Origin of the sequence: Eggerthella sp. BIOML-A4 (assembly GCF_009875575.1) — a bacterium.
GTDB lineage: Bacteria > Actinomycetota > Coriobacteriia > Coriobacteriales > Eggerthellaceae > Eggerthella > Eggerthella lenta.
Genome location: NZ_WWRX01000008.1, coordinates 328,718 through 386,158, shown reverse-complemented (window position 1 = coordinate 386,158; position 57,441 = coordinate 328,718). Strand labels below are relative to the sequence as shown.

Sequence of the window (57,441 nt, the reverse complement as noted above, 5' to 3'; positions counted from 1 at the left end):
GCGTGGGCCGGCGCGCGGCGGCCGGGGTCGCGTGCTCGGCCGGCGCACATGCGGCGGCCGCTGCCGCGTGCGGCATCCGGCGGCGCGTCGCCGGTCGCCTGTGCGCGTGTTCTGCAATCGGGGCGCGTTCCGCTTGACATCGCACGGCGTCGTACTAAAATCCCGTTTAGCACTCGAAGTCCGAGACTGCTAAACGGGCAGACCGGCAGGTACGAAAAGGAGAGCGACGCCAACTATGCGCAAGTTCAAAACCGAGAGCAAGAAGCTGCTCGACCTCATGATCAACTCCATCTACACGAACCGCGAGATCTTCCTGCGCGAGCTCATCTCGAACGCGTCGGACGCGGTGGACAAGCTGTACTTCCGCAGCCTCACCGACAAGGACATCCAGCTGAGCAAGGACGAGCTGGGCATCCGCGTGGCGTTCGACAAGGACGCGCGCACCGTCACCGTGTCGGACAGCGGCCTGGGCATGACGAAGGACGAGCTCGACCGCAACCTGGGCACCATCGCGCACTCCGACAGCATGGAGTTCAAGGCCGACAACGCCGACGCCCAGGGCGACGACGTGGACATCATCGGCCAGTTCGGCGTGGGCTTCTACTCCGCGTTCATGGTGGCGTCCAAGGTGCGCGTCGTGTCGAAGGCGTACGGCAGCGACGAGGCCTGGGCCTGGGAAAGCGACGGCGTGGAGGGCTACACCATCGAGGAGGCCCAGCGCGAGGGCCACGGCACCGACGTCATCCTCACGCTGAAGGACAACACTGACGACGACAACTACGACACGTTCCTCAGCGAGTTCGGCCTGAAGAACCTCATCAAGCGCTACAGCAACTACGTGCGCTATCCCGTGCAGATGGAAGTGTCGAAGACGCGCGAGCTGCCCAAGCCGGAGGACGCCGGCGACGACTACACGCCCGAGTACGAGGATTACACCGAGGTGGAGACCATCAACTCGATGATTCCCATCTGGAAGCGCAGCAAGTCCGAGGTCACCGACGAGGAGTACAACGAGTTCTACAAGACCGACTTCCACGACTTCACCGACCCGGCGCGCACGTTCAGCATCCACGCCGAGGGCGCGCTCAGCTACGACGCGTTGCTGTTCATCCCCGGCCGCGCTCCGTACGACCTGTACAGCAAGGACTTCAAGAAGGGCCTGGCGCTGTACAGCTCCAACGTGCTGATCATGGAGAAGTGCGAGGAGCTGCTGCCCGACCACTTCAACTTCGTGCGCGGCGTGGTGGACAGCCAGGACCTGCAGCTGAACATCAGCCGCGAGACGCTGCAGCACAACAGTCAGCTGCGCGCCATCGCGAAGAAGATCGAGAAGAAGATCACGTCCGAGCTGAAGAAGATGCGCGACAACGATCGCGAGGAGTACGAGAAGTTCTTCGAGAACTTCGGCCGCGGCCTGGAGTTCGGAATCTACAACAGCTACGGCATGCTGAAGGATCAGCTGGCCGACCTGCTACTGTTCTACTCGGCCAAGCAGGAGAAGCTGGTCACGCTGGACGAGTACCTGGAAGCCGCGCCGGCCGACCAGAAGGCCATCTACTACGCCGCCGGCGAGAGCGTCGAGCGCCTGGCCAAGATGCCCATCGTGAAGACGGTGCTGGGGAAGGGCTACGACGTGCTGCTGTGCACGAAGGACGTGGACGAGTTCTGCTTCCAGTCGATGATGACGTACGGTGCGCCCGCGGCCGACGGCGAGGATGCGCCGGAGCCGTTCGAGCTGAAGAACGTGGCGTCGGGCGACCTCGATTTGGCCTCCGAAGAGGAGAAGAAGGAAGCCGAAGAGACGACGAAGGACAACGAGGCCCTGTTCGCCGCTATGAAGGACGCGCTGGGCGACTCGGTGACGAAGGTGGCGGTGTCGTCGCGCCTGACCGATGCGCCCGCCTGCATCACCGCGGCTGGTCCGGTGTCGCTGGAGATGGAGCGCATCATGGCGCAGATGCCCGACGGCGGCGAGGGCATCAAGTCTGAGCGCGTGCTGGAAGTGAACGCGAAGCACGCGGTGTTCGACGTGCTGCGCGCCGCGCAGGAAGCCGGCGACGCCGACAAGGTGAAGCTGTACGCCGAGCTGCTGTACAACCAGGCGCTGCTGGTTGAGGGCCTGCCCATCGAGGATCCGGTAGCGTATGCGAACGCCGTCACGAAGCTGATGGCGTAATTCAGCTCCGGCGGCTTGTCAGCCGCCGGGGCGGCTCGTACTGTTGGCTGCCTTGGAGCCGCGCCTTCGTGCGGCTCGGGAAGCCCGTGCGCCGCGGAGTCTGATGGCGTAAGTTAGCTGAGGGGCGCTCGTGTTTGGCGAGCGCCCCTCGTTTTGCTGTGCGGGGCGCGGATGCTTCGCGTTAATCACCCCCTGCGGCAGGAGGCGGCTGCCTGCGGGGGCGCTTCGGCCTTAGGGCTGGGCGCAAATGGGGAGCCAGGGGGCAAAGTTCGCCATGGCGAACCCGGGTTGTTCTGGCCTATGAGAAGCAGCGACCTGGGCTTATGTTCGAGACTCTTCTGATTCCGCAAGAAAGATCGCTCGAAAACCCGTCCGAAATTGTCATGGCTGCGGATTTGCGCCCAATCTTTCCTGCGTGGCCTGGAAGGAAACGCTTAGCGTCGCGCGCTTACGGCGACGGCTCCCGCGGCTGCGGCGACCGCGGCGGCTCCGACGACTGCAGTTCCCAAGGGGTCGCCCGTGCTGGCGAGCGGCTTGCCGCCGGAGCCCGGGGCGGGCTCGTCGGCTGGCTCGGGCGTAGGCAGCGGCTCGGGCTCGGGATCGGGGCCGTTCTTGATCACGATGCGCCCTTGGCCGTCCGGATCGGCGTATTCGCCGCCGATCGTTCCCTTCAAATCGTACTGGATGTACTCGATGAGCGCCTTGTTGTCCAAATCCAGCAGCACGGCTTCGTCGTTCATGAACATGGTGAGGCCGTCGCCGCCCTCCACCAGCAAAAACGTGTGCGACACCAGCTTGTAGCGCCGGTTCACGTCGAGGGGCTCGCCGTTCACCAGCACGTCGCGGACGCGGTACTCGCCCGTCACGCCGCCGAATTTCCCACCCGGCATCTGCACCGACGACGGAATGTCCGTGCGCACGGTGTATGCGAGCCCCGACACGTGCTGCAGGCCTCCGCTGGGATTCGGAAGGTTCGCAACGCCCGCCTCCAGCGCGTCGAGGATGTTCTGGCCGAGGGTGTCCACGTAGCACAGCTGGTTGTTGTAGGGCTGCACGTTGATGAGGTCGCCGTACGTCACGTCGCCCGGCTCGATGTTCGCGCGGATGCCGCCGCCGTTCACGAGTCCGATATCGGCCATGATGCCGCCATGCCATGCCAGCGCGAGGTACGCATCGGCCACGAAGTCGCCGAGGTTCGTCTCGTGCGCGCGAACGGCCCAGGTGTAGTCGTCGTCCTCGAGGGCGACCAAGCGCACGTCCGAGCGCCCGATGACGCGCCCGGTGATCTTCGCGAGATCCGCTTGCAGCCCTGCGATGCAGGCGGCCGTGTCGGCATCGACGCCGTCCCAAGCCTTGATGATGCTGGCGGTGCCGTTCGTCGTGGATGCGGTGACGGTTTCGGTGCCGTCCGACGCGTAGGCGGCGATGGTTCCGGTCGCGGGGTTGATGACCACCTGGCCGATGCCCACCAGCTGGGTGCCCGTCTGCGTGACCAGCACCGGTTGGCCGTTCTTGTTGAGCGGGGTCTGAACGTACAGCTCGTGCGAATGGCCGTCGATGATCACGTCGATGCCGCTCGTGTTCGCCGCCACGGCCGCGCTGGTCCAGCGCGGGGTCACGCCGCCTTGGCCCAGGTGCGCCAGCGCCACCACGTAGTCGGCACCGTCGGCGCGCGCTTGGTCGACGGCGCGCTGCACGGCGTCGTACAGCTTCGCGCCGGAGTCGTCCTCGCAAAAGCCGTAACGGTAGGTTCCGCCTTCCTGGAAGTGGGCGGGGGAGGACTTCGTCAGCGACTCGGGCGTGCAGATGCCCAGGAACGCGACCTTTTTAGTGTCGGCGCCCGTGCCGTATTCGCGCATGGCGTACGCGTCGAACATGAGGTTGCCCGTGCGCAGGTCGGTGAAGTTGCAGGACAGGTACTTCGCGTTCGCGCGGGCGACTAGCGTGTTGAACTGGGCCATCCCGTAGTCGAACTCGTGGTTGCCGGGGATGGCGAAGTCGTAGCCGCACTCGTTCATGATGTCGACGAGGTACTCGCCGTCGGTCAGCGTGCCCATGGCCTTGCCCTGCACGGCATCGCCCGCGTCCACAAGCGTCACGTTGTCCGCGCCGTAGGTCGAGCGCATGGTTTTTGCGTAGTTGACGAGCTTCGCGTATCCCAGGTTGTCGTCCACGGCGCAGTGCACGTCGTTCGTGTGCACGATGACGATGGCGCCGGGCTGCGTCGCAGTGGCGGCGGTTGCCGCTTCATCGCCGAACGCGCGGCGGGCGGGAAGCGCGAGCGAGGCCAGCGCAACGGCGGACAGCGTGCAGAACGATCGGCGGGTTATCCGATGGGGAGCGGGCAGGTGCGTCATGGGTGCCTCCTCGAAACGAGCGCGAAAACGCGGTTCGTTCAGTATACCGTGCGAGGTGCGCGAGCCGGAATCCCCGATTTCGAGCGTCCGCGAGCGGCGCTCGTCGGCTATACTCGGCGCATGGACCAGCCTCGCACTTACACCACCTCGCGCATCGCGAGCGCCGTCGGCATCCACCCGAACACGGTGCGCCTCTACGAGCGCATCGGGTTCATCACCGCGCCCGAGCGCCTTGCGAACGGCTATCGCGTGTTCACGGACCTGCATCTGCTGCAGGTGCGGCTCGTGCGCGCTGCGCTCAACGTCGAGCTGGTGCAGAACGGTCTGCGCCGGGAGGTGCTCGCCATCGTCGAAACGATGGCGAGCCAGCGCTACGACGAGGCGATCTCGCTGGCTCGGCAGCGTATCGACCACCTGCGGCGCGAGCGTTGTGCCGCCGAGGATGCCCTGCGCCACGTGCGCGATCTGCTCTCGCGCTCTGACGGTTCCGCACGCGCCGAACGGCTTATGCTGACGCGCAAGGAGGCGGCTGACCAGCTGGACACCACCATCGATGCGCTGCGCAATTGGGAGATGAACGGCCTGTTGCAGGTCAAGCGCAAGCAGAACGGCTATCGCGTGTACAGCGCCGCCGACCTCGACCGCCTGGCCATCATCCGCGCGCTGCGTGCCGCGAACTATTCGCTGGCCGCCATCCTGCGGCTGCTCGACGCGCTTGACCGCGATGCGACCGCCGACATCGGACACGTGCTGGACCATCCCGATCCCGACGATGACATCCTGTCGGTATGCGATCGTTTGCTGACGTCGCTCGATGCGGCGGAGCGCAACGCCTTCGAGATGATCGAGCTGCTCGAGCGCATGAAAAAACTCGCCTGAACAAACCCTCCACTTTGCCACCAGAGTTGGCGCGTCTTCTAGTATCTTCGGCGACCGAAAGATAGGAGGACGTATGAACGACGTTGTACACGTACGTGATCTGGTGAAAACGTACGGAGGCGTGCCTGCGGTGGACGGGATCGGCTTCGACGTGGCCATCGGCGAGACGTTCGGGCTGCTGGGTGCGAACGGAGCGGGGAAGACCACGACGCTGGAATGCCTGCTGGGCGTGAGTCGCCCCGACGCGGGGAGCGTCACGATCTTGGGCTTGGATCCGCGAACCCGGCGCAAGGAGCTGTTCCAGCGGGTGGGCGTGCAGTTCCAAGAAGCGCGCTACCAGGACAAGATTACGGTGGACGAGCTGTGCCGCGCAACGCGCGCGCTGTATCGCGAAGCCGACGACCCGGCGAAGCTGCTCGCGCGATTCAGCCTGACCGAGGTGCGCAAGCAAGCCGTCGAGTCGCTGTCGGGCGGCCAGCGCCAGCGCCTGTTCGTGGTGCTGGCGCTCATCCCGCGTCCTGAGGTGGTGTTTCTCGACGAGCTGACCACGGGGCTGGACGTGAAAGCCCGCCGCGACGTGTGGAATCTGTTGGACGAGATGCGCCAGCAGGGTATGACCATCGTGTTGACCAGCCACTTCATGGATGAGGTGGAAGCGCTGTGCGATCGCGTCATCATTCTGCGCAAGGGGCGCATCGTCTTCGAAGGCACCGTTGCCGAAGCTGTGGCGTCCGGTCCGTTCGCCAGCTTCGAGGACGCGTACCTTGCGTACGCGGAACCTGCCGAACACGCTGAGTCCGTGGAAGCTGCCGAGCCTGCCGCAACCGCCCATTTCTCCGAGGGAGGCGCCCATGAAAGCCTTTAGCACCCTGTTCCGAGTCGAGTTCCGCCTGTCGCTGCGCGACATGAACATGCCCATCTTCGCCGTGATCATGCCTGTGGTGGTGATGTTGGTCGTCGGCATGATGTTCGGCGATCAGCCTGCCTACGAGGGCGCGAGCTACACGTTCGTGGCGCAATCGGTGGGCGCGGTGTCTGCCATCGGCATCTGCGCCGGCGGCGCGATGGGCCTGCCGCTCGTGGTGTCGAACTACCGGCACCGCAAGATTCTCAAGCGCTACTTCGTGACGCCCGTCAGCGTGCACACCATTCTGGCGGTGCAGGTGGCCATCTACACCGTGTACGCGCTGATCTCGGCCGTGCTCGTGTTCGGGGTGGCGGCGCTGTTCTTCGGCTACGCGTTCACCGGGTCGTGGCCGGCGTTCGTCGGGTCGTACGTGTTGGTGCTGGCGGCTATGCTGGCGCTCGGCATGATGGTGGGCGGCCTCGCGCCGAACGAGAAAGTCGCGGGCGTGCTGGCAAGCCTCCTGTACTTCCCCATGCTGCTGCTGTCGGGGACGACGCTGCCCTACGAGATGATGCCCACGGCCGTGCAGCGCGGGGCCGACCTGCTGCCGCTCACCCAGGGCGTGAAGCTGCTGAAAGCCACGTCGCTCGGACTGCCCGTCGACCAGGCCGTCGTGCCGGTGGCGATCATGGCGGTGTGGGCCGCGGTATGCACCGTGATCGCCGTGCGTTTCTTCAAGTGGGAGTAGGCATACTGGGATTCGTTGCGTCCGGCAAGGCATAGAATCCCATCGCCATCCCCGATGTTTCCTACCCCACCATGCGGGCGCGGGCGTATTCTTGGGCGTCGGCTATGTAGGCTTCTTGGGAGTGCTCGATGTTGCGGGCCACCGTCTGGGCGTCGAGCGTGCGGATCACCTTGCCGGGCACGCCCACGACCAGCGAGCACGGCGGGATCACGGAGCGCTCCTTCACCAGCGCGCCGGCCGCGACCATCGATCCCGCACCGATCACGGCGCCGTTCATCACGGTGGCGTGCATGCCCACGGTCACATCGTCCTCGATGGTGGCGCCGTGCACGATGGCATTGTGGCCCACCGACACGCGATCGCCCAGCGTGACGGGGCAGTCGTAGTCGCTGTGCAGCATGGCGTTGTCCTGCACGTTGCTGTTCTTGCCAATGCGGATGGGCGCCACTTCGCCGCGGATGACGGCGCTGAATCACACCGAGCTGCCCTCGTCCATCGCCACGTCGCCGCAGATCGCCGCATTCGGCGCGATGAACGCGGCTTTCTCCACGTCGGGGAACATCCCCTTGAATTCAACGAGCATGCCGGTTCCTTTCCTTCGGGTACGCCGTCCAGTATCCCGAAGGAACCCCCGCCCCGCATCGCAAGTTCCATGCGATTTAGGGAGGGCGACGTAGTTTGAACCGGCATCGTCAAAGCAAGCGTAACGCGTCCGCCACGGGCGGGCGACGGCGGGGGCTCGGGCGGCTTGGGACGCGACCGGGTGCGTTATGGTCGCGGGATGATACGACGACCCTGCGCGGAAAGAAGGCTCCCATGTACGACGATCTCAAGGGCAAGACGGTGGTGGTGACGGGCAGCTCGAAGGGGCTGGGCGCCGCCATGGCGCGGCGCTTCGGCGCCGAGGGCATGAACGTGGTGGCGAACTACCGCTCCGACGAAGAGGGCGCGCGCGAAACGGTGCGAGCCATCGAGGAAGCGGGCGGAGCGGCGGCCGCGGTGCAGGCCGACGTGAGCAAGAACGAGTGCGTGGACGCCCTGTTCGACGCTGCGATGTTCTCGTTCGGCGGCGTGGACATCTGGGTGAACAACGCGGGCATCGAGGTGGCTTCGCCGTCCGATCGGAAGTCCATCGAGGAATGGCAGCGCGTCATCGACGTGAACCTGACCGGCGTGTTCGCGGGCTGCCGCCGCGCCATCGATCACTTTCTGGATCGCAAGATGCCCGGCGTCATCATCAACCTGTCGTCGGTGCACGAGATCATTCCGTGGCCGCATTTCGCCGACTATGCGGCCAGCAAGGCAGGAGTCGGCATGCTGACGAAGACGCTGGCGCTCGAGTACGCCGACCGCGGCATCCGCGTGAACGCCATCGCGCCCGGAGCCATGAACACGCCCATCAACGCGGAGAAGTTCGCCGATCCCGAAGCGCGCGCCGCAACCGAACGGCTCATCCCGATGGGGTACGTGGGCGCCCCCGAAGACGTGGCCGCCGCCGCGGCCTGGCTCGCGTCCGACCAGGCCAGCTACGTGACCGGCACCACCCTGTTCGTCGACGGCGGCATGACGCTGTACCCCGGCTTCCAGTTCGGGCAGGGCTAGGGCGACGGCTCAGAAGAGGTCGTCGTGACCGCCGGTTCGCGCGAAGCCGACCACGCCATCGACTATCTCGTACATGATCAACCAGTCACTGGTTCGTCCTTTGACGTGAAGCTCTCGTTTTCCTTGGAGGTTGCCGCTTAAAGCGTGGTCGTTGTATTTCAAAGGTATGGGTTCCTCGTCGGAATGAAGAATGGCGGATATAGCCGCCTTGAAAGACCCCATGTCCCAGTGCTTCTTCATGCATTTTTTGACATCGCGCTCGAATGCCGGGGAGTTGATGGAGCGATACATTTATATCCCTAAGGCAGCGAAGAGCTCATCTGCGTCTTCGTGCGTCCTGTGCGAGGGATCTTTTCTTATCTCCTCCAACTCTCGGAACGCTTCGAGGGTTTCCTCGTTGGGCTCCTTGGCAAGAGGGGCGGGGCTTATGACCAAATAGGGCGTTGAACCCTTGAAAACGGTGACCGACTTGCGCGTTTCGCTTACTTGGCGGCCAATTTTGGTGAAGTTCGCTCGAGCTTCCGATACGCTCACGGTATTTGTGATGGACATAGCGTCTCCTTTCGATCGGCTGAATCAAAAATAGCATAACTATAGCTATAAATCTAGCTATAGTTATGCTACAGATATTTGCCCATCATGGTCCTGATGCGATTTGGGACGAGTTGGTGGAGATGGCGCAAGCTCGCCGCAGCGCGTCCGCATGGCGTTGCGGCGCTTACCCGGCCTTCACGGCGCCTTTGTCACAGCGGTTGCCCCAGGAGTCGATGATCTTCCCGTCGCGGTAGACGCAGATGATCTCGCAGTGGTTCGCGCACTTCTGGCACTCCACCTCGCGGGTGACGAACTCGAACGTGCGCAACGCGTCGAAGTCGAACGCCTCGCCGTCGCCGGGCTCCCCGGCGCGCGGAGCGGCCTCGGCGGCCAGCAGCGCCACGCCGAACGCGCCCATGAGGTGGCCGTCCTCGTCCACGACCACGTCCATGCCCAGCTCGTCGCGGAACGCCTGCACCACGCCGGCGTTCTTGCTCACGCCGCCCTGGAACACCACGGGCGCGGCGATCTGCTTGCCTTTGCCCACGTTGTTCAGGTAGTTCGTGGCCACCGCGCGGCACAGGCCGGCGATGATGTCCTCGCGCGCGTAGCCCACCTGGATCTTATGTACGAGGTCGCTCTCGGCGAACACGGTGCAACGCGCCGCGATGTTCGCGGGCTTCTTCGAGGTCAGCGCGATGTCGCCGAACTCTTCCACCTCCACGCCCAGCCGATGCGCCTGGCTCGACAGGAATGCGCCCGTGCCCGCCGCGCACAGCGTGTTCATGGCGTAGTCCACGGCGATGCCGCTCTCCACGCAGATGATTTTCGAGTCCTGGCCGCCGATCTCCAGGATGGTGCGCACGTCGGGATGCAAAAACGTCGTGCCCACCGCGTGCGCCGTGATCTCGTTCTTCACCACGGTGGCGCCGCACATGGCGCCCACCAGCCGCCGCGCGCTGCCGGTGGTGCCCACGGCGCGCACGCGCACCGCGTCGCGATCCACCTGCGAGCCCAGGTCGGCCACCACGCGGCGCGCGGCATCGGCCGGGTTGCCCTCGGTCCACAGGTACGTGCGCGCGATGATGCGCCGGTCGGCGTCGATGATCACGCCCTTCGTGGAAATCGACCCGATGTCGATGCCGAGGTAGCAGTCCGTTCGCCCTGACGGGACGGGGCGTCCCTCGCTGGCGTTGGCGGTCGTGTGAGTTTCCCTTGCTTCGGTCATCGGGCCGTCTTCTCCTTCTTCATGGCGATCATGTCGTAGAACGCTTCGAGGCGCGTGTCCAAACCGGTGTCGCTGGTCTGCGAGTCGTAGCTGAGGTACAGCACGGGCACGCCGGTGTCGCGGCTGATGCGCTGCAGCACGGGCATGCAGTCGACCTCGGGCGTGCAGCCCGACGACTTGAGGTGCACGATGCCGTCGAACCCTTCCTGCGCGTACTTGCGCGCGGCCGCGATGGTCATGCTGGACGTGGGGCCCATGTCGTACTGCACGTACTCCGAGATGCCGGCGCGCAGGTTCTTCTCGTTGTAGCGCAGGTTGCGGTTCGTCATGTTCAGCGCTCGGTGCAGTTCCACGCCCATGTCCAGGAACTTGCGCTCCAGATCAAGGTTGCTGGCTGGGTCGGCTGCGGTGAAGTACTCGCCCACGATGCCCACGCGCAAGGGGCGGGCGGGGCGATGCTGCGGCAGCGCGCGCAACGCATCGAGGCCCTTCCGCTGCGCTTCGGCGATCTCGCGCTCGTTCGTGGCCGCGCGCATGTCGGCGAAGTACGCCTCCCGCGCGCGCTCGAACGACCCGGGCTCGGCTTCGAACCCGGCGTTCGCCAGGTAGAAATCGTTCACTTCGTCCAGGTGCTCGATCATTTTAAACACGGCCAGCATGTTACGCACGCCATGCGGCACCGACAGGTCTGGGTTCACCTTCTTCTTGCATACCGAGATGTACTCGGTCAGGGGCTTGCCGGTGAGCATGGCGAAGTTCAGCATGTCGAACTCGTAGCCCAGATCGCGCATGATGGATTGCTGCAGCTCGCCGTAATACCCCAGGCGGCAGGGCCCGGCGAACTGCACCAGCACGTCGGCGCCCAGCTCCAGCGCCTCGATGTAGTCGCCCAGGATGTGCTTGAACGGCGCGCACACCATGTCGCTGGAGTGGCGCGAGCCCAGCTCGATGGTGCGCTTCGTGGGCTTCGGCAGTGCGACGAAATCGGCGTCCAGCACGTGTTCGACGAAGAATTTGAACGCGATGTCGTAGTAGCTGTAGCGGAAGAACGCCACGCGCGTGCGGGCGTGGCGTTCGCGCTTGGCGCGCGGCTTCTTCGGCAGCGAGGGCAGCAGCTTGAACGGGCCGCGCCGCGTGCCCACCACCACGCGGGCGCCGCGCACCTCGCGGTCGCCGTCGGTGTGCAGCGGGTTCACCGCGTCGCGTTTCGTCTCAGGCGCCAACGTAGCCCCCTTTCTTCTGGTAGCGCAGGATGTCGATGAAGCTCTCGACGCGCGTCTCCAACCCGGCGGTGCCGCTTTGCGCGTCGATGGTGAGGTTGAGCACCGGCTTGCCCTGGATGCAGCGCACGATGGCGGCGTCGGTCATGGAGTCGGGCCCGCAGGGGAACGCGCTGACCAGCACGATGCCGTCCACGCGGTGGTGCAGCTGCGTGATGGCGCCGATGATCTCGCGGTTCACGATCCACGGCAGCGTGTCGGAGAAGTCGAAGCTGGCCTGCAGCGAGCGCTCACGGTCGGCCTCGTCGGCGAACAGCACCACGGCGTTCATGCTTTCCAGCAGGTCCGTCAGCGCGCCGCCCATGAACGCATCGTGCGCGAGGTAGGGGTGCGCTGCCAGCAGGATGGCAAGCGGTGCGTCCTCGGGGCGCCGCGCCGCCGCCCGCGCGGCTTCCAGCTGGGACAGGGCGCGCGTTTGCCGCAACGTCGCGGCGCGTTCGGCCTGCTCCTGCGCGCGGGCGGCCGCTTTCCAGGCGCGCTTCGCCTCGCGCGGGCCCGTGTAGCGCTGCGTGGCCAGCTCGATGAGCGCGTCTTTCATGCTTTTGTGTTCATCCACCTCGTTCACCAGGCACGACAGTACTTCGATGCGCTGGTCGGCGAAGGTATTGGCCACGAGGTCGGGCAGCGCCTGGAACTTCGTGCAGAACCCGCGCCGTCGTCCCACGTTGGCGATGCTGGGCACGAACACGGCATCGCACGCGTCCGAATCCACCAGCGAGGCCACGTGTCCCAGGTAGATCTTCGAGGCCAGGCAGCACTCGTCGTTCGACAGCGCGTCCCCGTGCGCCACGGTGGAGCGGTCGGTGGGGTCGCTGAGCACGACGTCGCAGCCCAGCGCCTCGAAGAACGTCGTCCACAGCGTGCCGTAGCGGTAGTGCAACAGCGCGCGCGGCATGCCGATGCGGCGCGGGCCGTCGGCGGCGGCGCGGAGGGGGAACCCGGGTGATGCCATGCGTGCTCCTTGGGCGAGGTGGTTTGATCTGCAGAGCCGGAGCCCGATGACGGCGCCGTTCTTGCCTAACGCAGCTTACACCAACAGTCGCGCGGCGCTCGAAGGCACGCCCAAGCGACATGCTTTCTTCGCGGGGAGGGGTGTTGCGTTGGTGGCGGGTTGCTTGGGGGGTCGCGTTGGGGACGGCGGTGGGTCGGCGGCGGGTTGCTTGGGGTCTTGCTGGCGACGGCTCGCCGGCGGGTTGAAGGCGAGCTGGTGGCGGGTCGTTCGAGGGGGCCTCGCCTCCGGTTGACTCGCGCGTGGCAGAGATCGTACGGTATGCACGATTCTCCGCCGCCGCCGTTTCTCGCGACCTGGGCTTTTCCTTTCCGCCTCCGAAAACGACCACCTGAAATCGTGCATAGCGCGCGATCTCTGCCACGGCGTTCCTCCGTTCGCCGTCGGATCGATGCGGATGCGAGTCTGCCGGGCTCCTGCGGCGAGCCGCTCGAGCGGCTCGCGTCTTTATAGGTGCTGCGACGGAGGGTGCGCCCCTCCGCCACTCGGTTTTTCCGCAGGAGGTGGGATTTGCGGAAAGCGCGTAAAACCACCCGTCCCTGCGACGCGCTGTGACGCAGCTTGCGCCGATGGAGCCCCTTTCGCAAAGCCCGTAAGCGACGCGCGCCCTTCGTGCGATCAGAGGCGCTCTTCTCGCGCGTTTTGTGCTCAGGAACTGCTGTTCAAAAGATAGTTGAACGGGGCGCGTCTCGGATGCAACGACCTAGGAGCGCGGTAGAATCTCAAAAAGGATCGGCGCGCGATAGGTTCGAGGTAGACTTTTTGAATATCAAGCAAGTAAGATACTTCGTCGCTGTGTTCCAGAGCGGCAGCTTGTCAGCGGCCGCAAAGGAGCAGTACGTAACCGTCCAAGCGGTCTCGAAGGCTATCGCTGATCTGGAGCGAGAACTGAAGAACGAGCTGTTCGTGCGCGAAAGCCGCGGCGTGCATCCCACCCTGTTCGGAAAGGCCTTCTACGTCAAAGCCGAGCCGGTGCTGAGAAGCTTCGACGAGTTGGAGGCGTTTGCGCACAGACGACGCTCTGCCGAATCTCCGTTGTTGCGGTTGGGGCTGTGCGCGTCTCCGCTCTATGGATACGAGCAAGCATGCGCCAGCATTGCATCGTTCGTCTACAAGAACTCGGGCATCGAAACCTCTATACGGCTTGAGGCGGGGCTTCGCGGCTTCGGGGCGCTGCAGGCGGGACACCTGGATGCGCTTATCGTGGTTGGCGCATGCCGTCACCCCGATATGGATTGCCTGAATCTCGGCAAGGTGATGCTGGGCGTGATTATGTCGTATCGGCACCCCTTGGCGCAGCATCAAACTGTCAGCTTGGACGATATAAAGCCGTACCCCGTCTCCATATCGGAAGACTTCGACCGCTTCAACGATTCCGTTGCGGAGTTCTATCGTGAGCGCGGGATCGATATTCTCGTCAGCGCGACTACTGCCGCGCAGTTCGAGCGCTATCTGACGCGAGAGAACGGGTTGGCGCTCACCGTTGGCGTTCCTGCGCTCGGTCAGTTCAACCCCCTCACCGAGTTGAAACCCATGGCGGCCAAGGATTCCGTTTCCGTGCCTATCTGCCTCGTCAGCCTCAAAGGACGCAAGGCGCCCGCCTATGCGGGCTTCGAGCGCTGGATGACGAACGAGCTTGCCGTCAAAGGCGGCGATCCGGTCAGGAGGTTCGTGTCCACGACGGCTTCTACTCCTGCATGTTCTGAGGCAGGAACAGGTTGTTGAACGCCTCGGTCATGGACGGGTGCGTGAATACGGCGCTCTGCAGCACGGAGGCGGGAATGCGTGCATCCATGACCAGTTTCACGGTGTTCACCAGCTCCTGCGCATCTTCGCAGAACAGATCCATGCCCAGCAGCACTCCTGAGTTCGCGTCTACCACGGCCTTCATCAGACCCACCGGGTCTTGCAGGATGCGCGCTTGCGAGATTTTTTCAGCGGGCAGTTTGTATACCTGTACGGAATAGCCGGCTTTGCGCGCCTCGTCCGCGGTCATGCCGACGCGCGCGAACGGCGGGTGCACGAACGTGCAATAAGGGATGGCGCCGCGGTTCTTCGTCGTGCGCGATCCGTCGCCCAGCAGGTCGGATGCGACGATGCGGAAGTCGTCGTAGGCGATGTAGGTGAATTGCATGCCGCCCGTCACGTCGCCCATGGCCCAGACATTGTCGGCCGTGGTGCGCAGGTGCTCGTCCACCTTGATTCCGCCGCGGTCGTTCAGCTCGATGCCGGCGGCTTCCAGGTTGAGGCCGGTCGTGTTCGGGGTGCGGCCGACCGCGACCAGCACGGCATGGCCGGGATAGCGCTTCTCCTCGCCGTTCACCTGGGCGAACACCAGCACCTGGTCGTGCTCGTCGTCGATGTGCGTCACGTGCGCGTCGTACACGATGGTGACGCCGCGGTCTTCGAGGCTCCTCCGCACGGCTTCGGCCGTCTCGGGATCCTCGTGGGCGAGGATGGCGTCGCTGTTTTGTAGGATGGTCACCTGTGCGCCGAAGTCGGTGTAGAACGAGGCGAACTCGAGGCCGACGTAGCCGCCGCCGATGATGACGAGCTGGCGCGGCAGGGTGGGCAGCTCGATGAGCGAGCTGCTGACGAACACGCGCGGGCTGTCTATGCCGGGGATGGAAGGCAGCTTCGGCAGCGAGCCGGTGTCGATGAAGATGCGCTTCGCCTCGATGCTGCGCGTGCCCGACGCGGTGGCCACCGTCAGGTGCGTGGCGTTCGCGAACGATGCGCGGCCGTCGATGACGTCGACGTTCTCGCGATCGGCCAGCGCGCGGTAGTTGCGTTCGCGCGAGGCGGAGCGCAGTTCTTTCATGTCGTCGACGGCCGCGGTGTAGCGCTCCTCGCGTTCAACGATAGAGCCGCCTACGGCCGCGGTCAGTCGTGCCGATTCCACGAGTGCCTTCGTGGGGATGCATGCGTTGTTCACGCAGGCGCCGCCGTACATGGTGTCGGACTGCTCCACGACTACGATGTTCTGGCCATCGTCGGCAAGCGCACCGCCCAGGGCGAGGCCCGCCGTTCCGAACCCGATGATCGCTGCGTCGAACTGTTCCATGGTGCGTCCTTTCGTCGAGACCCTAAAGGGGGCCGCTCTATTCGGGGCATGTTGCACGCTGCCGAAGATGTTTATCGTAGGGCACCCGACCGCCCGGCTGGCGATGGCCGGCGATCCGCGCGAAAGCGGTCATGAAAGCGTGGACAACTTGTTTCCCTGCCCGCGCTGAAAGCCCTATACTGGAGGTAGGACGTTTTCAGGCGGCGCACCGCGCTCGCCGCGACCGAGAGGAGGCCCACCATGGCCGTTAACAAGTTGCTCGTGGCGTTCGACGAATCCGAGGGTGCCGACCGCGCGCTCGCCATGGCCGCCAGCCTGGCTGCAGTGAATCCCGAGGCGCATGTGGACGTCGTGTACGTGGTGCCTATCCCGCTGCTCGACGAAACGCAGATGGCGAACTTCAAGGACATTCTCGACATGATGATCTCCGACGGCGAGGATCTGCTGGCCGAGGCCGAGCAGAAGATGGGCGAGGACGTTGCCGCGCGCACCGACTCGCTGCTGCTAACCGGCACGAATCCGGCCACCGAGATTGTCAAGCTGATCGGCCAGCGCGACTACGACCTGCTGATTGTGGGCAACCGTGGCCTGAGCGGGCTCAAGGAGTACATGGGCAGCGTCAGCCACAAGCTGTTGCACGCATCGCCCATCCCCGTGCTGATCGCGAAATAACCTTCCGAACGCGAAACGGCCCCGGGCAATGAGGCCGTTTCGATGAGACAAAGGGACGGGGCTATTGTCTCATTCGCGTGATTCGCGGGCGTTTCGTGCGGGTGCGGCGGAGCTTGGACAGGGATCCGCCGCATCCGCACGGCTTTGACGCGTGCGCCGACGGCTTGCGGCGCACGTTCCCCTCCCGTTCTACGCATGTTCGCGGACGCTCGGTCTGACGAGCGTTTCGGTTTGTCGCCTTGGAGATCCGTGCGCGTTCCGCAGTTGGCTTAGCGGAGCGGTTGCCCATACCTGTCCACGTGTCGTTTCCGGCGGGACACGCACGGACCTCCAAGGCGACAGATTCTACTGCGCGTCGCCTGCGAAGCTGCCTGGCTCGGTTCCGGCCACCTTTTCGCCGTTCCAGTCGACGATGCCGCCCAGGTCGAACACGTGCTTGTAACCCAGGTTGAGAAGCATGTTCGAAGCGTGTTCGCTGCGCACGCCGGTCCGGCAGTAGACGATGATGGAGGCGTTTTCGTCCACGCCTTGAAGGCCGGCGGGTTTGACGGAGCCGATGGTTTCGACGGGTATGTTGATGGCTCCGGGGATGTGCCCGTCAGCATATTCGCGTGCGGTGCGGACGTCTACAAGGGTTGCGGAGTTTTCGCTCATCATGGCAACCGCCTCGTCCTCGGAAATTGTGGCGTACCCGCCGTTGCGTTCGTTTGTCATGGATTCCTCGCTTTTGCTTTGGTTTTGAATTGCGGGCGCGTCGGATGATGCGGCGGGCGTTTCCGCGCATGCCGCCAGGGTGAGCGCTCCGGCTGCGGCCAGCGTGACGACGGCCAGCGCCGCGTGTTTTCTCATACGGCTATTCATGAGCTGCAACGTCCTCCTAAGGGGAGCGCTAGGGTCGACGGTAAGTAACTGTAACGCTATTGCATACAGATTACAAAGTCAAGCATAGTATTAGAATTTTACGAACATGCGATATCGTCTTCACAAGGCACCGCGCTGTCTGCTTGACGGCCCTTCGTGCCCCCCGGCTGGTCTCGCAATGGCAAAAAGATACCGAATTCGGAAGCGAGCGGGCGTCCCTGTTCGGCATCGGCGCATGATGCTGGAGACGGGATCGTTTTGACCGGGCGTTATCGGGAGAGGCCCTTTCCTGCTTTCTGAGGAGAGGCGCAGCGACTTCCGAATTCGACGCCTTTTCGCCATTGGCCGTGCTGTCGGTTGCACGGAGGCGGCCGCGGGCTGCGAGACGACGACGGCTGCTGCTGGCGCGAGGCATAGCCCGCGGCTCGGCGAAGCGCTGGCTATGCGCGCAAGGATCAACAAGCGTACGAATGTTTCACGTGAAACATTCGGGGTCGAACAGGAGAAGGAGCCCGAACGACGGTTTTGAGAGCCGGCGGCCACGATGCGGCTGCGACCCGTTCGTATGCAAAGCGCCCTCCGGCGAGAGCCGGAGGGCGTGAGGGGAGGGAAGGCGGTGTGATGACGCTCGGGCGTCGGGCGTGCCGGCTCCCGAGCGTTCGGCGCGTTACGCGCCGTAGTACTCCAGAGCCGACTGGGCGGCGATGCGGCCGGTGACGGTGCCCATGCACATGGACGAGCCGCTCACGGCGTAGCGCATGTAGAACAGCTCGGCGTTGCCCAGCGTGCCGCCGGCATACAGGCCGGGGACGGGCTTGCGGTCGGCGTCCAGCACTTCGGCCTTCGTGCTGATGGCCAGCTGGCCGAACGAGTCGTTCGTGTTCGGTGTGATCTGGATGGCGTAGAACGGCGCCTTCTCGATGGCCTGCAGGTCTTCGGGCTTCTTGTGGAAGTCGGCGTCCTCACCGGCCTCGCACAGCTCGTTATAGCGCTCGATGGTCTTCATCAGCGGGTAGGAGGGCAGCCCGGCCGCCTCGGCCAGCTCCTCGATGGTGTCGGCCGTGTCGACGACGCCCTTCTCCACGCCCTTCTTGATAAGCTCCATGCGCTTGTCGGGCTGCTGCGAGTCGCAGATGATGGTGAATTCCTTGCGGCCGCTTTCCACGAACGGCGTGAAGTAATCGAACTGGCTGGTCATAGACTCGTTCGCGCAACGATAGCCCAGGTCGGTGACGAACACGCCCGTGTTCACCATGCGCAGCGCGCTCAGCTCGTCGTTGAGGGGCAGCGGTTCGCGGCCCACCAGGTGGATCTGCGACAGGCCGCCCTTCAGCAGCGTCATGGCGCCGGCCTGCTTCGCCAGCTCGATGCCGTCGCCCGTGTTGCTGGGGCTGCTGAACGTGTGCCAACCCACGGCACCCGGCGCGTACAGCTCCTTCGCCCAATCCTGGCCGTCGAAGCCGCCCGAAGCCAGCATGACGGCCTTCGCGTTGATGGTGTACTCGGTCTTGCCCTGGCGCGCCTTCACGCCCGCGGCCTTGCCGCCGTCCATGAGCACTTCGATGGCGCGCGTTTCCATCATGATTTCCACGCCGTTCTTCTCGGCTTCGGCGATGAGGTTGTCCACGATGCCCTTGCCGCTGGTGGTCGACAGCATGGAGCGGTCGGACACGTTGTCGCCGGGCTTCTTGTCGAAGTCGCAGCCCAGCTCCACCAGCCAATCCATGGCCGCGCCGCCGCCCTCGGCCACGAGGCGGCAGATGTCCATGTTCGCGTCGCCGTCGGACTGATCGAAGAAGAACTGCGCCACCTCCTCGGGTGTGCCATAGTCCGTGTAGCCCAGCTCGTCCTGCTTCTTCGCGCCGCAGCAATAGAAGTTGCCGGAGCAGATGGACGAATCGCCGCCGGTCACGTTGTGCTTTTCAAGCACGACCACCTTGGCGCCGGCGCGCGAGGCCTCCACGGCCGCGCTCATGCCGGCCACGCCGCTGCCCACGATGACGAAGTCGACGTCCTTGGTTTCCTGCTTCTCGGCCGGGGTCTCGGCGGCGGCTTGGATGGTGTCGGGCTTCTGGGCGCCGGTTGCGCTCGACGTGTTGTTGGCGCTTGCGGCATCGGAGCCGCTTTCGGCGCTTGCGGGCGCCGCGGTGCTTTGCGGCGCGCAGCCGGCGAGGCCGCTTCCGGCTACGACGGCTGCCGTCGCGCCCAGTCCCATAAGGAACGAGCGGCGCGAAACGCCTGCGGATGCGATGTTCTTTCCCTCTGTGCTCATGATGATCCTCCCTGTTCGACGATGCTTCTTGTCGGCGGCCGACCCTCCTCCGGTCGATCCGCTGTCGCCATCCTGCCAGGGAACGGGGTCGCCCCGCCAGCGCCAAAGTGGGTGGATTGCGAAAACCCTCCATAGTGGAGGGGTGGAGGGTGGAGGCACGAAGGCGGGTCGGGAGGCGGAACGCTGCTGCACACCTTGTCTTCCTGAGCGCAGCGCCGTAAGGCGCGGGGTCGAAGGATCCCGTGCGGTGCCAACTGGAAGCGCCGCAGCTGCCGCCGCACGGGATCCTTCGACCCCGCGCTTAGCGGGTCTCCCTGCGCTCGCTTCGCGCGCTCGGGAGTTCGACAGTCTGCTGGCCTGTCGAATGCTGCGCTCGCTCAGGACGACAGCGGGCGTCCCTCCGCGTGGAGCTCGACGCGGTCGAGGAGGTCTTGCTTGTCGACGGCGCTGCTCTTCTGGTACACGTTGTGGATGTAGCCCTTGATGGTGTTCGGCGACAGCCCCAGCTCGTCGGCGATGTACGTGCGCGTGCGGCCTTGGCACAACAGGATCAGCACGTCGGTTTCACGGGCGGTGAGGGCATGGGCGGCGGCGAACGAGCGCAGCAGATCGACTTGCATCGTGCGCACGTCGCTCGTCTCGGGTACAGGCGACGACGACGGCGCTTCCTTCTGCGCGCGTCGGGTTTCCAGCCGCTTCGCCACGATGGGGTTGAGCGCCAGCACGAACAGCGACACAAGTGAGATGAGCGCGAGTCCCGTCACCAGCACATCCTGCGCGATCACCGCCGCGCCGAACGCGACGCCTCCGAGGATCAGCAGCGCCGACGCCCCCAGCGCAACGCTCAGGTACACCCACATTGATACGTGGTCGCGTTCGCCCAGCAGGCACACGGCGATGCGAACGTTCATGCCCGACAGGTAGAACGCCACGAACACGAGCACCGCCGCAATCACGTGCACGATGGGCGAAGTGATGAACGGCAGCGCGATCAGCGCCACGGCCACGATGGGGAACAGGATGTCGTACAAATCGCCCACCGACAACGCGTGCTTCTTGCGCACCACGTACGCCAGCATGATGCCGGCTGCCAGCAAGATGTCCAGCACGGCCTGCGCGGCGATGGGCACGGGCTCCTCGACCACGGTTGCCACCTGGCTCACCGCGCCGAACACGAACGAGAACACCGCCAGGTACGACACCGCTTTCACGAAGTCGCCCGCGCCGCCCTGCGCGAGGCTGACGCGCCGCGCCGTTGCATCCATCGGTGCCGTGCGCGCAAGCGGCAACGCCGAAACCACGATGATGGCCAGCGCGAACAGCAGCTCGAAGGTGCCCGATGCGACGAAGATGACGGCCGCCACCGCCCCGCCGCACAGAAACGACAGCGGCACGGTGCGCGCAAGCGACACCTGGCCGCGCTCGTGTAGGCTGGTGATGCGCGCCATCCATGCAAGCTCGGCGGTGGCCAATCCGTAGCCGATCAGGCTCGAGGCGGCGATGGCGTACGGCCAGCCGCCCTCGATGAGCCCCACCAGCCGCGCGAACATGAGGGCGTTGCCCAGGAAGGCTGCGGCGAAGGCGCTGACGATGCGCGCGCGGCGCGTGGGCTTGCGGCGCAGAGCGTAGGCCAGCGCGGTGCCGGCCATCGTCAGCGCGTACGCGAGGAAGAACAGTGCGCCGAACGCATCGCCCGCCCCGTGCGACAGGCTCATCTCCTGAAGGAACGTGCTGGAGATCATGAGGGGGAACGTCAGCCCGCACACGATGCCGTATCCCACGGCGCTGCCCGCGAGCGTGCGTTTCGCGCCCGCGGATTCCGGCTTGGTTTCGTGCTGCATATCCCCTCCCTCCTCGTTCCCCGTATTCTACTCGACGCGCGCGCCGAGTAGCGGACAGGTTTCGCGCGCATGCAAAACGCATAGCGCATCGGAAGGGAGAGCGGACGGTGGCGTACGAATGTTTCACGTGAAACATTCGCGTTCCGACGCGGGAGGGCCTCGGCGAGGACGGCATCGCGACCTGCCAGGCCATCATTCCGCGCCAGCATTCCTCCTCTGCTCGCGGGCCTCGTTCGGGCGTTGGCGGGCTTCCCCACGAGTGCGCGACGCTCTGCTGACCGTTCGGTTTCCGTGTGCTGCGGCCGCATGCTCGTCCGCGCGACCGCGACCATACTGGAAAGGATCACGCAGCGATAAGGAGCAGGCATGGAAGGCATAGACCGGACGGCGCTCGCGCCCGCGGACGCGGCGCGCGTGCACGAAAGCGACGAACCCGAAACCACCCCGCTGACCTCGACCGTCGACGATGCCGAGCGCGCGGCGGCCTTTGATGCGCCTTCGACCGCAGCACGCTCCGGCCATGTCTCGGCCTCGGCCACGTCCGACGCGGCCCGCGACGCGGCGGCGCGCACCCGCGCGCACGAGCTTGCCGCAGCGTCGGCGCGGCAGGGCGGCGTGCCCGCGAGCGAGCCCAAACCCGAGCATTCGCGCGGCGTGGCCGCCGTGTTCGCTGGCTTGCTGCTGGCCATGTTCGTCAGCACGCTGTCCGAGACGGTGACGGCCACCGCGCTTCCCACCATCGTGGGCGATCTGGGCGGCGTCGACCATATGCAGTGGGTGACCACGGCGTACATCCTGGCGTCCACCGTCATGATGCCAATCTACGGCAAGCTGGGCGACCTGTTCGGCCGCAAATACCTGTTCATCATCGCGCTGTCCATCTTCATCGTGGGGTCGGCCACGTGCGGGCTCGCGCCCAGCATGGACGGCCTCATCGCGGGCCGCGCCGTGGAGGGGCTCGGCGGAGGCGGCCTTATCATCCTGGCGCAAGCTACCATCGCCGACATCATCCCGCCGCGTCAGCGAGGGAAGTACATGGGCCTCATGGGCTCGGTGTTCGCGGTGTCCACGGTGGTGGGGCCGCTGTTGGGCGGCTGGTTCGTGCAGGTGACGGGGTGGCGCTGGCTGTTCGCGTTCAACATCCCGCTGGCGCTGCTGGCCATCGCGGCCGTGGCGTTCTTCCTGACGAAGCCCGTGCGGCGCGACGACCGCCCGCCTATCGACATCGGCGGCATGATGGCCATGGCCGTGTCGGTGTCGTCGCTGGTGCTGGCCACGGCGTGGGGCGGCACGCTGTTTCCGTGGATCTCGCCGCAGATATTCGCGCTGTTCGCGCTGTTCTTCGTGGCGGCGGTTGCGTTCGTACTGGTGGAACGCAAGGCGAAGGAGCCCATCATCCCCATGCTGCTGTTCAAGAACCGCAACTTCGTGGTGTGCACGGTCACCGGAATGTTCATCATGCTGGGCATGATGGGAACCATATCGTACCTGCCCACGTACTTCCAGATCGTCGAGGGGCTGGCGCCCGAGCAGGCGGGTCTCATGACGGTGCCGATGATGGCGGGCGTGCTGATCACGGCGGTGGGCACGGGCTTCCTCGCCACGAAAACGGGCCGCTACAAGTGGATGCCCATCGCGTCGTGCGCCGTGACGGCCGTGGGGTTCGTGCTGCTGTCGCAGCTGACCGTGGGCACGCCGCTGGTGGTGACGGGCGTGTTCCTGTTCGTGCTGGGCTTCGGCATCGGTCTGGGCCAGCAGATCCTCGTGCTCATCGTGCAGAACGAGTTCCCGCACGCCATCGTGGGCACGGCGACGGCGGCGAACAACTTCTTCCGGCAGATCGGCTCCACGCTGGGCGCGTCGCTGGTGGGCGCGCTGTTCACGTCGCGCCTGACTGCCGACTTGGCCGCCAAGCTGCCGCACGTGGACAACATCAACATGAACCGCATCACGCCCGATTTCGTGCAGCACCTCGACAGCGGCACGCGCGCCATCATCACCTCGGCGTACAGCGACGCGCTCGTGCCTATCTTCCTGTACGTGGTGCCGTTGCTAGTGGTGGGCTTCGTGCTGATGCTCACGCTCAAGGAGCACCCGTTGGCCACGAAGGTGAACCACACCGGCCACCCTGGCGACACGGTGTAGAGCGAGACATCAACCTACCGGCGCAGCTGCCAGAAGGCCACGGCGCTGGCGGCGGCCACGTTGAGCGAGTCCACCCCGCAGGCCATAGGGATGCGCACGGTGTAGTCGCAGCGGGCGATGGTGTCGTGCGCGAGGCCGTCGCCCTCGGTGCCGAACACCAGCGCCAGGCGCTCCTCGGCGTTGAGGGCGGGATCGTCCAGCGGCACCGAGTCGTCCGTCAGCGCGAAGGCCGCGGTCTTGAAGCCCAGCTCATGCAGCAGCGGCACGCCGGTGGGAGCCCAGCCGCCCGTGCCCGTCGCGCCCGCGCCGGCCTCTTCGCCGATGCGCGTCCACGGCACTTGGAACACCGTGCCCATCGACACGCGCACGGCGCGCCGGTACAGCGGATCGTAGCAGGCGGGCGTCACCAGCACGGCGTCGATGCCGAGGGCTGCGGCCGAGCGGAAGATGGCGCCGACGTTCGTGTGGTTCGTGATGTCTTCCAGCACCGCGATGCGCCGCGCTCCGCGTACGATATCGGCCACGCTGGGCAGCTGCGGGCGGCGGAACGCTCCCAGCGCGCCGCGCGTCAGCTCGAACCCGGTGAGCTTCGTCAACTCGTCGTGCGGTGCGACGAACACGGGGACGCCGTCGCCCCAGCGCGCGGAGATCTCGTCGATGATCGGCTGCATCGCGGGCAGCCATTTCGCTTCCATGAGCAGCGACAGAGGCTCCATGCCAGCCGCCAGCGCGCGCTCGATGACCTTCCCCGACTCGGCGATGAACAGCGCTTTCTCCGGCTCCAGCTTGCTGCGCAGCTGCGCCTCGGTCAGCCGCGCGAACGCATCCAGCCGCGGATCGTCCAGCGTTTCCACGTTCTCGATCATCGGGCTGCCTCCTCGAAGCATGCCTCGCGCACTCCGCCCGCCACGTCTTCCACGTTCGCTAGACCGCGTTCGCAGAATTCGTCGCAGGTCATGATGTGGGCGCCGATGAAGGCCATGTCTTCGATGTTCGCCGCTTGCACCTCCGGCGTGCGCGACGACGTGCAGTCTTCCAGCAGCACCACATTGTAGTCGAGCGACAGCGCGTCGTAGCAGGTGGTGCGGATGCAGTTCGGCGTGGTGGTGCCGATGAGCACGACGGTGCCCACGCCCAGGCGGCGAAGCACCAGGTCCAGCTGCGTGGCGAAGAACGCGGAGAAACGCGGCTTCACGATCACGCGGTCGCCCGGCTGCGGCGCCAGCGGTTCGTACTCGTCCAGCGTGCGCGGGCTGGCGCAGGCGCGCGACACGGGCTTGCCGCCTTCCACCCAGCCGCGATGCCGCGCGGCTTCCACATCCGAGCCGTCGGCGGCGTACTCGCGGATGGCGTGGAACACGGGCATTCCCAGCTCGCGCGCTCGGTTGAGCGCTCGCGTGCAGGCGGGCACGGTGGCTGCGGCTCCCGCCACGCATAGCGCCGACGAGGAGTCGAGGAACCCGTGTTGCATGTCGATGATGATGAGGGCTGCTTTGCGCGGGTCGATCATAGGGCGCTCCTTCGCACGATCTCGAACTGGTTCCTATTGTAGTCGATGAGGCCGTCCCTTTTCATCCGCGACAGCTCGGCGCACATGGCGCTACGATCCACGGAGAGGTAGTCGGCCAGCTCCTGGCGGTCGAACGGGATGACGAAGCGGCTGGCGTGCGCGGCTTCCGCCTGGTCGGAGAGGTACGACAGCAGCTTGGCTCGCGTCGTGCGCTTCGTGGTGTGCTCGATTTTGCGCGTCAGCGCGTGGGTGCGCTTCGCCACGATGCCCAGCAGGTTGCGGATGAGCCGAGCGTGGAACGCGCACGACGACGGGCACATGGTGGTCACGCGCCCGATGTCCAGGAACAGCACGGTCGCGTCTTCGGCTGCCACCACGTTGATGTCGAAGGCCAGGTCGGGCTCGCAGGCATACACTTCGGCGAACGATTGGCCCGGTCCGAACGATGCGAGGATGCTGCGGTTGCCCCAGTAGTCCTCCTTCTCCAGCCGTACCGAGCCTTCCAGCATGATACCCATCGCCGTGGTGCGGTCGCCCACGCGGAAGAGGTAGGAGCCTTTGGGGAACGTGCGATTCCGCGCGCCCAGGCACTGCAGCATGGGCGCGAGGTCGGCGGCGTCGATGTTCGCGAACAGGGGCGATCGGCCGATGAGGGGCAGGTGGTGTTCCATAGGGCTCCTTTGTTGTAAATACAACGGAAATGCTTGAACCAGTATCGTAGGGTAAGCGTCATCAGGCAAGCAAGCGATGACCGAGCGCTGCGCACTGCACCGTGAACGGCATGCGGCGCGAAGGGGGGGCAGTCCCCTTTCGCGCCGCTCTGGCGGGGTTTGAGCGCAGGCGCAAGAGAGGACGAGACATGGGCGATACGGCGACGATGTTCTGCTTCCAATGCGAGCAGACGGCTGGATGCACTGGCTGCACCGGGGCGACCGGCGTGTGCGGCAAGCAGGCGAGCACGGCTGTTTTGCAGGACGAGGTGACGGGCGCGCTCGTTGCTCTGGCGCGAACCGTACGTGCTGCGGGGATGAACGGGGACGCGCGGCGAACGGCGGACGATCTTGCGATGGAAGGTTTGTTCGCTACGCTGACGAACGTTGATTTCGACGATGCGGCCTTGGCCGACCTCCTCGCGCGCGTCCATGCCGAGCGCGATTCCGTTGCAGCGTCGGCGCAGGTGGAGGCTGCGCCCGACTACGATCTGGCCATGCTGTGGAACGCACCCGAGGACGCGCGTTCGCTCAAGTCGCTGGTGCTGTTCGGTCTGCGCGGGCTGGCGGCCTACGCCTATCATGCAGCGGCGCTGGGCTATCGCGACGACGCGGTGTCGTCCTTCCTGCATGAAGGCTTGGCCGCGCTGGCCGACGACGAGGCCGACGCCGACGTGTTGCTGCCGCTGTCGCTCAAGGTGGGCGAGGTGAACCTGCGCTGTATGGAGTTGCTCGATCGGGCGAACACCGAGACGTTCGGCACGCCGGAGCCCACCACGGTGACGCGCGCGGTGGAAGCCGGCCCCTTCATCGTGGTCTCTGGTCACGACCTGCACGACCTCAAGCTGCTGCTCGATCAGACGGAAGGCCGCGGCGTGAACGTCTACACGCACGGCGAGCTGCTTCCCGCGCACGCGTATCCCGAGTTGAAGCGCTATGCCCACCTCAAGGGCAATGTGGGAACCGCATGGCAGAGCCAGCGCGTCGAGTTCGCCGACCTGCCCGCGCCCGTCCTGTTCACCACGAACTGCCTCATGCCGCCGGCGGCCTCCTACGCCGACCGCGTGTTCACCACCGGTCCTGTGGCGTACCCCGGCATGATGCACGTTGAGGCTGCGCCCGACGGCGGGAAAGACTTCGAGCCGCTCATCCAGCGTGCGCTGGAGCTGGGCGGTTATGCGGCTGCAACCGATACGACCGGCACGTTCACCACGGGCTTCGGCCACAGCGCCGTCCTCGGCGTGGCCGACACCGTGGTCGACGCGGTGAAGCAAGGCGCCATCAGCCGTTTCTTCCTTGTGGGCGGCTGCGACGGTGCGCGTCCGGGCCGCAGCTACTTCCGCGACTTCGTGCAGCAGGCTCCCGACGACAGCATCATCCTGACGCTGGCGTGCGGCAAGTTCCGCTTCAACGACCTGGACTTGGGCACTATCGGCGGTCTGCCGCGCATCATGGACATGGGTCAGTGCAACGACGCGTACGGCGCCATCCGCGTGGCCGTGGCGCTGGCCGAGGCGTTCGACTGCGGCGTGAACGACCTGCCGCTGACGCTGGTGCTGTCGTGGTACGAGCAGAAGGCCGTGTCCATCCTGCTGACGCTGTTGCATCTGGGGATTCGCGGAATCTACCTGGGTCCGACTCTGCCCGCATTCGTGTCGCCCGGCGTGCTGGACGTGCTGGTGCGTGAGTTCGACGTCCGCCCCATCACCACGCCGGAGGAGGACTTGAAGGCGATTTTGGCGTAGCTCCCGACCATGCGTGCGAAGGAGCGAAGCGAGGTGCTAAAAACGAAATTGAGTTGAGAATCCGGCGGGTATTCCGTAGTTTTCTCAATTGGTTTGAGAAAACTACGGAACGTTTCAAAGCGGAGCTGTACCAAGCGTGTCAAAGGGACGGGTGATTTGACACGCCTTCGATACGCTCACGAATGGCGCGAAAGGGGACTGTCCCTTTTCGCGCCACTTAGATATCCACGCCCAGGAACTGCTTCACCAGGATGCCGATGACGAACGACAGCGCCGCCACGCCCAGGCTGATGCCGGCCATCTGGCCGAACCGCTTCTTGAACGGTAGATCCTGCGCCACCGAGAGATAGTAGTTGAACACCACGAGTATCAGCAGCACGATGACCACCATGGTACCCATGGCCCACAGGTAGTGCGACTCGTCGAACAGCAGGTACGGCAGAATCAGCAGCGCTACCGTCACGAGGTAGGCGACGCCCGTGTACGAAGCCGACTTCAGCGCGTCGGGACGCCCCTCGCTCTTCGACGACAGGTACTCGCTCGACGCCATCGACAGCGTGGCCGCTATGCCGGTGATCAGACCCGAAAGCGCGATGAGACGCGTGTTCTGCATAGCCAGCGTCAGACCCGCCAGCGTACCGGTCATCTCTACCATGGCGTCGTTCATGCCCAGCACCATGCTGCCCACGTACGACAGGCGCTCCTCGTCCAGCATCGCCAGCAGCGCCTGCTCGTGCGATTCCTCGTCGGCGCGGATGCTCAGCGCCTCGGGCGCTTCTTTCGCCAGCTCCTCGTAGGAGATCTGGGCCTTCTCCTCGCCCCGCTCCATCAGCTTGACGGCGAACGTGAAGCCGAACACGCGCGCGATAAGGGAGAATCGCAGCACCTTGCCGCGCTGGGGCTTCGTCGCCTCGCCGGTGTAGCGCTGCCAGATGGCGGCGTGCTTCGCCTCCTCGTCGGCGATGCGCAGCAACGCGGCGCGGTTGCTCTCGTCCTTGGTGCCGGCCGCGATGCGCCGGTACACTTCGGATTCGGTCACCTCGTTCTGCTGGAAGATGCGAACCTGTGCGAGCGCTTCGGGGGAGAGCTGCGCGGCCGGGGCGGGTGCGGTATCGATCATGATGCTCCTCGCTGTTTCTTTTTCGGTTCGGCTGCCAGCATATCCGATTCTGCTATGTCGTGGCTGCTATTTTCCGGTTGCGCCGCATCTTTCTCGCCCCATGTCCGATCCCGTGCATCCGATGGAGCCGCCGGTGGCGAAAAAGGCTTGAATTCGGAAGTTTCGGAGCGTGCCGCAGGCGCTGCGAAAAACGCTCTTTCTCGTAATACCTGGTCATCGAAGTGCCCTTCATGGATACAGGCATGCCGTGCCCTCCTGAGGGGCGCGATGGTTTCCGAATTCGGCATCTTTTTGCCATTTCGAGCCCGGGGCGTTGCACGCTCTCAGGTCTGGGGCGTTGCACGCTTCACCCAGAGCAGCCACCCGAAGGCGGCCGCCATCAGCACGAGGCCTGCGGCGTCGAACAGGATGAAGCGCTCGATGCTGGCGGAAAGCGCGGCGTGGCCGGCGGGCAGCCCGAAGCGCAGCCACGATTCGCCGGCAAGGCCGATGGCCTGCTGCACCAGCACGATGACGGCCACGGCGCGGAAGCGCAGCGGGCTGGCGATGACGGCGGGGTAGGTGGCGTTCCACATGAGGAACGCGATGCCGAGGCCCTGCACGGCCGCGGCGCCCGGCACGCCCGCCACCTCGAACGACGGTGCGTAGGCATCGGGCCAAAGCACGAACGACGCCGCGCACTGCACGTTGATGGCAAACACCAGCAGAAACGCTGCGCGCGCCAGCCACGCGGCGCGGCGTACGCGCACGGGCAGGTCGTTCGTGTCGGCGGGTTGGTTCATACCGATATCCTTTCGCATTGTCGTGCAGCATACCACGCCCCTCGCGCGGCGGTATACTGCTGTTGAGCAACCGAAGAAAGGATCTCCATGACTGCCTCCGAACCCACGCCGCCCATCGCATCCCCGTCTCCTGCCGCGCCCCTCGCAAGCCAGCTTGCGGCCAACCCCTGCAGCCATCCGTCGTTCGACCAGTTCGTCGCCACCATCGCCGCGCTGCGCGCGCCGGACGGATGCCCGTGGGATCGCACGCAGACGCACCAGAGCATCGCGCACAACATGATCGAAGAGGCATACGAGGCGGTGGACGCCATCGAAGCCGCCGATGTCGCGCACCTGCGCGAGGAGCTGGGCGACGTGCTGCTGCAGGTGGTGTTGCAAAGCCAGATAGCTTCCGATGCCGGCGAGTTCGACATCAACGACGTGTGCGCCGACGTGAACGAGAAGATGGTCCGCCGCCATCCTCACGTGTTCGGCGAGGCGCAAGCCGCCAACGCCGGGGACGTGCTGGATCTGTGGGACCGGGTGAAGATGGCGGAGAAGGGCGCCGCCGACGAGGCGGCCGACGGTGCGGGCGAGCGGCGCGAAGGCCTGCTGGACGGCGTGCCCACCAGCTTCCCCGCGCTCATGCAGGCGCAGAAGATATCTCGCAAGGCCGCGGCCGCCGGGTTCGAGTGGGACTCGCTTGACGGCGTGTGGGAGAAAGTGCGCGAGGAAATCGCCGAGCTGCAAGAAGCCTACGCCGTCGCGCCCAAGGCGGCGAACGGCAAGGTGGACGCCGCGGCCGCTTCCGCAGGCGCCGCCGTCGACCCCGCCGCGGCCGAGGCGGCCGTCGCCGCCGTCGAGGACGAGCTCGGCGACGTGCTGTTCTCGCTGGTGAACGTGGGCCGCCGCATGGGCGTGGACGCAGAAGGTGCGCTGCGCTCCACCTGCCGCAAGTTCCGCGACCGATGGGCCTGGATGGAGCAAGCCGCCTGGCAGCAGGGTCGAACCATCGAAGACCTCTCCAGCGAAGAGCGCGAAACCCTGTGGAACGAGGCGAAGAAGCGCGAGCGATCGTAGGGTCGCCTCCTGTCGTCCTGGGCGCCCGCACCGCTTCGTTCGGGTCTCCGCTTCAACCCTTTGGCACATTTGATGGCGCAGGTGGGCGTAAAGCGCTAAACTGTATCCCCATCGTCATACATCCTACCAAGAAGGCGAGGAGGGCGATGCGTCCTGCATGGGAATTTGGAATCGAAAAAGACTCGCTGGAGGAAGAAAAAACCGACGGGGGGGGGGGCTCATTCGGGCCTTCTGAGCACGACGCCCTGTCGGGTCTTCTAAACCGCAGCGGATTCAACGTGCGCGTGCGCGCATTGATCGACGCCCATCCCGATGAGGCGTATGTTCTTGTGTACGGCGACATCGATCGCTTCAAGGCGTATAACGATCTGTTCGGCACTTCGGCGGGCGATAGCCTGCTCGCTGATATCGGCGAGATGATCCGCCGCAATCTGCCGAGCAATGCGGCGGCGGCTCGGTTGCGCGCCGATCATTTCATCGGCTGCTTCCCGCGTTCTCTGTTCGACGCCGATCGCATGCTCGCCGTGTTCAACGACTGGTTCGCTGCCTATCGTCAGGACTTCACCTTCTTCGTTCGCATAGGGGTGTATTCCATCGACGATCCCGAGCTGGACGTCAACCTCATGTGCGACCGTGCGCTCTTGGCGCTGCGCGCCGCGAAGAGCGGTTCTGCGGGCAGCCGCTATGTGCTGTACGACGAGACGCTGCGCGCGTCGCTGCTGAAGGAACAGCAGATGGCGGGCGAGATGACTACCGCGCTCGACCAGGGGCAGTTCGTGCCGTTCTTCCAGCCTCAGTACTGCTATGCGACCGGCCGTATGATCGGTGCCGAAGTGCTCGCGCGCTGGAAGCATCCCAAGCGTGGTCTGCTGGGTCCCGCCGAGTTCATTCCCGTGTTCGAGCGCAACGGCCTCATCTCCCGCTTCGATTACTATATGTGGGATCAGGCGTGCCGCTGCCTGCGCGCGTGGATCGACGCGCACGGTCGCGACGCCGTGCCGCATCTGTCGGTGAACCTGTCGCGCGCCGACATCTATCGATCCGACCTGTGCTCGTATCTCAAGGGGCTCGTGGAGTGCTACGATGTGCCGCCCAGCCTGCTGAACCTCGAGATCACCGAAAGCGCGTACATGGAATCGCCTGACCAGCTGGTTGGAGCCGTCATGGAACTGCGCCGCGCCGGCTTCACCGTGGAGATGGACGACTTCGGCAGCGGATACTCGTCGCTGAACACGCTGAAAGACGTGCCCGTGGACGTGTTGAAGCTGGACATGGGCTTCCTCGATGCGCGCGAGAGCTCGCGCGGCGGCCTCATCCTCGCCTCCATCGTGCGCATGGCGCGCTGGCTGAACCTGCCCGTCATCGCCGAGGGAGTGGAAACCCAGAAGCAGGCAGCATACCTGGCCAGCATAGGGTGCGAGTACATGCAGGGCTATTTGTTCTCGCGTCCGGTAGATCGCGAGACGTTCGAGCGCATGTTGATGGACGGCGGTCGAGAGTCCGTCAAGCGGCCGATCATTGAGAATCTGCAGGACGATGCATCCGAGTTTTGGAACGCGGATTCCCCGGTAACCCATTTTTTCAACAGCTACGTGGGCGCCGCCGCCATCGCCGAATACGACAGCCGCACGTTGGAGATCGCGCGTGCGAACCATCAGTTCGCCGAGCTGTTCGGCATGCTCGATGATTTGGACGCGGCGGAGAGGATACGCAAGGACCTGCTGACGCAGCTGTTGGACGAGGATCGTGCCGCGCTGCATGAGGCTATTTTGCGCGCGGTGCGCGATCGCGGCGACTCCGAGAGCGAGCTGCGTTTCCGCAGCGGCGGACGAGGGCGTTGGATCCGTGTCCGCATCCGTCTGCTCTCGCGCGCGGGCAATCTCAGCAACCTCTATTTGCTTGCCGAGGAAACCACTCAGGAGCAGGCTTTGCGCGATCGGCTGGCTGCCACGCGCGACACCATTCCGGGCGGTCTGGCGTTCTACGAGGTGGCGGATCGCATTCGTCTGTTGGATTTCAGCGATGCCGCTGCCGATATGATCGGCTACACTCGCGAGGAATACCAGGCCCGCACGTTGGACGACGCGCTTGCGGTGGTACATCCGGAAGATCGCGCACGCGTCGAAGCGGTGGCTGCCGAACTGGATGCGGGTGCGTCGCGGTCGTCGTGCACTATGCGCGTTCTGCGCGGCGACGGCAAGGTGGCGTGGCTGCATCTTTCAGCGTCGACGATGTATCGAGACGAGACGGCGCTGTACGTGGTGGCCGTGCTCATCGACGTGACGAACGAGAAGGAGAATGAGCAACGCCTCAAGGCGCAAAGCGAGCTGCAGTGCCGGTTGAGCGATTCCGTTCCGTGCGGCATCGTGCGCTATACGGTGGACGACGAGCCCCGCGTGCTATTCGTCAACCGTGCGGGATGCGAGATATTCGGGTACGCCGATTTCGCTGCATATCGTGCTGGGACGGCGGGCGGTAAGATCGTACCCATCCACGATGACGACGATGAGCTGCATGCCAAGACGGTTGCGGCGCTCAAGGCCGGGGCGGCGCCCATCGGCTTCACGTATCGTTTCGTGCGAAGCGACGGCTCGATGGGATGGATCGAGGGCACGTCGGCGCTGGAGCGCGATATCGACGGCAGGACCGTCGTCCAAAGCGCGTTCCTGGATGTGTCCGACCGCCAGCAGAAGCGCTACGAACAGGATATACACCGTTATTCGATGGTGTTGTGCTCGGTGTACGACGAGATCGTCGAGTTCGATGGCGAGAACAAGACGTACCGCTCGCTGTACTCGTCGGGCAGGACGCTCGCCGACAGAACCATGCCCATGGAAGAGGCGCTCAAGTTCTGGACCGACCATCTGCCCGAGCCGGACGATCGCTTGCGCCTACGTGCCGCGATAGACGAATGCCTTGCAGACGACGGCGCCAGCCCTATCGCCTGCACCTACCGAATGGCGTTCGAAGATAGGAGCTGCTGGTACCAGAGCATTCTGCTGCGAGTGTCGGAGTCGGCCGTGCTGTGCTGCAGCAAGGACGTGACGGAACACGTGTCGAACGAGGATCGCAGGATCATGATGCGCGTGCTGGACACCATGGGCAAGCTGCCGGTGGGCGTGGGCGTGTTCGCGAAGCGCGATGGCGAGGTGCGGCTGCGCTATGCCAACGACCGACTGAGCACCATGTTCGGCGACGGGCTTCCGGGTGCGCCCGATAATCCCGATTGGGATGCGCCGCTTGAGCTGAGCGAAGAGGTGAAGCGGCTCGATCAGCGTTGCGTCGACCAGGAATTCATCGCGGATGGGAACGAATTGGACGTAGGTCTTCGTGCGGTGCGCGATAACGGAGAGGCGATTGACGTGCGGATCCAGGGTCGCGTAGCGCGCGAGCCTGACGGCGAGCTGGTTCTGTACGCAGTGGTCAGCGACGTGACGGCGGAGCTGCGCGATCAGCGTGAACGCTCTTGGCAGAATGAGCGCTATCGCCTGCTCAGCGAGATGACGCACAAGATGAGCTTCGACTACGATTCGGATTCCGACACGGTGCTTTTGTACATGGATCGCACGGGCAAGGGCATGGAAGCCCAGGTTATCCCTCATTATTTGGAAACGCTTTCGGAAACTCGCGGCAAAATCATCCATCCTGGCAGCATGGACGACGTGCGCAGGATGTTCCAGCATGCACGGTCGGGCGCCAACGAGGTGAGCGCCGAGTATCAGGCAGACTACTTCGGCAAGGGCTATGCCTGGTACCGCGCCAATCTGTTCGTTGCCCACGACGTCGCGGGCGTGTGGCATCTCGTAGGGTTGATAGAGAATATCGATGACGAGCACGATCTGCGGTTCCGTGCGGAAAACGACGCGACGACGGGGTTGAGCAACCATACCGCCACGCAGGATCTGGTTGCCTCGGCGCTCGCCGACGCATCGGTGCGGCGGCACAGCGTGTGCGTCGCGCTCGATATCGACGACTTCAAGTAGGTGAACGACACGTACGGTCACATTGAGGGCGATACGTTGCTGCATGAGGTGGGCAAGGTGCTGAGATCGAGCTTCCGCGAAAGCGACGTGCTGGGTCGCGTGGGCGGCGACGAGTTCCTGCTGCTGCTGAAAAACATCGATCTCGAAGTGGCACTGGACAAGCTGGAACAGGTCAAGCGCCAGCTTGCAGCCGTGAAGGTCGGCTCGCAGGGAAAAGCCCTGTCGGTCAGCATGGGCGTGTATGTGCCGGAAGACGATGACCTGGCGTACCGCGACGTGTTCGTGAAGGCCGACGAGGCGCTGTATCGGGCGAAGCGTTCGGGGAAGAACCGCATCTGCGTCCACGGCCGCTAGGGTCTTTTGCGACTTCCGTCATTCCGATTGCAAGCGCCAATCGCTGATCTCCTTGCCATCCTGAGCGCAGGAGGCGGAGCCGCCGGAGTCGAAGGATCCGGCGCACCGCCAGCCCTCTCCGCCTGGCGCATCTGATGATTGCGCGGGATTCGGCAGCCGGAACGCCGTTGACGTGACGGCTCGGCTATCATGGGATCGGTAGAGCCGTGCTTGAAGGAGTATTCGTTATGGCAGACGCATCGCAGCAGCCGTCCGATCGTCGACTTGCAGTCGAGGCGCAGAGAGGCGAGGGGGCCAGCCGCTTTCCCTTTTTGTTGACCGACGACCTGCGCAGCCCCCTGGACGATCTGCAGCGTCTTCGTGACGCCGAGGTGAAAACCCGCGAGATCATCCAGAAGTACCAAGCTGCCATGCGCGAGATGATGGTGCGCTTCGAGATCCTCGACCAGGATCTCAATCTCAAGAAGCACCGCAACCCCATCCATCATCTGGAGTCGCGCATAAAGAAGCCTGCCAGCATCTTCGAGAAGCTGGAGCGCTACGGCAAAGAGCCCACGCTGGAGAACCTCGAGCGCTACATCATGGACGTGGCCGGCGTGCGCGTGATCTGCTCGTACATCCACGACGTGTACAACCTGCTGGAGCTGCTGCAAAAACAGGATGACCTGGAGATCGTCGAGATCAAAGATTACATCAACAATCCGAAGCTGAACGGCTATCGTAGCCTGCACGTTATCGTACGCATTCCCGTGTACTTTCTTGACAAGAAGGAACTCATTCCCGTCGAGGTGCAGCTGCGCACCATCGCCATGGACTTCTGGGCCAGCTTGGAACACGATCTGAAGTACAAGTCGGTGAGCGAGGTGCAGGGGATCGACTCCTACGACGAGCTCAAGGATTGCAGTCGCATCATCGAAGACGTGGAGTCGCGCATGCAGATCCTCGCTCGCGCGTTGGAGATGGAAGATTAGCGGCCGGAGCCAGCTGCATGGGCTGATGGCCCGCACCCGCGCGCCTTCTGCGCGGCTCCGTCAGCATCTTCCGAAAGAGGCAAGCCGACTTTCCGGCCTGCCTCTTTCTTGCTCTAGTTCTCGAAATACTCCGAGAAGCGGGCGGTCTGCTTGTTCTCGCGAATGACGGCGGCGCTCTTCGGCTCTTCGATGCGCATGAAGAAGAAGTGCAGGTAATGGATGAACACGTATCCCACCATGAGCACCGACACCGCCGCCTCGGCCGCGAACAGGACGTTCAGCACTTCGGGTACCGCAAAGCCGTTAGCCTGGAAGAACGCGAGCGCCTTGCCGAGCGCCGTGGCCGTGATGACGAAGGGGAACGTCATGGCCGCGTAGCTGGGGTAGAACCGCAGGCGCAGCAGAACGGGGAGGCGCGACAGCACCACGGCGAACAGCACTTGCGCCAACACCAGCATCGCCAGGACGAACACGAGGTTCGGCTGGGGAGCCGTGGCCAAGTAGCCTACAAGGGACAGGCTCATGGGAGCGGTGTAGATGCAGAACAGCGGGCGTGCGCTTTCGGGGATCTCGTGCTTCATGTAGCGGTACGTCACCAAGCCCAAAAGCACGACGTAGCAGGCGAATCCGAACCAGAACAGCAGATGGCCCACTGCCTCCATGCCGAACGTCGGAGAGGTGACGGACGCTACGACGATGCCCACGTAGCAGATGAAGTAGGTTGGAAACACTTCATGCAGTTTGAAGTGCGAGATGAAGCGAGCGGTGAACCAGCCCATCAGCGCGAGGTGCGCCACAACGGCCGCCGACCATAGCGCAAATGCCGGAATGTACGCGAAGGGGGCCAGGTAGCCGGCCAGCTGCATGAGCGTCATGAAGAGGGTGGCGCTGACGCTGGCCATGATGGAGTTATGCAGGTCGTCGCGAATCATATCGGGGAACAGCGCGATCTTGGCGCCGAGCATGGCGATGAGCACCAGCGACAGGATGCCGCAGACGATGTGAACGATCTCGGTGTAGGGCTGCAGCAAGTTGCCCAGCGCGGCTAAACCGAGCGCAACGCCTGCGGTGGGTATGGGGACTTTTCTGATGATCTCGCGCACGGCGCTACCTTTCTACTGTCGCGCATCTTACTCCTTGATGCGCACGATGGAGGGGTCCCGCTCGATGTTCCATCTGAAACACGCACGGGGGTCTGTCTGCGGCTTGCAAGCCTGCGACCTGGGAAGGCTCGGGACTTGCGAGTCGCTGCCCATTCTTCCATTCCCCTACGAAAAAGAAAACTTCTAAATACTTATGTTATGATTACTATATCTTATGGTTATTGTTTGTCCTGATAGAGGTCGCAATGCTGGATTTCCGTGTCGAAACGTTTCTGACCGTTTGCCGAACGATGAACTACACGCGCGCCGCTGAGGAGCTGAACATCACGCAGCCGGCGGTGTCGCAGCACATCGCGCACCTCGAGCGCGATTACGGCGTGCCGTTGTTCGCCTACCGCAACAAGAAGCTGCAGCTTACCGACGCGGGCGCGCTGCTGCGCGATGCGCTGTCCACGATGGCGCACGACGAGCGCCTGCTGCGCGACCGGATGCGCAGCTCGGCCACGGGCGCGCGCGTGGAGCTGTCGCTGGGCATGACGTTGACGGCAGGGGAGTACCTGGTGGCTGCGCCGCTGGCCGACTACCTCAGGCGACACCCTGAACTGCATGTCGCCGCGCGCTCAGGCGGCACGAGCGAGTTGCTGGCGTTGTTGAACGCAGGCGAAATAGACTGCGCGTTCGTGGAGGGCTTTTTCGACAAGAATGCGTATGCGTGGGACGTGTTCCGCACCGAACGGCTGGTGTGCGTGTGCGCGGCCGATCATGAGTTCGCCGCTCGGCCCGTGCGCGTGGAAGATCTGTTCGACGAGCGGCTCATCGTGCGCGAACCGGGGTCGGGCACGCGCGCGGTGCTCGAACACGCGCTGGCGGCTCAGAACCTTACGGTGGACGGCTTCGCGCAGGCCAGCGTGGTGGAGAGCCTTGACGTCATCAAGATCCTCGTGGAGCACGATCTGGGAATTTCGTTTCTGTACGAGGCGGCTGTGGCGCGCGAGCTGGCCGCCGGCACGCTGCGTGTCATCGATCTGGAGGGGCTCGCCATCTTGCATGACATCGCATTCATCCGCCTGAAGAACAGCGTTTTCGAGCGAGAGTTCCAGAACCTGTTCGCCGATCTCTGATCGAAGGCTTCGACGAAGCTTGCCGGTCCTTCCTTCACCCGCTGTTCCTGCGCTCCGCTTCTCGCGCCCGTGCTCGTGCTCGTGCCTCCCCCGCGTTCGATCCCGCTCCCGCGCTCCCGCACCCGCTTCCTCGCGCTCGCGCACCCTGCGTTCGCCCCGGCCACCCGCACCCGAGCTCCCCACGCCCGCGTCCAATTACTCTGGATCCGCGTTTGCGCCCCCTCCTCGCGGCCCGCGCTCGATTCCGCTACCTGGATCCAGGTCCGCACCCGCGCTCCCCACGCCCGCGTCCAATTCCTCTGGGTTCGCGTTTTGCGCTCGATTCCGCGGGATCTGCGTTCGAGCCCGCTGCCCGGGTCTGCCTCGCCGTTCAGTTCTCCTGCGTCGCCCGGCGCGTGGGGGCGGTGCGCATCCCGGTCAGCCGGAATGTTTCACGTGAAACATCCGTACGCGTTGGAGGGGGGGCGCAGGATGGGACCCGTGCCGGCGAGCGCCCTGCGACGGATCGTTTCCCTGCGCATGGAAGAGAATGCTCGCTATGCACGATTCTTCTCCCTCGCCATTTCTTCCGACCTGGTGTTTCCCTCCTCGCCTCCGTCGGCAGGCCCCGATAATCGTGCATAGCGAGCATTCTCTGCCGCCCCGCTTCCCGGCCTTCTGCGGGCGATGCCGGCGCGAGCCCGTTCGGGCCGAACGCGGCGGCCGGCGCCCCCTCGGCTGGCGCCCCCCCCGACTGGCGCCCCCCGACTGGCGCGGCTTCCCCGACCTCCTCTCGGACTGGCGCGCGGGTTCCCAATCCTGATCCTTGGCCGCCGTAGTGTCCCTGCCCGGCTCGTGGGACGGCGCGCATCCCGGTCAGCCGGGATGTTTCACGTGAAACATCCGTTCGCATCCTTTCTCCAAAAAACCCTCTTGACTTGGAGTCCGCTCGAAGCCCTATGATGATAGGCGAACCCATCGAGAGGAGCATCATTGAGACCGGAATTTGAGACCACGCCGAAGCTGGGCTTCGGCTGCATGCGCCTGCCGTTGCTTGATCCCGCCGACCAGCAGAGCATCGACTTGGAGCAGTTTAAGCAGATGGTGGACGCGTTCATCGAAGGTGGCGGCACGTACTTCGACACCGCGTTCGTCTACCACGAGGGCGCGTCCGAGAAGGCGCTGAAAGAGGCGCTGGTGAAGCGCTACCCGCGCGACGCGTACACGGTGGCCACGAAGTGCCTGGCCTGGGCCGCGCCCAGCGCCGAAGAGGCGAAAAGCAACCTGGCCACGTCGCTTGAGCGCATGGGGCTGGACTACGTGGACTTCTACCTGCTGCACAATGTGGGCGGCGAGCGCACGGCCAAGTTCGACGCGTACGGCATGTGGGACTTCGCGCTGGATGCCAAGGAGCGCGGCCTCATCAGGAACGTCGGCTTCTCCATGCACGACGGCGCCGATGCGCTGGACGCGCTGCTGACGGCGCATCCGCAGATGGACTTCGTGCAGCTGCAGGTGAACTACCTCGACTGGGACGACCCGGTGGTGGAGGCGCGCCGCTGCATGGAGGTGGCCGCGAAGCACGGCGTGCCCGTGGTCATCATGGAGCCCGCGCGCGGCGGCCGCCTGGTGGAGCTGCCCCAGCGCGTGGCCGACGTGCTGCGCGCGGCGAACCCCGACGCCAGCCTGGCCTCGTGGGCGTATCGCTTCTGCTGCAACCAGCCGAACGTGCTCACCGTGCTCTCGGGCATGTCGAACCTGGACCAGGTGCGCCAGAACGTGGCCGACTACCAGGCGAACCGCCCGTTCTCGCCCGAGGAGCAGCAGGCGCTGGACGCGGCCGTCGAAACGCTGCGCGGCATGGCCAGCGTGCCGTGCACGAACTGCCGCTACTGCGTGAAGGACTGCCCGCAGGGCGTGGTGATACCCACCATCCTGGGTCTGCTGAACCTGGAGCTTATGACCGAGAACCGTGATTTCGCGAAGGGCCTTTACTCGTGGCAGGCCGCCCCTGGGCCTGCCTCGTCCTGCATCGCCTGCGGCGCCTGCGAAGCGATGTGCCCTCAAGGCATCGACATCGTCCATCAGCTGGAAGTGGCGGCCGAGCACTTCGAGGGATAGCCGCCGCCCCGCTCGGGCAAAGCCCGCAGCTCGAGGTCCGCAAGCGCGAGGCCCGCGAGCCCTGGTTCGCAGCCCGTGAGCCCAGCCCGAAGCCGTGCGCCGCGAGCCCCAAGCCCTAGCCCGCGAACCCCAACCCGAAGCCGCAAGCCCTAGCCCGTGAGCCTGCAGCCCGGATCCTGCGTGCCCGGGCTCCGCGAACCTCGAGCTCGCAGACCTAACCCAAAGGCCCGCTCCTTCGCAAGCGCGAACGGATGTTTCACGTGAAACATCCCGAGCGAGGCGGGGCGAACGTGGTCGGTCGATGCCGCCGTCCTCCTGCGTTTCGGCTCGCTCATCGGCTCGTTCGCAGCCGCTTTACCTGAACCTTTCTCGTTCCTGATGCCCCCTTTGCTCAAACTTGGGGGCATCTTTACGCACCTCTTCCTTCGTTCTTACCTTCCTTTCTTACGATGGTTCTCGCACGTTGGCCGCAGGGTCAACTCGTGCCGAAGACGAATGCGATCCCGGCGATTGCGCCGGGGATACGAGAGGAACGCAACTATGGCAGAAGGGTTTTTGAGCAGACGCCAGTTCGTGGCCGGCAGCGCGGCGCTGGCGATGGCGGGCATGTTCGGCGCTTTGACGGGCTGCACGGCCGGCGGCTCCGGCGCGGCTGCGGGCGCGGACACGGCTTCGGCCTCCACCGGCGGCGATGCGGCCGCGTCCACCGATCCCATCACCATGGTGTGGCTGCCCGACAACTCCTCGGCCGACCTCACCTCCTCGCGCGAGGCCATCGGCGCGGCCATCACGGCGGCATGCGGCCGCGAGGCGAATCTGCTGACCACCACCGACTACAACGTGGCCATCGAGTCCATCGCGTCGGGCAAGGCGCAGATGGCGCTGTTGGGCCCCGAGGGCTACGTGCAGGCCAACAAGAAGAACCCGAAGGTGCTGGCCGCCTTCACGAACAGCGACGAGGACGGCGGCCTCGAAGGCGCCTGCTACTACAGCCGCATCTGCGTGCGCAAAGAGGACGCCGACCAGTACAAGAGCGGCAGCGGCTACTCCATCGAGAACATCAAGGGCAAGTCGTTCTCGTTCGTGTCCGCCACCTCCACCTCGGGCTTCAAGGTGCCGTCGAGCGGCATCGTCAGCGAGTTCGGCCTCGACAGCTCCGACGAGCTGCTGGAAGGCGGCAAGTTCTTCAGCGAAGTGCTGTTCGGCAACTCGCATGTGGGATCGTTGGTGAATCTGCTGTCCGGCGATGCCGATGCGGCCGCGTTCGACGATGTGGACGTGGATATGTACCTCGACCTCGTGTCCGGCGAGGCCAACAGCATCGGCGCGGTGTACAAGGCCAAGGACGACGCCGAGGCTCCCGTGGACTCGGTGCGCGGCAAGGAATTCACCATCATCGCCATCACGCCGGTGCTGAACTCGCCCATCTGTTTCAACGAGGAAGCCATCTCCGACGACGACCGCACGAAGATCATCGACTACTTCTGCTCCGATAAGGTAGCCAACGACAAGGCCATCTTCATCGATCCCGAGGACGAGAGCGCCAAGGGCCTGTTCGAGAAGGATTCCGAGAAGACCTGCTTCGTGAAGACCGACGATGCCTGGTACGAGCCCATCCGCAAACTGGGCGGGACTGCGTAATGAGCGAGGTGCTGGGAACACCTTCGGTCGAGCGGCAGGGCTTCGAGCCGCTGCTCCTCCTTGAGGGCGTAACGAAAAGCTACGACGGGTGGTCGAAGGCGCTTGACGACGTGTCGCTTTCCGTGGCGCGCGGCGAATTCGTCAGCATCATCGGCTGCTCGGGCGCGGGCAAATCCACGTTGTTGCGCTGCGTGAACCGCCTGATCGACCCCACGCAGGGCAGCGTCGTCTTCGACGGCGACGACGTGACGCACGTGCGCGGACGGGCGCTGCGCCAGACGCGTCGCCGCATCGCCATGGTGTTCCAGCACTACAACCTGGTGTACCGTGCCACCGCCATCGAGAACGTGCTGCAGGGGCGCTTGGGCTACAAGTCCGCCGTCGCCGGCATGCTGGGTCTGTTCAGCGAGGACGAGAAGCGCCGTGCGTTCGAGATTCTCGACCAGGTGGGTCTGGCCGACTTCGCGTACGCGCGCACCGACCAGCTGTCCGGCGGACAGAAGCAGCGCGTAGGCATCGCCCGGGCGCTCGTGCAGGACCCGCTGCTCATGCTGGCCGACGAGCCCATCGCCAGCCTCGACCCGAAGTCGTCGCGCACGGTGATGGAGCACCTGCGTTGGGCGGCCGACGAGCTGGGCGTGGCGTGCCTGGCTAACTTGCACCAAGTTGACTTCGCCATGGAATTCTCCGATCGTATCGTGGCGCTGAAGAAGGGCCGCGTCGTGTTCGACGGCGCGCCGCACCTGTTGGACGAGGCCGCCATCGCCGACATATACGGCACGAACGAGGAAGCCGAAGCCGGAAGCGACTTCGGCGAACGAAGCGTTCGGCAGGTCGGCGAGCTATCGAGCTCTCGAACGCGCGAGGCGGATCCAGAAAGGCTCGGAAAAGCGGAGGCGAAGGATTCCTCCTCGCCGGAGGTGGCGGCATGACCGAGCGTGTTCTGCAGTCGGCCGGCTTCCTTTCGCGTCTGCGCGGCAGGCGCGCGGCGCCGCGCGGCGCCTACGACCCGTCGTTTTTTCTGCGGCGCACGGCGGCCGTCGTCGGCATGGCGCTCGTGTTCGTGGCGCTGGGCGCGCTGTCGGGCACCTATGTCGGCTTCGATTTCATGCAGGCAATCCTCGACGTCCCGGGCGGGCTCGTTTGGATGGCGACGCAATTCGTCCCTTCCCTTACCTCCCTCCAGAAGCTGGACACCATCCTTCCCGCCTTGGGTTCGACGATTCTCGCCTCGATCGCCTCCAGTTGCACGGCGGCGGTTCTGGCGTATATCTGCGCGGTGCTGGGCTCGCGATCGGTGGGGGTGGGTGGGCCGTTTCCCCTCATCGTGCGGGCCGTCGCGTCGCTGTTCCGCAACATCCCGGTGGTGGCCTGGGCGTTCATCCTGCTGTTCTCGTTCAAGCAGAGCGAGTTCACCGGGTTCTTCGCGCTGTTCCTCACAAGCTTCGGTTACCTGACGCGCTGTTTTCTGGAGAGCATCGACGAGATGAGCGCGGGTCCCGTGGAGGCTCTGCGCGCCTCCGGGGCGACCTACGGCCAGATCGTGGCTCAGGCGGTCGTCCCCATGAGCATCACGTCGGTGATCAGCTGGGTCATGTACATGATCGAGACGAACATCCGCGACGCCACGCTCATCGGCCTGCTCACAGGCACGGGCATCGGATTTGTGTTCGACGTGTATTACAAAAGCTTCCGCTACGACATCGCCGGGCTGGTCATCCTATCCATCGTCCTCGTGGTCATCGCCTGCGAGCTAACCTCGAACTTCGTGAGGAGGAAGGTCATATGATGGCGAATGCCGACAAAGTGGCTGCCGAAGCGAACGCGGCGGCCATCGCCGAGGACGTCGGCATCGTGCAGGGCGCCTCGGCCGACGCGCTCGGAATAGGCGCCGGTGCTGCGGAAACCCTCGATGGCGATACGAACGACCTGTGTGGCATGGGCGCGCGCACGTCGCGCTCGGGGAAGATCAAGGTGCATGTGGCCAGCAAGTCGACCGTGGCGCTGTACGTTGTGCTGAGCGTGCTGGCAGCCATCACCGTGTTCGCGCTTGTGGTGATGGACTACGGCAAAGTGTCGTTTCCCGCAGCGATGGCCGCGGCCGTGGAAGACTTCGTCACCATGATGACGCAGCCGGGGCTGGGCGGGCACTTCACGCTGCCCGACGTGATCGAAGGTCTGTTCGTGTCGCTGGCGCTGGCGCTTCTGACCACGTTCATCGGCGCGGTGATCGCGTTCGTGCTGGGTTTGCTGGCGGCCTGCAACCTGTCCAGCAAGGGCATGAGCAACGCCATCAAGGTGTTCATGAGCGTGGCGCGCGCCGTGCCCACCATTTTGTGGGTGCTCGTGTTCTCGGTGGCCATCGGCCTGGGGCCGGAGGCGGCTGTCACAGGCCTTTTGTTCCACAGCGTGGCGTACCTGGTGAAGGCGTACTCGGAAAGCTTCGAGGAAGTGGACGCCGGCGTGCTGGAAGCGCTGCGCGCCAGCGGTGCGTCGTGGTGGCAGGTAGTGTTCCAGGGCGTGGTGCCCGAGAAGGTGAACGAGATGCTGTCGTGGACGTTCATCCGCTTCGAGATCAACTTCGTCAACGCCGTGGCCGTGGGCGCCGTGGCGGGCGCGGGCGGCATTGGCTACCAGCTGTTCCTGGCCGGTAGCTTCTACTACAACATCCACGAGGTGGGGCTGATCGTGTACTTGTGCCTGGCGGTGGCCGTGGTGCTGGAAGTGGCGGCCACGCAGCTGCGCAAGCGCTACATCGTGCAGCACTGATTTGTCTTGCGAGCGGGAGGGCCTGGGGGCTGCGGGGCCCGGGGCGATGCCCAGTCGCTCAAACAGTCCTCGCTTCGCTGCGAAACTCGCTTGGTGGGCACCACCCCGGGCCCCGCAGCCCCCAGGCCTCTTGCATGTTGAAACGATCGTTCTGCGCGGGGCGCTTGCGCGGATTCGCGGCCGGTGTATGAAGAGAGAAAAACTCAGATGGGAGTGGTGTTTTGTTGAAACGGTATGAGCGTACTCGTGCTTTGGTGGAGGGCGATCCGGCGTTGGCTCGGGCCATCGTGTGCGAGGTGGAGCGCGATGGGTCGCAGGGCGCCGTCGCGGTGCTCGACGAGCCGCGCGAGGAGCTGGTGATGGTGCAGGCGCGCGAGACGGCGCAGGGAAGCCTGTTCTTTCTGGGCGAGGCGCTGATGACGTCGTGCCGCGTGCGCGTGGGCGACGCCGTGGGCCTGGGCCTCGTGCTGGGCAGCGATCGGTGCCGCGCTTACGAGCTTGCCGTGGTGGACGCGGTGTTCTCCGGCGCGGCGGGCGACGCGTGGGCTTCCCGCTGGGACGCTTCCCTGCGCGCCGAGCTGGCGCGCGTCGAAGCGCGCGACCAGCGCGAGGCGCGTCGCACCGCGGCGACGAAGGTTGATTTCTCTACGATGAAGGTGGAAGCATGACGATACGAGAAGACGCTGACCTGCATCGCGCCCAGCGGGCGTTCCGCTGCGTGCTCGATGCGTTCGCGCATCCGGGAACCGTGCACCGGTTGGCGCCGGCGCCCGAGAACCCGGCGAGCCCCGTTGCGCTCGACGCGTCGTTGGAGCTGGTGGTGCGCCTGTTCGTGGACCAGGCGGTGACGTTCTGCGTGGCCGATTCCGAGTCCGACGCCGTGGCTGCGTACCTTACGAGCGAGACGCACGCGCGTCGGGTGTCCCTGCGCGATGCCGACTTCGTGGTGGTGCCCGCGCGCGCCGACGCGCAGACGGTGTACGAGGCGGTGGCGGAGGCATGCCGCGGCACGCTGGTGTCGCCCGAGAAGGGGGCGACCGTGCTCGTGGGTTGCGCCCGTTTGGCCGACGCGCCCGAAAGCGGCGAGGTTTCCCAGCCGGCCGTGCACGTGGTGGCGCTGCAGGGCCCGGGCGTGGAACGCGAGAACCGCTTCGCCGTCGATCGCGTGGACTGGCTGCGCGCCCGCGACGCGCGCGGCGACGAGTTCCCTTGCGGCATCGAAATCGTGCTGGTGGATCCGGAAGGCCGCATCGTCGCCGTGCCGCGTAGCTCGAGCGCGCGACGCCTCGCCGACCCCGCAACCGGGTTCGGCGCCGACCCCGCGTCTGACCTCGCGCCCGACGCTGCAACCAACCCAGCGCCCGGCCTCGATCCCTCGACCGATCCCGCATCGATGTTTCACGTGAAACAATCGACTCAATGTAGTGCGACAAAAGAACAAATGTTTCACGTGAAACATTCCGAGCCCGTGCCCGCCATGCCCGGCGCGTCGGGTGCTTCCCCGCGCGCGGAGATCTCCGTAGGGGCGGGCTGCTGCCCGCCCGCGGGCGCCCAGCAGGGCGCCCCTACGCAGTCTCCCGACAACGCAACGCCCGCGGCGCCCGTCGCAGCCGTCGCGCCCGCAATGCCCGCAGCGCCCGCCGCAACCGCCGCATCCGCTGCGAAGGGGGTGCGCTAGATGGGATACGTTGCCGTGCGCGGTGGCGGGAAAGCCATCGAGGAAAGCCTCAAGCTGCTGGAATACCAGCGCGTTAGCGCGTCGTCCGCCTGGGGCACCGACGAGATCGAGGGCACGTTTCCCGAACTGGTCGACCAGGTGATGGGCGAGGCCTCGCTCTATGCGCCGCGTCTGGCTGCGCTGGCGCTCAAACAGGCGCAGGGCTCGCCCGACGAGGCCGTGTTCCTGCTGCGCGCGTTCCGCTCCACGCTGGAGCGCCCCTACGTGTCGCGTCCGGTGGACACGGGCGCCATGCGCGTGAACCGCCGCGTGTCGGCCGCGTTCAAGGACGTGCCCGGCGGCCAGGTGCTGGGTGCCACGCGCGACTACAGCCACCGTCTGCTGGCGTTCGACCTGGAAACCGAGGGCGCCGAAGAGCTGGCCGAGAAGCGCGCCGAACTGGCCGCCCACTTCGAGAAGGTCGCCGAGGCCCTCGAGGCCGCGCCCGACGTTGCGCCCGCCGCTTCCCCGTGCGCGGAGATCCCCGTAGGGGCGAGCTGCTGCCCGCCTGCGGGCGCCCAGCAGGGCACCCCTACGAAGTCTCCCGACACCGCCGTGCCCGGCGCGCCCCAAACTCCCGCCACCCTTCCGCGCGTGCTGGACTACCTGCGCGCCCAAGGCTTGCTTGCGTACGTCGAAGCTGACGACGCGCCGCCGGTGGATGCCACCATGGCGCCGCTGTCGTTCCCGGCGCCGCGCTCGGTGCGCTTGCAGACGCTCGCGCGCGGCATGACGCAGGCCGTCGAGGCGCTGGGGTACGCCGCCATCCGCGGCTTCGGCCCCGCGCATCCCACGGTGGGCGAGCTCCGCTCCGGCCGCGTGGCCGTGGCCGTCGACCATCCGCTTGAGGCGGGCGACGAGCAAGATGCCTACTACCTGGGCTCCGTCCCGGTGACCGAGGTGGAAAGCGTGTTCGAGAGCGAGGGCGAAAGCGATGCCGGCGACGGCGCGGCGACGGCCACGCGCTCCGATGGCGGCTTGTCGCTGGCCATCGGCTACGGCCTGGTGTTCGGCCGCGCCGAGACGAAGGCCATCGCCATGAGCGTGCTCGACCACTGCCTGGAGCGCGGCGACAAACGGTTCCCCACCGAGGACGAGGAGTTCGTGCTGTACCACGTGGACGGCGTGGAGGCCACCGGCTTCATCTCGCACCTCAAGCTGCCCCACTATGTCACGTTCCAGTCGAAGCTGTCCAGCGTGCGCGGCACGCGTGACGAGCACAGCGAATGCGGCGAATGCGACCCGCACGGCACGCGCGTCGCGCACGACCCGCAAAGTACGCGCGACCCGCACGATCAACCCGCCGAGTCGAAGGAGGCCCGCGATGCAGCAGCGCTATAACTACGCGTTCTTCGACGAGGCGTCGAAGCGCGAGATCCGCCGCGCCCTGGTCAAAGGCGTGTCCATTCCCGGTTACCAGGTGCCCTTCGCCTCGCGCGAGATGCCCATCGGGCGCGGTTGGGGCACGGGCGGCCTGCAGATCACGTTGGCCATCATCGGTCCCGACGACACCCTCAAGGTGATCGACCAGGGCTCCGACGACAGCGTGAACGCCGTCAATATCAAGAAGCTGGTCGTCGACACCACCGACGTGGAGGTGACCGACGCCACCGAGGACGCCACGCTCATCCAGTCGCGCCACCGCATTCCCGAGCATCCGCTGGACGACGGTCAGATCCTCGTGCTGCAGGTGCCCACGCCCGAGCCGCTGCGCAGCTTCGAGCCCAGCGAGGCCGCCACGAAGCGCCTCCACGCCGAAGCCGACTACACCGGCGCGTGGCTGGAACTGTTCGACCAGATCGTGCGCTTCGATGCCACCACCACCGGCGCCGACCATCCTGTGCAGGTGTTCGGCCGCTACGTGATGGCGCCGTCGCCCATCCCGCGCTTCGACAACCTGAAGCTGAACCAGGCGCGCCACCTCACGCTGTTGGGGGCGGGCCGCGAGAAGAAGATCTACGCCGTGCCGCCCTTCACCGATGTCAAGCCGCTCGATTTCGAGGACTACCCGTTCGCGGTGGAAACCTTCGAGGGAAAGCGCTGCCGCCTGTGCGGCGCCGAGGGCGTCTACCTGGACGAGCTGGTGGACGAAGCCACCGGCGAAACCTACTACCAATGCAACGATACGGCCTGGTGTACGCAGCGGCGCGAAACGACCGGCGATTCTCAGAAAGGAACTTCCCATGCTTGATGCGCAACGGTTCGGCGTCGACGAGGAGCCGTGCTTGTCGGTGCGCCACCTGTCGAAGCGCTTCGGCGCGGGCTGCCCGCACTGCCTTGCTCCCGCGGCGCAGCTGGAACGCAACGTATGCCCGCGTTGCGGCACGGTGCACGCCGTGCGCGACGTCAGCCTGGACGTGTTCCCGGCCGAGATCGTCGGCATCGTGGGCGAGTCGGGAAGCGGTAAGTCGTCGCTGATGAAGTGTCTGTTCTTCGACGAAGAGGCCACCGAGGGCGACGTGCGCGCCCGTCCCTTCGACGGCGGCGCGGCGAACCTGCTGCAGCTGTCGCCCCAGCATCAGCGCGCCATCCGCAACACGGTGTTCGGCATGGTGTACCAGAACCCCTACCTGGGGCTGCGCATGGATTTCTCCAGCCTGTCGAACATCGCCGAGCAGATGATCGCCGCCGGCAACCGCAACGTGGGCGCCATGCGCGTTCGCGGGGAGGAGCTGCTCGCGCGCGTGAACATCCCGCTGTCGCGCGAGGCCGAGCCGCCGCGCAACTTCTCCGGCGGCATGCAGCAGCGCGTCCAGATAGCCAAGGCGCTGTCGAACAACCCTCCCATCCTGCTGCTCGACGAGGTGACCACGGGCCTCGACCTCTCCGTGCAAGCCGCCGTGCTCGACCTCATCCAGCAGATCAGGCGCGACTTCAACGTCAGCATGCTGGTGGTCAGCCACGACCTGGGCGTCATCCGCATGCTGGCCGACCGCACGCTGGTCATGCTGGACGGCCGCGTCATCGAAAGCGGCCTGACCGACCAGATCCTGGAAGACCCCCAACACGCATACACCCAACAGCTCGTCTACTCCTTGCTCTGACGAGCAAGGAGTACGCCGACGCTGCGGGTTCTTCCGGTGTCCGATCTTGGCGCTCCAAGCCCTCGTCGCGTACCAAAGTACGCTTCCTCGGTCTTTCACGCCAATCTCGGGCACCGGAAGAACCCTCGCTGACTTACTACGCCAATATGTGACCCTTTGAAAGGAACCTGCACCATGGACACTGATTCTTGCATCATCCGCGGCGGCACGGTGGTGTGCGCCGACCGCGTGCTTCCCGACTGCGACGTCGTGGTCATCGACGGGCGCATCGCCGCCATCGAGCCGGTGGGCGCGTCCGACTTCGACGCGCAGCCCGATGCCACGATGGGCGTGCTGCCCGTGGTGGACGCGCGCGGCGCGTACGTGGCGCCCGGCCTCATCGACATCCACTCGGACTACGTGGAGAACGTGGCCTCGCCGCGCCCCAGCGTGGTCATGGACCTGTCCACGTCGCTGTACAAGGCCGACCGCGAGCTGGTGTCGCACGGCGTGACCACCATCTTCCACTCGCTGTCGGTGTACGGCGCGCACGTGTTCGACCACAAGCCCATCCGCGATTTCGGCAACGTGAGCGCCCTCATCGACCGCGTGGCCGCCCTGCGCGCGGGCGAGGAGCGCGACCACCTCATCCGCCACCGCCTGCACATGCGCGTGGAGCTGGACTCGGTGGATTTGTACGACGACATCGAGAGCTTCCTGCGCTCGGGCAAGGTGGACCTCGTGTCGTTCATGGACCACACGCCGGGGCAGGGCCAGTACCGCGACCTGCTGGTGTTCGGCGACACGCTGAAGGGCTACCGCGACGTCAGCGACGAGGACGTGCGCGACATCGTGCGTCAGCAGCAGGAGAGCCAGAAGCTCACGTACGCCCAGATCACAGCACTGGCGGCCGTGGCGCGCGAGCGCGGCGTGTCCATCGCCTCGCACGACGACGACAGCGAGGACAAGCTGGCGTTCATGGACGGCCTCGAGGCCACTATCTCCGAGTTCCCCATCTCGCTGGACATCGCGCGGGCGGCGCGGGCGCGCGGCATGCACACCATCGCAGGCGCGCCGAACGTGATGTTGGGCCACAGCCACTCGGGCAACCTCAGCGCGCGCGAGGCCGTGCAGGCCGGCGCCATCGACGTGCTGTGCAGCGACTACTACCCGGCGGCGCTGCTGGACGCGGTGTTCACGCTGCGCGATCAGTGCGGGCTCGACATCGCGAAAGCGTTCGCGCTGGTCACTATCAACCCGGCGAAGGCCGCGGGCATCGCCGACGAGGTGGGCTCCATCGCGGTGGGCAAGCGCGCCGACGTGCTGCTGGTGCGCGAGATCTCCTGCGGCGAAGGCGAAGGCTCGGGCGAGCACCCGGGCGCAAGGCCGGACGGTCGCGTCGCGCGCACGATGCCCGTGGTCACGCGCGCGTTCGTGGGCGGCCGCTCGGTGTTCCGCTCGCACTATCCCGACCAGCCGCTCGGCTACGGGCGCGACACCGAGCAGCTCGTCTCGCTCGACCAGCTGACCCGCCCTCTGGCCAAGGCGGTGTAGCATGGCGCTCCTCCGAATCGACGGCCTGTCCAAAACCTTCCTGCTCCATCGCGTGAACCGGCGCGTGCAAGGGTGCCAGGACATCGACTTCGCCATCGAACCGGGCCAGTTCGTGGGCATCACGGGGCGCAGCGGCAGCGGCAAGTCCACCATCCTGCGCTGCATCTGGCGCACAAACCTGCCCGAGCGCGGCCGCATTCTGTACGACTCGCAGCGCTTCGGCATGCTGGACCTGGCCCAGGCCACGCAGCGCCAGATGCTGTACCTGCGCGCCTACGAGCTGGGCTACGTCTCCCAGTTCCTCAACGCCCTGCCGCGCCAAACCGCCTACGACATCGTGCTGAAAAGCGCGTTGGAAGCGTACGGCGCCGACGAGCGCTCCCGCGCCGAAGAGGAGACCGAGCGCATGCTGCGCCACTTCGATCTGGACGAAGGCCTGTGGGAGCTGTACCCCCGCACGTTCTCGGGCGGCGAGAAGCTGCGCCTCAACATCGCCGCCGCCATGATCAAGCGCCCGCGCCTGCTGCTGCTCGACGAGCCCACGGCCTCGCTCGACAACGCGTCGAAGCTCAAGGTGCGCTCCCTCATCGAGCAGCTGAAAGCCGAAGGCACCACGATGCTCGGCATCTTCCACGACCTCGAATTCATGGAAGGCTTGTGCGATCATGAGTTCAACATGCAGGAGGGGATGATGGCGTGACGAGGATGTATCGCCCGCGCCCGACGCCGTGCGGTCGCGAGCAGGAAAGGGTGGCGCGCAAGAGAACGGATGTTTCACGTGAAACATCCGGAGGCGGCGACGGAGCCCCTTGCGGCGGCGACCTTCGTGGCGACGGCGCCTTGCGCGGTCGCGCAACGTCGTCCCAATGGCAAAAAGCATTCGAATTCGGAATCTCGAGCTGTCTTTTCGCGGCGCAGGAAAGCGGAACGCTGGCAAAACGCCTGGTCGTGGAAAACCATGCCCCGACTTCTCGCATAGTCCAACCCTATGAGGCGGGCACGCCTTCCGAATTCGATGCTTTTTTGCCATCCCAGCCGTATTCCGTACCGCGAAAGGGGAATCGTGATCGAAGATCTTCACGTGCATTCGACGATGTCCGATGGATCGGACACGTTCGAGCAGGTGCTCGAACAGGCGGCGCAGCGAGGCGTCGAGCGCCTGGCGTTCACGAACCACGACACCACTGCCGGGCTGACCGCCGCTCGCGAGCTGGGCGAGCGCCTGGGCGTGCAGGTGGTGGGCGGCATCGAGGTGAGCGCCTACGACTTCGAGCGCGGCCGCAAGGTGCACATCCTGGGGCTGGGCGTCGAGGAGGGCGCGCCCGCGCTGGCCGCCCTGTGCGGGTCCACGCTTGAGCGCCGTCACGCGAACTCGCTGTGGCAGCTGGACCGGTTGGTGGAAGCGGGCTACGAGGTGGACGTAGAGCGCGCGCTTGAGCTGGGCCGCGCGTCAACGTGCCTGTACAAGCAGCACCTCATGGCCGCGCTCACCAGCGAGCCGTACCCCAGCGCCGCCTACCGCACGCTGTATCGCAGCCTGTTCAAGAACGGCGGCATCTGCGACCGCGACATCGACTACGTGGACGCGCGCGACGCCGTGCGGGTCGTCGTGGAGGACGGCGGGCTGGCGGTGCTCGCGCATCCCGGCCAGCTTGACAGCTACGATCTGCTTCCCGACCTGGTGGAATGCGGTCTCGGCGGCATCGAGCGCTTCCATCCCGACCACACCTTGGCAGATCACGCTCGCTGCGCCGAGCTTGCCGTTCGCTACCGTCTCGTCTGCACGGGCGGTTCCGATTACCACGGGAAGTTCGGCAGGGTTCCCCACGTGGGGTTTCGCGTTCCGGCGTAGATTGCGCGAACCTTCCGGAGCGCTAGGGCGCGTGCCGTTGCGTGCGCAGGCCCGCCGAATCGGCCTGGGAGGCCGCGTTGCGCACCGACCGCTCCGTCCCCGCGATCGCCCGCTCCGCATCGACGCGGCCGTGCCCTGCGCCCCGCGATCGCGACCTCGTACGGGCGGGGGTTCGCGCGCTTTGGCGGTTGTACGCCGTCCGTCGACGCGCTACACTGGTCGCCATGACGCGCGACCCCTCATCGACTTCTCCGAACGCCCCTGATCCGAGGGGCGTTTTTTCGCGCGCCCGCATCGCTTCGGCCTGCCTGCGCTTCGCGCGGACCCACGCGGTGCTGCTCGTGTCGGCGCTCGCCGCGGCGGCCACCATGCTGGTCGTGCCGCCCGACGCCTCCTATCTGGGTTACTTCGATCTTAAAACGCTCGCTTGCCTGTTCGGCATCCTCGCGCTCGTCGGTGCGCTGCGCAACGCAGGCGTGTTCGAAGCAACGGCTCGCGCGATGGTGGGGCGCTTCTCCACCTGCCGCGCGGCCGTCACGGCCATCGTGGGCATCACGCTGGTGCTGTCGATGGTCGCCACGAACGACATGGCTCTCATCATGATGCTGCCCCTCTGTGCGGCGACTTTGCTCAAAGCGGGGTGGGAACGCGCGCTTCCCTTCGCGTTCATCATGCAGAGCCTGGCGGCGAATCTCGGCGGCATGATCGTGCCGTTCGGAAACCCGCAGAACCTCTACCTGTTCGAGCGGTTCGACATCCCGCTGACGGACTTCCTTGCTACCATGGCGTTGCCCTTTGCCGTGTCGGTGCTGCTCATCGGCCTGAGCTGCGCCCTGTTCGCGAAGCCGACGCCCCGCGCTTCCGAAGGGCGGCCTGCGGAGGGGCGGCACCTCGCGCGATCCGACGTCGCCCCTGTCGACCGTCGTCGCGCCATCGCGTTCGGCGCGCTGCTTCTGCTGGTCATCGCCTCGGTGTTTCGCCTGGTTCCGTATCCGGTTTCGCTCGTCGCCGTGGTAGCCGGCTTGCTCGTGCTCGACCGTCGCGCCCTGCGCTCGGTGGACTTCGGGCTGCTGCTCACCTTCGTCTGCTTCTTCGTGTTCGCGGGCAATATGGCGCGCATTCCCTCGGTCGAAGCGGTGTTGTCCCGGGCGATGGCCGATAACGCGCTGCTGGCCAGCGCGGCCGCCAGCCAGATCGTCAGCAACGTGCCGGCCGCGGTGTTGCTGTCGCATTTCACCGACAGCTATCAGGCGCTGCTCGTGGGCGTGAACATCGGCGGCGCGGGCACGCTGGTGGCATCGCTGGCCAGCCTCATCACGTTCAACCAGTATCGTGCCGTGCGTGCTGCGCTCGGGCGCCGTCCCGAATTGGCGCGCCAAACGGCGAGCGGCTTCGTCGCGCGCTTCACGGCTTTCAACTTCGCGTTTCTCGCGGTGCTGTGTGCTGTGTGCGCCGTATGCGGATAGCCGCTCCATCGCTCTAGCGCGCTAAACCGCACGGCCCTCCGAAACGACCGCTCGGGGGCCATCACGCTCAACTAACCCTTCTCTTGGCGCTTAGACCTTTGATAAAGAGCGTCCGGGGCCGTATAGTAGTGCGACTGCGTCATACTTATAGTGTTCGAGAAAAGCGGATGCAGTGGAAAGGGGAGGAACATGAATATCAAGAAATGGGGCGCGCTCGTCGCCGCAGGCGCGTTGGCCGCGTCGCTCGCGCTGTTTGGCTGCTCGTCCGGAGATCAGGGAACCACTACCAGCAGCACCAGCGGGAACGATGCGGGCTACACGTTGGTCAACGACGGCAAGCTGACGGTGGCGGCGTCGCTCGACTTCCCGCCGTTCGAGAATCTCAACGGCGACAAGCCCGAAGGCTTCGCGGTGGACCTCATGACCTTGCTGGCGGAAGAGATGGGTCTCGAGTGCGAGTATCTGCCGTCCACCAAGTTCGACACCATCGTGCCGCTCATCCAGACCGGCGGCAAGGCTGACGTCGGCGTGTCTTCGTTCACCATCACCGACAAGCGCCTGCAGCAGGTGGATTTCACCGATCCGTACTGCAACGTGAACCAGAGCATCACCGTGCGCAGCGATTCGGGCATCACCGACGTCGCCCAGCTTGAGGGCAAGAAGATCGGAGCCCAAAGCGGCACGACCGGCTACGAGTGGGCTGCCGAGAACATCAAAGATGCCGAGGTTACCGGTTACGACGAGATGACGGCTGTGTTCGCCGCGCTCGACTCCGGCCAGATCGATGCCGTGTCCGTGGACTTGCCGGTGGCGAACTACTACGTGAGGTCGTACTCGGACTGCCAGGTGATCAAGGAGATTCCCACGGGCGAGCAGTATGCCGTCGCAGTGAGCAAGGAGAACCCCGAGCTCACGAAGGCGCTGAACAAAGCGCTGCAGGCCGTGCATGACAACGGCAAGTACGACGAACTTGCCGCCAAGTGGCTTCAGTAAATTAACCAGCGTGACATCATGAGTATCATTCGATGCACGCGGATGCACCTGGCAAGTGCCGCAGCGCTTTTGGCCGCTGCGGCACTTGCCGTGCTGTTCGCGTTTCCGCTGAGCGCTCAGGCGATGGAGGTTGAGCGATGGACCGCCCAGCCCAACGACGACGCGCTCGAAAAGGTCATGGGCGCCACGCCCACGCGCGTCACGTGGCAAGGGCAGACCGCCGAGGACGAATCGCTGTCGGCGTTGGCTATCGATCTGCCCGAGGGCTCGTCCGTCGACGCCGAGAACGTCAAGGTTACCGTCATGAACGGCCTCGATCGCCTCGACGTCGCCTCGAAGGTGCAGGTTGACGGCGGATCGCTGGTCACGGTGACGTTCCCCGAGGCCACGCCTGCCGGCTCTCTTGTCATGGTGGAGTGCAACCGCACGCTTTTGCCGGGCGATGGGGGAACCTTCGGCCTGACGGGAAGCTATACCACGGCGGACGGGCAGACGCTCGACATGCCTGCCACCGACAAGACGTTCGACGTGGTCAGCACGTCTCCGGCCGAGCAATTGTCCACTTGGCTCGGCATGCAGGATTGGGTGAAGGCGTGGAACTCCAACAAGTTCCTCCACCTGTTCTTCGACCCCAGCATCATCGTCACCTCGGTGCCGGTGGTGTTCAGCGGATGGCTTATCGCCATCGCGCTCGTCATCGTCAGCTTTCCGCTGGCCATTCCCATCGGCCTTCTGTGGTCGTTCATGCGCATGGCGAAAAGCCGTGTCCCGCGCGCTCTCGGCGCTACGTACATCAACATCGTGCGCGGTACGCCGCTGTTTCTGCAGATATACATCGCGTTTTTCGGTTTGCCGCTGCTCGGCATTAAAATGGATCTGTTCGTGTTGGGCGCAATCGTCCTCGTGCTGAACTCCAGCGCGTACCTGGCGGAGATATTCCGCGCGGGCATTCAGTCCATCAACGGCGGCCAGTTCGAAGCTGCGCGCTCCTTGGGCATGAATGGCGCGCAGACGATGTTCTACGTTATCATCCCGCAGACCGTGCGGCGCGTGATCCCCACGATGACGAGTGAGTTCATCCTCATGTACAAGGACACGTCGCTGTTGGCCGCCGTAGGCGTCATGGAGATCATGATGTACGCGAAAACCATCACGGCCGCTACGGGCAACGTGACGCCGTACATCGTGGCCGCCGGCTTCTACCTTATCGTGACCATTCCCATGACGAAGCTCATCAACTCGATGGAGCAGCGCATGGCGGGCGGCCGCAAGAAGCGTAAGAAGGGCGTGACCATCACGTCGGAAGAGGCCGTGCTGCCCGACTCCGATGCGGCCGTGTCCAAGAGCCTGCGCATGTCCGAGACGCTGGCCGGCTCCAACCATATCAGCCATTAAGGAGGTGCGGATATGAGCGAAGAAAGCACAAATGCAGCTGACGTGCGCGTCGGCGAGCCGGTGGTCCGCATCGAGGGGCTGCGCAAATCGTTCGGCGACAACGTGGTGCTGCGCGGGATCGACCTTGAGGTGCAACGCGGCGAAGTGGTGGTCATCCTGGGTCCGTCGGGTTCGGGCAAGTCGACGCTGCTGCGCTGCGTGAACTTGCTGGAAACGCCCACGGACGGGCGCATCTTCTTCGAAGACACCGAGATCACCGCGAAGAAGACCGACATCAACAAGGTGCGCGCCAAAGTGGGCATGGTGTTCCAGAACTTCAACCTGTTCCCGCACCTCACGGCCAAGAAGAACGTGATGCTGGCGCAGCAGAAGGTGCTGCATCGCGCCAAGGAGGAGGCCGAGAAGGTCGCCGTCGAGCAGCTGACCCGCGTGGGCCTGGCCGACCGCGTGGACTACAAGCCCTCCGAGCTGTCGGGCGGCCAGCAGCAGCGCGTGGCCATCGCCCGCGCGCTTGCCATGGACCCGCACGTCATGCTGTTCGACGAGGCCACCAGCGCGCTGGACCCCGAACTCGTGCGCGACGTGCTGGGCGTCATGAAAGGCCTGGCGAAGGGCGGCATGACCATGATCGTGGTCACCCACGAGATGGGCTTCGCCCGCGACGTGGCCGACCGCGTCATCTTCATGGACGGCGGCTTCATCGTGGAGCAGGGCACGCCCGAAGAGGTGTTCGACCACCCCAAGTCCGATCGGACGAAAGACTTCCTGGGCCACATCTCATAGTTCCCGCCGCGCCCCGCCCCAGCGGGCCGCGCCCACATCCAAGCGACCGGCGCTCCGCTCAGGATGACGGCTTGCCATGGGCGACAGTCTATCCGTACAGATGTTTCACGTGAAACATCTTCGTCGGCACTTCATAGCCCCGCCGCGCCCCGCCGACCAACCGCCCCGGCGGGGC

General features: G+C 65.3%; 48 protein-coding genes. 31 read left to right on the top strand and 17 right to left on the bottom strand.

The features are described from left to right. Positions 1–235 precede the first annotated feature (235 nt). Positions 236–2,176 (top strand): molecular chaperone HtpG, encoded by a 1,941-nt coding sequence (gene htpG / locus GT613_RS10245; protein WP_009608147.1) that lies wholly within the window; start codon positions 236–238, stop codon positions 2,174–2,176. Positions 2,177–2,610: 434 nt separating this feature from the next. On the opposite strand, the gene GT613_RS10240 is transcribed toward htpG, so the two are convergent. Next, the gene (locus tag GT613_RS10240) at positions 2,611–4,533 is read right to left on the bottom strand and encodes a bifunctional UDP-sugar hydrolase/5'-nucleotidase (RefSeq protein ID WP_161172607.1); all 1,923 of its coding nucleotides are present in this window, start codon (positions 4,531–4,533) and stop codon (positions 2,611–2,613) included. A gap of 120 nt (positions 4,534–4,653) precedes the next feature. Between GT613_RS10240 and GT613_RS10235 the strand changes: the two genes are divergently transcribed. The 3 genes from GT613_RS10235 (at position 4,654) to GT613_RS10225 (ending at position 7,007) form a co-directional block, all read left to right on the top strand. Continuing rightward, on the top strand, positions 4,654–5,412 hold the full coding sequence (locus GT613_RS10235; protein WP_015759873.1) for a MerR family transcriptional regulator: 759 nt from the start codon (positions 4,654–4,656) through the stop codon (positions 5,410–5,412). A gap of 73 nt (positions 5,413–5,485) precedes the next feature. Then, positions 5,486–6,277, top strand: coding sequence for an ABC transporter ATP-binding protein (locus tag GT613_RS10230; protein WP_035584338.1), 792 nt, complete (start codon positions 5,486–5,488; stop codon positions 6,275–6,277). Beyond that, positions 6,264–7,007, top strand: a complete 744-nt coding sequence (locus tag GT613_RS10225) for an ABC transporter permease (RefSeq protein WP_015759875.1) — start codon at positions 6,264–6,266, stop codon at positions 7,005–7,007. The genes GT613_RS10230 and GT613_RS10225 overlap by 14 nt, the downstream gene beginning before the upstream one ends. A gap of 61 nt (positions 7,008–7,068) precedes the next feature. Here GT613_RS10225 and GT613_RS15515 read toward each other — a convergent pair whose 3' ends face one another. Further along, positions 7,069–7,422: a gamma carbonic anhydrase family protein gene (locus GT613_RS15515; RefSeq protein ID WP_287636933.1), complete on the bottom strand. Its 354-nt coding sequence runs from the start codon at positions 7,420–7,422 to the stop codon at positions 7,069–7,071. A gap of 401 nt (positions 7,423–7,823) precedes the next feature. Between GT613_RS15515 and GT613_RS10215 the strand changes: the two genes are divergently transcribed. Further along, positions 7,824–8,609 (top strand): glucose 1-dehydrogenase, encoded by a 786-nt coding sequence (locus GT613_RS10215; protein ID WP_015759877.1) that lies wholly within the window; start codon positions 7,824–7,826, stop codon positions 8,607–8,609. A 9-nt stretch (positions 8,610–8,618) separates the two neighbouring features. Here GT613_RS10215 and GT613_RS10210 read toward each other — a convergent pair whose 3' ends face one another. The 5 genes from GT613_RS10210 to GT613_RS10190 form a co-directional block, all read right to left on the bottom strand. Next, complete coding sequence (locus tag GT613_RS10210) at positions 8,619–8,900, bottom strand: type II toxin-antitoxin system YafQ family toxin (RefSeq protein WP_015759878.1); 282 nt, start codon at positions 8,898–8,900, stop codon at positions 8,619–8,621. Continuing rightward, entirely contained in the window at positions 8,901–9,161 is a 261-nt protein-coding gene (locus GT613_RS10205) for a prevent-host-death family protein (RefSeq protein ID WP_015759879.1), read from the bottom strand. 166 nt (positions 9,162–9,327) lie between these two features. Next, complete coding sequence (locus GT613_RS10200) at positions 9,328–10,371, bottom strand: acyl-CoA dehydratase activase (RefSeq protein ID WP_009305777.1); 1,044 nt, start codon at positions 10,369–10,371, stop codon at positions 9,328–9,330. Further along, positions 10,368–11,594 (bottom strand): 2-hydroxyacyl-CoA dehydratase, encoded by a 1,227-nt coding sequence (locus GT613_RS10195; protein WP_035578732.1) that lies wholly within the window; start codon positions 11,592–11,594, stop codon positions 10,368–10,370. Before GT613_RS10195 ends, GT613_RS10200 begins: the two co-directional genes overlap by 4 nt. Continuing rightward, positions 11,584–12,603: an acyl-CoA dehydratase activase-related protein gene (locus GT613_RS10190; RefSeq protein ID WP_161172606.1), complete on the bottom strand. Its 1,020-nt coding sequence runs from the start codon at positions 12,601–12,603 to the stop codon at positions 11,584–11,586. Before GT613_RS10190 ends, GT613_RS10195 begins: the two co-directional genes overlap by 11 nt. A gap of 669 nt (positions 12,604–13,272) precedes the next feature. On the opposite strand from GT613_RS10190, the gene GT613_RS10185 reads away from it, so the two are divergent. Then, positions 13,273–14,385 carry a LysR family transcriptional regulator gene (locus GT613_RS10185; protein WP_226844521.1) on the top strand — a complete coding sequence of 371 codons (1,113 nt, stop codon included), beginning with the start codon at positions 13,273–13,275 and terminating at the stop codon, positions 14,383–14,385. Here GT613_RS10185 and GT613_RS10180 read toward each other — a convergent pair. Further along, positions 14,348–15,724, bottom strand: coding sequence for an FAD-dependent oxidoreductase (locus GT613_RS10180; RefSeq protein WP_009305781.1), 1,377 nt, complete (start codon positions 15,722–15,724; stop codon positions 14,348–14,350). The genes GT613_RS10185 and GT613_RS10180 overlap by 38 nt on opposite strands. A 240-nt stretch (positions 15,725–15,964) precedes the next feature. Between GT613_RS10180 and GT613_RS10175 the strand changes: the two genes are divergently transcribed. Beyond that, positions 15,965–16,396 carry a universal stress protein gene (locus GT613_RS10175; RefSeq protein ID WP_009305782.1) on the top strand — a complete coding sequence of 144 codons (432 nt, stop codon included), beginning with the start codon at positions 15,965–15,967 and terminating at the stop codon, positions 16,394–16,396. A gap of 345 nt (positions 16,397–16,741) precedes the next feature. Here the strand turns inward: GT613_RS10175 and GT613_RS10170 are convergent, their stop codons facing one another. The 3 genes from GT613_RS10170 to GT613_RS10160 form a co-directional block, all read right to left on the bottom strand. Next, positions 16,742–17,245: a rhodanese-like domain-containing protein gene (locus tag GT613_RS10170; protein WP_009305783.1), complete on the bottom strand. Its 504-nt coding sequence runs from the start codon at positions 17,243–17,245 to the stop codon at positions 16,742–16,744. Between the two features lie 679 nt (positions 17,246–17,924). Beyond that, a complete protein-coding gene (locus GT613_RS10165; protein ID WP_015759883.1) occupies positions 17,925–19,529 on the bottom strand; it encodes an FAD-dependent oxidoreductase in 1,605 nt (534 codons plus the stop codon). A gap of 377 nt (positions 19,530–19,906) precedes the next feature. Then, positions 19,907–21,370 carry a helix-turn-helix transcriptional regulator gene (locus tag GT613_RS10160; protein ID WP_009305785.1) on the bottom strand — a complete coding sequence of 488 codons (1,464 nt, stop codon included), beginning with the start codon at positions 21,368–21,370 and terminating at the stop codon, positions 19,907–19,909. A 366-nt stretch (positions 21,371–21,736) separates the two neighbouring features. On the opposite strand from GT613_RS10160, the gene GT613_RS10155 reads away from it, so the two are divergent. Continuing rightward, positions 21,737–23,515, top strand: coding sequence for an MDR family MFS transporter (locus GT613_RS10155; RefSeq protein WP_009608070.1), 1,779 nt, complete (start codon positions 21,737–21,739; stop codon positions 23,513–23,515). A gap of 14 nt (positions 23,516–23,529) precedes the next feature. Here GT613_RS10155 and GT613_RS10150 read toward each other — a convergent pair whose 3' ends face one another. From GT613_RS10150 to GT613_RS10140, 3 genes are read right to left on the bottom strand one after another with little or no spacing between them, the layout of a single operon-like run. Continuing rightward, the gene (locus tag GT613_RS10150) at positions 23,530–24,381 is read right to left on the bottom strand and encodes an RNA methyltransferase (protein WP_009608044.1); all 852 of its coding nucleotides are present in this window, start codon (positions 24,379–24,381) and stop codon (positions 23,530–23,532) included. Further along, the gene (locus tag GT613_RS10145) at positions 24,378–25,025 is read right to left on the bottom strand and encodes a cysteine hydrolase family protein (protein ID WP_009608165.1); all 648 of its coding nucleotides are present in this window, start codon (positions 25,023–25,025) and stop codon (positions 24,378–24,380) included. Before GT613_RS10145 ends, GT613_RS10150 begins: the two co-directional genes overlap by 4 nt. After that, complete coding sequence (locus tag GT613_RS10140; RefSeq protein WP_009608179.1) at positions 25,022–25,696, bottom strand: Crp/Fnr family transcriptional regulator; 675 nt, start codon at positions 25,694–25,696, stop codon at positions 25,022–25,024. The genes GT613_RS10145 and GT613_RS10140 overlap by 4 nt, the downstream gene beginning before the upstream one ends. A 188-nt stretch (positions 25,697–25,884) precedes the next feature. Between GT613_RS10140 and hcp the strand changes: the two genes are divergently transcribed. Beyond that, the gene (hcp, locus tag GT613_RS10135) at positions 25,885–27,480 is read left to right on the top strand and encodes a hydroxylamine reductase (RefSeq protein ID WP_009608094.1); all 1,596 of its coding nucleotides are present in this window, start codon (positions 25,885–25,887) and stop codon (positions 27,478–27,480) included. Between the two features lie 217 nt (positions 27,481–27,697). Here hcp and GT613_RS10130 read toward each other — a convergent pair whose 3' ends face one another. Together GT613_RS10130 and GT613_RS10125 are read right to left on the bottom strand one after the other, a co-directional pair. Beyond that, a complete protein-coding gene (locus GT613_RS10130) occupies positions 27,698–28,600 on the bottom strand; it encodes a VIT1/CCC1 transporter family protein (protein ID WP_114551876.1) in 903 nt (300 codons plus the stop codon). 323 nt (positions 28,601–28,923) lie between these two features. Beyond that, positions 28,924–29,382, bottom strand: a complete 459-nt coding sequence (locus GT613_RS10125; RefSeq protein WP_009305792.1) for a hypothetical protein — start codon at positions 29,380–29,382, stop codon at positions 28,924–28,926. 87 nt (positions 29,383–29,469) lie between these two features. Here GT613_RS10125 and mazG point away from each other — a divergent pair, with 87 nt between their 5' ends. The 4 genes from mazG (at position 29,470) to GT613_RS10110 (ending at position 35,749) form a co-directional block, all read left to right on the top strand. After that, positions 29,470–30,441, top strand: coding sequence for a nucleoside triphosphate pyrophosphohydrolase (gene mazG, locus GT613_RS10120; RefSeq protein ID WP_021410410.1), 972 nt, complete (start codon positions 29,470–29,472; stop codon positions 30,439–30,441). 284 nt (positions 30,442–30,725) lie between these two features. Further along, positions 30,726–34,424, top strand: coding sequence for an EAL domain-containing protein (locus tag GT613_RS10115; protein ID WP_370516126.1), 3,699 nt, complete (start codon positions 30,726–30,728; stop codon positions 34,422–34,424). Beyond that, on the top strand, positions 34,425–34,778 hold the full coding sequence (locus GT613_RS15510; protein WP_009608102.1) for a GGDEF domain-containing protein: 354 nt from the start codon (positions 34,425–34,427) through the stop codon (positions 34,776–34,778). Between the two features lie 227 nt (positions 34,779–35,005). Next, positions 35,006–35,749: a GTP pyrophosphokinase family protein gene (locus GT613_RS10110; protein ID WP_009608174.1), complete on the top strand. Its 744-nt coding sequence runs from the start codon at positions 35,006–35,008 to the stop codon at positions 35,747–35,749. A 113-nt stretch (positions 35,750–35,862) separates the two neighbouring features. On the opposite strand, the gene GT613_RS10105 is transcribed toward GT613_RS10110, so the two are convergent. Further along, positions 35,863–36,852, bottom strand: coding sequence for a TDT family transporter (locus GT613_RS10105; RefSeq protein WP_114538443.1), 990 nt, complete (start codon positions 36,850–36,852; stop codon positions 35,863–35,865). Between the two features lie 245 nt (positions 36,853–37,097). Here GT613_RS10105 and GT613_RS10100 point away from each other — a divergent pair, with 245 nt between their 5' ends. From GT613_RS10100 to GT613_RS10015, 18 genes are all read left to right on the top strand, one after another. Then, positions 37,098–37,973 carry a LysR family transcriptional regulator gene (locus tag GT613_RS10100; protein ID WP_114516697.1) on the top strand — a complete coding sequence of 292 codons (876 nt, stop codon included), beginning with the start codon at positions 37,098–37,100 and terminating at the stop codon, positions 37,971–37,973. Between the two features lie 972 nt (positions 37,974–38,945). Then, the gene (locus tag GT613_RS10095) at positions 38,946–40,073 is read left to right on the top strand and encodes an aldo/keto reductase (RefSeq protein ID WP_009607989.1); all 1,128 of its coding nucleotides are present in this window, start codon (positions 38,946–38,948) and stop codon (positions 40,071–40,073) included. A 540-nt stretch (positions 40,074–40,613) separates the two neighbouring features. Beyond that, positions 40,614–41,714, top strand: coding sequence for a phosphate/phosphite/phosphonate ABC transporter substrate-binding protein (locus GT613_RS10090; RefSeq protein WP_009608162.1), 1,101 nt, complete (start codon positions 40,614–40,616; stop codon positions 41,712–41,714). Then, positions 41,714–42,646 carry a phosphonate ABC transporter ATP-binding protein gene (phnC, locus tag GT613_RS10085; protein WP_057385192.1) on the top strand — a complete coding sequence of 311 codons (933 nt, stop codon included), beginning with the start codon at positions 41,714–41,716 and terminating at the stop codon, positions 42,644–42,646. Before GT613_RS10090 ends, phnC begins: the two co-directional genes overlap by 1 nt. Continuing rightward, positions 42,643–43,503, top strand: coding sequence for an ABC transporter permease (locus GT613_RS10080; RefSeq protein WP_009607962.1), 861 nt, complete (start codon positions 42,643–42,645; stop codon positions 43,501–43,503). Before phnC ends, GT613_RS10080 begins: the two co-directional genes overlap by 4 nt. After that, positions 43,500–44,483, top strand: a complete 984-nt coding sequence (locus tag GT613_RS10075; protein WP_035584314.1) for an ABC transporter permease — start codon at positions 43,500–43,502, stop codon at positions 44,481–44,483. The genes GT613_RS10080 and GT613_RS10075 overlap by 4 nt, the downstream gene beginning before the upstream one ends. Positions 44,484–44,704: 221 nt before the next feature. Next, positions 44,705–45,151, top strand: a complete 447-nt coding sequence (gene phnG, locus GT613_RS10070) for a phosphonate C-P lyase system protein PhnG (protein WP_309477216.1) — start codon at positions 44,705–44,707, stop codon at positions 45,149–45,151. After that, positions 45,148–46,161, top strand: a complete 1,014-nt coding sequence (gene phnH / locus GT613_RS10065; RefSeq protein ID WP_009607955.1) for a phosphonate C-P lyase system protein PhnH — start codon at positions 45,148–45,150, stop codon at positions 46,159–46,161. The genes phnG and phnH overlap by 4 nt, the downstream gene beginning before the upstream one ends. Continuing rightward, positions 46,162–47,541 (top strand): carbon-phosphorus lyase complex subunit PhnI, encoded by a 1,380-nt coding sequence (locus GT613_RS10060; RefSeq protein ID WP_161172605.1) that lies wholly within the window; start codon positions 46,162–46,164, stop codon positions 47,539–47,541. Continuing rightward, positions 47,525–48,391: an alpha-D-ribose 1-methylphosphonate 5-phosphate C-P-lyase PhnJ gene (locus tag GT613_RS10055; RefSeq protein WP_156732718.1), complete on the top strand. Its 867-nt coding sequence runs from the start codon at positions 47,525–47,527 to the stop codon at positions 48,389–48,391. The genes GT613_RS10060 and GT613_RS10055 overlap by 17 nt, the downstream gene beginning before the upstream one ends. Then, the gene (locus GT613_RS10050) at positions 48,384–49,244 is read left to right on the top strand and encodes an ATP-binding cassette domain-containing protein (protein ID WP_009607953.1); all 861 of its coding nucleotides are present in this window, start codon (positions 48,384–48,386) and stop codon (positions 49,242–49,244) included. Before GT613_RS10055 ends, GT613_RS10050 begins: the two co-directional genes overlap by 8 nt. 174 nt (positions 49,245–49,418) lie before the next feature. Next, the gene (locus tag GT613_RS10045) at positions 49,419–50,777 is read left to right on the top strand and encodes an alpha-D-ribose 1-methylphosphonate 5-triphosphate diphosphatase (protein WP_015759890.1); all 1,359 of its coding nucleotides are present in this window, start codon (positions 49,419–49,421) and stop codon (positions 50,775–50,777) included. A 1-nt stretch (position 50,778) separates the two neighbouring features. Further along, on the top strand, positions 50,779–51,477 hold the full coding sequence (locus tag GT613_RS10040) for a phosphonate C-P lyase system protein PhnL (RefSeq protein ID WP_009305809.1): 699 nt from the start codon (positions 50,779–50,781) through the stop codon (positions 51,475–51,477). A gap of 363 nt (positions 51,478–51,840) precedes the next feature. After that, on the top strand, positions 51,841–52,629 hold the full coding sequence (gene phnPP, locus GT613_RS10035; RefSeq protein ID WP_015759891.1) for a phosphoribosyl 1,2-cyclic phosphate 1,2-diphosphodiesterase: 789 nt from the start codon (positions 51,841–51,843) through the stop codon (positions 52,627–52,629). Between the two features lie 332 nt (positions 52,630–52,961). Then, on the top strand, positions 52,962–54,095 hold the full coding sequence (locus GT613_RS10030) for an SLC13 family permease (RefSeq protein WP_232453148.1): 1,134 nt from the start codon (positions 52,962–52,964) through the stop codon (positions 54,093–54,095). A gap of 189 nt (positions 54,096–54,284) precedes the next feature. Then, a complete protein-coding gene (locus tag GT613_RS10025) occupies positions 54,285–55,088 on the top strand; it encodes an ABC transporter substrate-binding protein (RefSeq protein ID WP_009305812.1) in 804 nt (267 codons plus the stop codon). Between the two features lie 18 nt (positions 55,089–55,106). After that, positions 55,107–56,483 (top strand): amino acid ABC transporter permease, encoded by a 1,377-nt coding sequence (locus tag GT613_RS10020; protein WP_227110145.1) that lies wholly within the window; start codon positions 55,107–55,109, stop codon positions 56,481–56,483. 12 nt (positions 56,484–56,495) lie between these two features. After that, complete coding sequence (locus GT613_RS10015) at positions 56,496–57,266, top strand: amino acid ABC transporter ATP-binding protein (protein WP_009608041.1); 771 nt, start codon at positions 56,496–56,498, stop codon at positions 57,264–57,266. Positions 57,267–57,441 lie beyond the last annotated feature (175 nt).

Excerpts from the sequence above, each read along its gene's own strand:
- GT613_RS10130 (WP_114551876.1), bottom strand. The coding sequence starts at position 28,600 with ATGATCGATACCGCACCCGCCCCGGCCGCGCAGCTCTCCCCCGAAGCG.
- GT613_RS10080 (WP_009607962.1), top strand. The coding sequence starts at position 42,643 with ATGACCGAGCGTGTTCTGCAGTCGGCCGGCTTCCTTTCGCGTCTGCGC.
- GT613_RS10150 (WP_009608044.1), bottom strand. The coding sequence starts at position 24,381 with ATGATCGAGAACGTGGAAACGCTGGACGATCCGCGGCTGGATGCGTTC.
- GT613_RS10125 (WP_009305792.1), bottom strand. The coding sequence starts at position 29,382 with ATGAACCAACCCGCCGACACGAACGACCTGCCCGTGCGCGTACGCCGC.
- hcp (WP_009608094.1), top strand. The coding sequence starts at position 25,885 with ATGGGCGATACGGCGACGATGTTCTGCTTCCAATGCGAGCAGACGGCT.
- GT613_RS10190 (WP_161172606.1), bottom strand. The coding sequence starts at position 12,603 with ATGGCATCACCCGGGTTCCCCCTCCGCGCCGCCGCCGACGGCCCGCGC.
- GT613_RS10170 (WP_009305783.1), bottom strand. The coding sequence starts at position 17,245 with ATGAGAAAACACGCGGCGCTGGCCGTCGTCACGCTGGCCGCAGCCGGA.
- GT613_RS10060 (WP_161172605.1), top strand. The coding sequence starts at position 46,162 with ATGGGATACGTTGCCGTGCGCGGTGGCGGGAAAGCCATCGAGGAAAGC.
- GT613_RS10235 (WP_015759873.1), top strand. The coding sequence starts at position 4,654 with ATGGACCAGCCTCGCACTTACACCACCTCGCGCATCGCGAGCGCCGTC.
- GT613_RS10140 (WP_009608179.1), bottom strand. The coding sequence starts at position 25,696 with ATGGAACACCACCTGCCCCTCATCGGCCGATCGCCCCTGTTCGCGAAC.
- GT613_RS10165 (WP_015759883.1), bottom strand. The coding sequence starts at position 19,529 with ATGAGCACAGAGGGAAAGAACATCGCATCCGCAGGCGTTTCGCGCCGC.
- GT613_RS10025 (WP_009305812.1), top strand. The coding sequence starts at position 54,285 with ATGAATATCAAGAAATGGGGCGCGCTCGTCGCCGCAGGCGCGTTGGCC.
- htpG (WP_009608147.1), top strand. The coding sequence starts at position 236 with ATGCGCAAGTTCAAAACCGAGAGCAAGAAGCTGCTCGACCTCATGATC.
- GT613_RS10160 (WP_009305785.1), bottom strand. The coding sequence starts at position 21,370 with ATGCAGCACGAAACCAAGCCGGAATCCGCGGGCGCGAAACGCACGCTC.
- GT613_RS10100 (WP_114516697.1), top strand. The coding sequence starts at position 37,098 with ATGCTGGATTTCCGTGTCGAAACGTTTCTGACCGTTTGCCGAACGATG.
- GT613_RS10225 (WP_015759875.1), top strand. The coding sequence starts at position 6,264 with ATGAAAGCCTTTAGCACCCTGTTCCGAGTCGAGTTCCGCCTGTCGCTG.
- GT613_RS10175 (WP_009305782.1), top strand. The coding sequence starts at position 15,965 with ATGGCCGTTAACAAGTTGCTCGTGGCGTTCGACGAATCCGAGGGTGCC.
- GT613_RS10180 (WP_009305781.1), bottom strand. The coding sequence starts at position 15,724 with ATGGAACAGTTCGACGCAGCGATCATCGGGTTCGGAACGGCGGGCCTC.
- GT613_RS10240 (WP_161172607.1), bottom strand. The coding sequence starts at position 4,533 with ATGACGCACCTGCCCGCTCCCCATCGGATAACCCGCCGATCGTTCTGC.
- GT613_RS10015 (WP_009608041.1), top strand. The coding sequence starts at position 56,496 with ATGAGCGAAGAAAGCACAAATGCAGCTGACGTGCGCGTCGGCGAGCCG.
- GT613_RS10155 (WP_009608070.1), top strand. The coding sequence starts at position 21,737 with ATGGAAGGCATAGACCGGACGGCGCTCGCGCCCGCGGACGCGGCGCGC.
- GT613_RS10145 (WP_009608165.1), bottom strand. The coding sequence starts at position 25,025 with ATGATCGACCCGCGCAAAGCAGCCCTCATCATCATCGACATGCAACAC.
- GT613_RS10040 (WP_009305809.1), top strand. The coding sequence starts at position 50,779 with ATGGCGCTCCTCCGAATCGACGGCCTGTCCAAAACCTTCCTGCTCCAT.
- GT613_RS10045 (WP_015759890.1), top strand. The coding sequence starts at position 49,419 with ATGGACACTGATTCTTGCATCATCCGCGGCGGCACGGTGGTGTGCGCC.
- GT613_RS10205 (WP_015759879.1), bottom strand. The coding sequence starts at position 9,161 with ATGTCCATCACAAATACCGTGAGCGTATCGGAAGCTCGAGCGAACTTC.
- GT613_RS10055 (WP_156732718.1), top strand. The coding sequence starts at position 47,525 with ATGCAGCAGCGCTATAACTACGCGTTCTTCGACGAGGCGTCGAAGCGC.
- GT613_RS10215 (WP_015759877.1), top strand. The coding sequence starts at position 7,824 with ATGTACGACGATCTCAAGGGCAAGACGGTGGTGGTGACGGGCAGCTCG.
- GT613_RS10110 (WP_009608174.1), top strand. The coding sequence starts at position 35,006 with ATGGCAGACGCATCGCAGCAGCCGTCCGATCGTCGACTTGCAGTCGAG.
- phnH (WP_009607955.1), top strand. The coding sequence starts at position 45,148 with ATGACGATACGAGAAGACGCTGACCTGCATCGCGCCCAGCGGGCGTTC.
- GT613_RS10200 (WP_009305777.1), bottom strand. The coding sequence starts at position 10,371 with ATGACCGAAGCAAGGGAAACTCACACGACCGCCAACGCCAGCGAGGGA.
- GT613_RS10210 (WP_015759878.1), bottom strand. The coding sequence starts at position 8,900 with ATGTATCGCTCCATCAACTCCCCGGCATTCGAGCGCGATGTCAAAAAA.
- GT613_RS10050 (WP_009607953.1), top strand. The coding sequence starts at position 48,384 with ATGCTTGATGCGCAACGGTTCGGCGTCGACGAGGAGCCGTGCTTGTCG.
- GT613_RS10090 (WP_009608162.1), top strand. The coding sequence starts at position 40,614 with ATGGCAGAAGGGTTTTTGAGCAGACGCCAGTTCGTGGCCGGCAGCGCG.
- GT613_RS10020 (WP_227110145.1), top strand. The coding sequence starts at position 55,107 with ATGAGTATCATTCGATGCACGCGGATGCACCTGGCAAGTGCCGCAGCG.
- GT613_RS10075 (WP_035584314.1), top strand. The coding sequence starts at position 43,500 with ATGATGGCGAATGCCGACAAAGTGGCTGCCGAAGCGAACGCGGCGGCC.
- phnC (WP_057385192.1), top strand. The coding sequence starts at position 41,714 with ATGAGCGAGGTGCTGGGAACACCTTCGGTCGAGCGGCAGGGCTTCGAG.
- GT613_RS10230 (WP_035584338.1), top strand. The coding sequence starts at position 5,486 with ATGAACGACGTTGTACACGTACGTGATCTGGTGAAAACGTACGGAGGC.
- mazG (WP_021410410.1), top strand. The coding sequence starts at position 29,470 with ATGACTGCCTCCGAACCCACGCCGCCCATCGCATCCCCGTCTCCTGCC.